The sequence below is a fragment of the Streptomyces sp. ICC4 genome, assembly GCF_003287915.1.
Lineage (GTDB): Bacteria > Actinomycetota > Actinomycetes > Streptomycetales > Streptomycetaceae > Streptomyces > Streptomyces tritrimontium.
The window spans coordinates 8854980-8912523 of sequence record NZ_CP030286.1 but is presented as its reverse complement, the minus strand read 5'-3'; the positions used below and the strand labels follow the sequence as shown (position 1 = coordinate 8912523).

The 57544-nt window shown below is 72.8% G+C and carries 43 protein-coding genes, 1 tRNA gene, 1 rRNA gene and 11 pseudogenes (2 of these 56 only partly in view); 29 read left to right on the top strand and 27 right to left on the bottom strand.

Features of this window, described 5'->3' with window-relative positions:
- The 4 genes from DRB89_RS41980 to DRB89_RS41965 all read left to right on the top strand — a co-directional run.
- Positions 1-208: the 3' portion of a C40 family peptidase gene (locus DRB89_RS41980; RefSeq protein ID WP_239516693.1), read on the top strand. It extends 668 nt beyond the left edge of the window; only the last 208 of its 876 coding nucleotides appear in the window; its start codon lies off the left edge, out of view; it ends in the stop codon at positions 206-208.
- Between the two features lie 298 nt (positions 209-506).
- Positions 507-755 (top strand): hypothetical protein, encoded by a 249-nt coding sequence (locus DRB89_RS41975; RefSeq protein WP_112450333.1) that lies wholly within the window; start codon positions 507-509, stop codon positions 753-755.
- A gap of 281 nt (positions 756-1036) precedes the next feature.
- Positions 1037-1654: a TOPRIM nucleotidyl transferase/hydrolase domain-containing protein gene (locus DRB89_RS41970; RefSeq protein ID WP_112451833.1), complete on the top strand. Its 618-nt coding sequence runs from the start codon at positions 1037-1039 to the stop codon at positions 1652-1654.
- Positions 1655-1784: 130 nt separating this feature from the next.
- Positions 1785-2312 (top strand): NUDIX hydrolase family protein, encoded by a 528-nt coding sequence (locus tag DRB89_RS41965; RefSeq protein ID WP_162689026.1) that lies wholly within the window; start codon positions 1785-1787, stop codon positions 2310-2312.
- A 222-nt stretch (positions 2313-2534) separates the two neighbouring features.
- Here the strand turns inward: DRB89_RS41965 and DRB89_RS41960 are convergent, their stop codons facing one another.
- Positions 2535-4220, bottom strand: coding sequence for a transposase (locus DRB89_RS41960; protein WP_239516692.1), 1686 nt, complete (start codon positions 4218-4220; stop codon positions 2535-2537).
- A 214-nt stretch (positions 4221-4434) separates the two neighbouring features.
- On the opposite strand from DRB89_RS41960, the gene DRB89_RS41955 reads away from it, so the two are divergent.
- Together DRB89_RS41955 and DRB89_RS41950 are read left to right on the top strand one after the other, a co-directional pair.
- The gene (locus DRB89_RS41955; protein ID WP_162688964.1) at positions 4435-5970 is read left to right on the top strand and encodes a hypothetical protein; all 1536 of its coding nucleotides are present in this window, start codon (positions 4435-4437) and stop codon (positions 5968-5970) included.
- A 208-nt stretch (positions 5971-6178) separates the two neighbouring features.
- The gene (locus tag DRB89_RS41950; RefSeq protein WP_112447866.1) at positions 6179-7141 is read left to right on the top strand and encodes a hypothetical protein; all 963 of its coding nucleotides are present in this window, start codon (positions 6179-6181) and stop codon (positions 7139-7141) included.
- A 549-nt stretch (positions 7142-7690) separates the two neighbouring features.
- On the opposite strand, the pseudogene DRB89_RS45755 reads toward DRB89_RS41950, so the two are convergent.
- From DRB89_RS45755 to DRB89_RS41920, 5 genes and pseudogenes are all read right to left on the bottom strand, one after another.
- Positions 7691-9484 (bottom strand): annotated as a pseudogene (locus DRB89_RS45755) (ATP-binding cassette domain-containing protein); the annotation flags it as partial.
- 294 nt (positions 9485-9778) lie between these two features.
- A pseudogene (locus DRB89_RS45750) lies at positions 9779-10747 on the bottom strand (acyclic terpene utilization AtuA family protein); the annotation flags it as partial.
- Positions 10744-10962 (bottom strand): annotated as a pseudogene (locus tag DRB89_RS41930) (wyosine base formation domain-containing protein); the annotation flags it as partial. The pseudogenes DRB89_RS45750 and DRB89_RS41930, both read right to left, overlap by 4 nt.
- 207 nt (positions 10963-11169) lie before the next feature.
- Entirely contained in the window at positions 11170-12348 is a 1179-nt protein-coding gene (locus DRB89_RS41925; RefSeq protein ID WP_112453028.1) for an acyl-CoA dehydrogenase family protein, read from the bottom strand.
- Positions 12345-12842, bottom strand: a pseudogene (locus DRB89_RS41920) (biotin/lipoyl-containing protein); the annotation flags it as partial. The gene DRB89_RS41925 and the pseudogene DRB89_RS41920, both read right to left, overlap by 4 nt.
- Positions 12843-12918: 76 nt before the next feature.
- Here DRB89_RS41920 and rrf point away from each other — a divergent pair.
- Positions 12919-13036: ribosomal RNA gene (gene rrf / locus DRB89_RS41915) — 5S ribosomal RNA — on the top strand.
- 114 nt (positions 13037-13150) lie between these two features.
- A complete protein-coding gene (locus tag DRB89_RS41910) occupies positions 13151-13705 on the top strand; it encodes a GNAT family N-acetyltransferase (RefSeq protein ID WP_112463799.1) in 555 nt (184 codons plus the stop codon).
- A gap of 73 nt (positions 13706-13778) precedes the next feature.
- Here DRB89_RS41910 and DRB89_RS41905 read toward each other — a convergent pair.
- Positions 13779-14666 (bottom strand): annotated as a pseudogene (locus DRB89_RS41905) (type VI secretion protein); the annotation flags it as partial.
- 67 nt (positions 14667-14733) lie between these two features.
- On the opposite strand from DRB89_RS41905, the gene DRB89_RS41900 reads away from it, so the two are divergent.
- Entirely contained in the window at positions 14734-15174 is a 441-nt protein-coding gene (locus DRB89_RS41900) for an NUDIX domain-containing protein (RefSeq protein ID WP_112453019.1), read from the top strand.
- 20 nt (positions 15175-15194) lie between these two features.
- Here DRB89_RS41900 and DRB89_RS46215 read toward each other — a convergent pair whose 3' ends face one another.
- Positions 15195-15317, bottom strand: coding sequence for a hypothetical protein (locus DRB89_RS46215; protein ID WP_275432061.1), 123 nt, complete (start codon positions 15315-15317; stop codon positions 15195-15197).
- Between the two features lie 158 nt (positions 15318-15475).
- On the bottom strand, positions 15476-16372 hold the full coding sequence (locus DRB89_RS41895; protein ID WP_239516690.1) for a trypsin-like serine protease: 897 nt from the start codon (positions 16370-16372) through the stop codon (positions 15476-15478).
- 216 nt (positions 16373-16588) lie between these two features.
- Between DRB89_RS41895 and DRB89_RS41890 the strand changes: the two genes are divergently transcribed.
- From DRB89_RS41890 to DRB89_RS41860, 5 genes are all read left to right on the top strand, one after another.
- Positions 16589-17830 (top strand): NAD(P)/FAD-dependent oxidoreductase, encoded by a 1242-nt coding sequence (locus DRB89_RS41890; RefSeq protein WP_239516689.1) that lies wholly within the window; start codon positions 16589-16591, stop codon positions 17828-17830.
- Between the two features lie 79 nt (positions 17831-17909).
- Entirely contained in the window at positions 17910-18251 is a 342-nt protein-coding gene (locus DRB89_RS41885; RefSeq protein ID WP_112463970.1) for a DUF5713 family protein, read from the top strand.
- Positions 18252-18661: 410 nt separating this feature from the next.
- Complete coding sequence (hmgA, locus tag DRB89_RS41880; RefSeq protein ID WP_112453007.1) at positions 18662-19984, top strand: homogentisate 1,2-dioxygenase; 1323 nt, start codon at positions 18662-18664, stop codon at positions 19982-19984.
- A gap of 186 nt (positions 19985-20170) precedes the next feature.
- Positions 20171-21745 (top strand): signal recognition particle protein, encoded by a 1575-nt coding sequence (ffh, locus tag DRB89_RS41875; RefSeq protein ID WP_112453693.1) that lies wholly within the window; start codon positions 20171-20173, stop codon positions 21743-21745.
- A 2113-nt stretch (positions 21746-23858) separates the two neighbouring features.
- Complete coding sequence (locus DRB89_RS41860) at positions 23859-24518, top strand: GPP34 family phosphoprotein (RefSeq protein ID WP_112453016.1); 660 nt, start codon at positions 23859-23861, stop codon at positions 24516-24518.
- A 6-nt stretch (positions 24519-24524) separates the two neighbouring features.
- On the opposite strand, the gene DRB89_RS41855 is transcribed toward DRB89_RS41860, so the two are convergent.
- Positions 24525-25037, bottom strand: a complete 513-nt coding sequence (locus DRB89_RS41855) for an NUDIX domain-containing protein (protein WP_112453015.1) — start codon at positions 25035-25037, stop codon at positions 24525-24527.
- A 167-nt stretch (positions 25038-25204) separates the two neighbouring features.
- On the opposite strand from DRB89_RS41855, the pseudogene DRB89_RS45745 reads away from it, so the two are divergent.
- Positions 25205-25285 (top strand): annotated as a pseudogene (locus tag DRB89_RS45745) (FAD-binding protein); the annotation flags it as partial.
- A gap of 459 nt (positions 25286-25744) precedes the next feature.
- Here the strand turns inward: DRB89_RS45745 and rbsK are convergent.
- The 3 genes and pseudogenes from rbsK to DRB89_RS41840 form a co-directional block, all read right to left on the bottom strand.
- A pseudogene (gene rbsK / locus DRB89_RS45740) lies at positions 25745-26653 on the bottom strand (ribokinase); the annotation flags it as partial.
- Positions 26650-27537: pseudogene (locus tag DRB89_RS41845) on the bottom strand (ADP-ribosylglycohydrolase family protein); the annotation flags it as partial. The pseudogenes rbsK and DRB89_RS41845, both read right to left, overlap by 4 nt.
- A 174-nt stretch (positions 27538-27711) precedes the next feature.
- Positions 27712-28266: a TetR/AcrR family transcriptional regulator gene (locus DRB89_RS41840; RefSeq protein ID WP_112463795.1), complete on the bottom strand. Its 555-nt coding sequence runs from the start codon at positions 28264-28266 to the stop codon at positions 27712-27714.
- 224 nt (positions 28267-28490) lie between these two features.
- Here DRB89_RS41840 and DRB89_RS41835 point away from each other — a divergent pair, with 224 nt between their 5' ends.
- From DRB89_RS41835 to DRB89_RS41820, 4 genes are all read left to right on the top strand, one after another.
- Entirely contained in the window at positions 28491-29351 is an 861-nt protein-coding gene (locus DRB89_RS41835) for an ABC transporter permease (RefSeq protein WP_239516948.1), read from the top strand.
- A 132-nt stretch (positions 29352-29483) separates the two neighbouring features.
- Positions 29484-31175, top strand: coding sequence for a glycoside hydrolase family 3 N-terminal domain-containing protein (locus DRB89_RS41830; protein ID WP_112449823.1), 1692 nt, complete (start codon positions 29484-29486; stop codon positions 31173-31175).
- 352 nt (positions 31176-31527) lie between these two features.
- On the top strand, positions 31528-32364 hold the full coding sequence (locus DRB89_RS41825) for a MerR family transcriptional regulator (protein ID WP_112453008.1): 837 nt from the start codon (positions 31528-31530) through the stop codon (positions 32362-32364).
- Between the two features lie 26 nt (positions 32365-32390).
- Positions 32391-32936 carry an adenylate kinase gene (locus DRB89_RS41820; RefSeq protein ID WP_112453009.1) on the top strand — a complete coding sequence of 182 codons (546 nt, stop codon included), beginning with the start codon at positions 32391-32393 and terminating at the stop codon, positions 32934-32936.
- On the opposite strand, the gene DRB89_RS41815 is transcribed toward DRB89_RS41820, so the two are convergent.
- Positions 32903-33241, bottom strand: a complete 339-nt coding sequence (locus tag DRB89_RS41815; protein WP_112463794.1) for a hypothetical protein — start codon at positions 33239-33241, stop codon at positions 32903-32905. The genes DRB89_RS41820 and DRB89_RS41815 overlap by 34 nt on opposite strands.
- A 59-nt stretch (positions 33242-33300) precedes the next feature.
- On the opposite strand from DRB89_RS41815, the gene DRB89_RS41810 reads away from it, so the two are divergent.
- From DRB89_RS41810 to DRB89_RS41800, 3 genes are all read left to right on the top strand, one after another.
- Positions 33301-35175, top strand: coding sequence for a glyoxal oxidase (locus DRB89_RS41810; protein WP_112463793.1), 1875 nt, complete (start codon positions 33301-33303; stop codon positions 35173-35175).
- A gap of 348 nt (positions 35176-35523) precedes the next feature.
- The gene (locus DRB89_RS41805) at positions 35524-35763 is read left to right on the top strand and encodes a hypothetical protein (protein WP_112452037.1); all 240 of its coding nucleotides are present in this window, start codon (positions 35524-35526) and stop codon (positions 35761-35763) included.
- Between the two features lie 179 nt (positions 35764-35942).
- Positions 35943-36851, top strand: coding sequence for an STAS domain-containing protein (locus DRB89_RS41800; protein WP_162688962.1), 909 nt, complete (start codon positions 35943-35945; stop codon positions 36849-36851).
- On the opposite strand, the gene DRB89_RS41795 is transcribed toward DRB89_RS41800, so the two are convergent.
- The 7 genes and pseudogenes from DRB89_RS41795 to DRB89_RS41750 all read right to left on the bottom strand — a co-directional run bounded on the left by DRB89_RS41795 (position 36733) and on the right by DRB89_RS41750 (position 46608).
- Positions 36733-38136: a long-chain fatty acid--CoA ligase gene (locus DRB89_RS41795; protein ID WP_239516687.1), complete on the bottom strand. Its 1404-nt coding sequence runs from the start codon at positions 38134-38136 to the stop codon at positions 36733-36735. The two genes, DRB89_RS41800 and DRB89_RS41795, sit on opposite strands and share 119 nt — an antisense overlap.
- Entirely contained in the window at positions 38133-38897 is a 765-nt protein-coding gene (locus tag DRB89_RS41790) for an SDR family oxidoreductase (protein ID WP_112453012.1), read from the bottom strand. The genes DRB89_RS41795 and DRB89_RS41790 overlap by 4 nt, the downstream gene beginning before the upstream one ends.
- Positions 38898-39291: 394 nt before the next feature.
- A complete protein-coding gene (locus DRB89_RS41785) occupies positions 39292-41448 on the bottom strand; it encodes a bifunctional aspartate transaminase/aspartate 4-decarboxylase (protein WP_112463792.1) in 2157 nt (718 codons plus the stop codon).
- Positions 41449-42417, bottom strand: coding sequence for a complex I subunit 1 family protein (locus DRB89_RS41780; RefSeq protein WP_112452133.1), 969 nt, complete (start codon positions 42415-42417; stop codon positions 41449-41451).
- Entirely contained in the window at positions 42414-42791 is a 378-nt protein-coding gene (locus DRB89_RS45735) for a hypothetical protein (protein ID WP_239516685.1), read from the bottom strand. Before DRB89_RS45735 ends, DRB89_RS41780 begins: the two co-directional genes overlap by 4 nt.
- A 2324-nt stretch (positions 42792-45115) precedes the next feature.
- Positions 45116-46006 (bottom strand): annotated as a pseudogene (locus DRB89_RS41755) (serine/threonine-protein kinase); the annotation flags it as partial.
- 50 nt (positions 46007-46056) lie between these two features.
- Complete coding sequence (locus DRB89_RS41750; RefSeq protein WP_112449601.1) at positions 46057-46608, bottom strand: DNA-binding protein; 552 nt, start codon at positions 46606-46608, stop codon at positions 46057-46059.
- Between the two features lie 159 nt (positions 46609-46767).
- Between DRB89_RS41750 and DRB89_RS41745 the strand changes: the two genes are divergently transcribed.
- A tRNA-Ala gene (locus tag DRB89_RS41745) sits at positions 46768-46840 on the top strand.
- 217 nt (positions 46841-47057) lie between these two features.
- Here the strand turns inward: DRB89_RS41745 and DRB89_RS41740 are convergent.
- Positions 47058-47654, bottom strand: coding sequence for a hypothetical protein (locus tag DRB89_RS41740; protein ID WP_162688961.1), 597 nt, complete (start codon positions 47652-47654; stop codon positions 47058-47060).
- A gap of 168 nt (positions 47655-47822) precedes the next feature.
- Here DRB89_RS41740 and corA point away from each other — a divergent pair, with 168 nt between their 5' ends.
- The 3 genes and pseudogenes from corA (at position 47823) to DRB89_RS41725 (ending at position 51043) form a co-directional block, all read left to right on the top strand.
- Entirely contained in the window at positions 47823-48905 is a 1083-nt protein-coding gene (corA, locus tag DRB89_RS41735) for a magnesium/cobalt transporter CorA (RefSeq protein ID WP_112452051.1), read from the top strand.
- 157 nt (positions 48906-49062) lie between these two features.
- Positions 49063-50379, top strand: a pseudogene (locus tag DRB89_RS46210) (PQQ-binding-like beta-propeller repeat protein); the annotation flags it as partial.
- 169 nt (positions 50380-50548) lie between these two features.
- Entirely contained in the window at positions 50549-51043 is a 495-nt protein-coding gene (locus tag DRB89_RS41725) for a peptidylprolyl isomerase (protein WP_112451118.1), read from the top strand.
- 21 nt (positions 51044-51064) lie between these two features.
- Here the strand turns inward: DRB89_RS41725 and DRB89_RS41720 are convergent.
- Positions 51065-51241, bottom strand: a pseudogene (locus DRB89_RS41720) (acyl-CoA thioesterase II); the annotation flags it as partial.
- Between DRB89_RS41720 and DRB89_RS41715 the strand changes: the two are divergent.
- The 3 genes from DRB89_RS41715 to DRB89_RS41700 all read left to right on the top strand — a co-directional run bounded on the left by DRB89_RS41715 (position 51179) and on the right by DRB89_RS41700 (position 53233).
- Positions 51179-51712, top strand: coding sequence for a CAP domain-containing protein (locus tag DRB89_RS41715; protein ID WP_204358185.1), 534 nt, complete (start codon positions 51179-51181; stop codon positions 51710-51712). The pseudogene DRB89_RS41720 and the gene DRB89_RS41715 sit on opposite strands and share 63 nt — an antisense overlap.
- 193 nt (positions 51713-51905) lie before the next feature.
- The gene (locus tag DRB89_RS45715) at positions 51906-52469 is read left to right on the top strand and encodes a hypothetical protein (RefSeq protein ID WP_239516683.1); all 564 of its coding nucleotides are present in this window, start codon (positions 51906-51908) and stop codon (positions 52467-52469) included.
- Positions 52470-52789: 320 nt separating this feature from the next.
- Entirely contained in the window at positions 52790-53233 is a 444-nt protein-coding gene (locus tag DRB89_RS41700) for a hypothetical protein (protein ID WP_162688960.1), read from the top strand.
- Positions 53234-53296: 63 nt separating this feature from the next.
- On the opposite strand, the gene DRB89_RS41695 is transcribed toward DRB89_RS41700, so the two are convergent.
- The 4 genes from DRB89_RS41695 to DRB89_RS41680 form a co-directional block, all read right to left on the bottom strand.
- Positions 53297-54250: a C40 family peptidase gene (locus DRB89_RS41695; protein ID WP_112452868.1), complete on the bottom strand. Its 954-nt coding sequence runs from the start codon at positions 54248-54250 to the stop codon at positions 53297-53299.
- Positions 54251-54281: 31 nt separating this feature from the next.
- Positions 54282-54965 (bottom strand): SPFH domain-containing protein, encoded by a 684-nt coding sequence (locus DRB89_RS41690; RefSeq protein WP_343234859.1) that lies wholly within the window; start codon positions 54963-54965, stop codon positions 54282-54284.
- A 1104-nt stretch (positions 54966-56069) separates the two neighbouring features.
- Positions 56070-57278 (bottom strand): precorrin-6y C5,15-methyltransferase (decarboxylating) subunit CbiE, encoded by a 1209-nt coding sequence (cbiE, locus tag DRB89_RS41685; RefSeq protein WP_112463784.1) that lies wholly within the window; start codon positions 57276-57278, stop codon positions 56070-56072.
- Positions 57257-57544 carry the final stretch of an FUSC family protein gene (locus tag DRB89_RS41680; RefSeq protein WP_162688959.1) on the bottom strand. Its footprint extends 1797 nt past the window's final position, so the window shows 288 of its 2085 coding nt (coding positions 1798-2085); its start codon lies beyond the right edge, outside the window — the gene reads right to left on this strand; the stop codon is at positions 57257-57259. Before DRB89_RS41680 ends, cbiE begins: the two co-directional genes overlap by 22 nt.

Sequence of the window (57544 nt, the reverse complement as noted above, 5' to 3'; positions counted from 1 at the left end):
CACCACCTGGGACCAGGTGGAGGCGGCGCCGCGGATCGCGACGAAGCAGCTGCGCCCGGGTGACCTGGTGTTCTACTACGGCGACATCAGCCATGTCGGGATCTACGTGGGCGGCGGACGCATGATCCACGCCCCGCGGCCGGGGGCGTACGTCCGCGAGGACCCGATCCACTACCAGCCCGTTTACGGGAGCGTCCGGCCCGGGTGAGCCGCCGGACGTCCCGTGTGCGCCCGCGCGGGCGTTCCCCGGCCCGTCCGCCGGGGTTCCCCGGCGTGTCCGTCACTCAGTGCCAGCACGGGGCCGGACCGTCCGGCGTGGCGCTCACCCTCCGTATCAGGGGAGTTGGGAGCGCGCCCGTCAACTCACTCTCTCCGTTGGTCCGTTCGTGCGGCCCGAGTCGCCGGTTGCGCCAACCGGACCTAGCGTCGAGCACATCGAGGAGCATGTACTGCCTTTTGCGGACAAACAGTTCGCGGCTGCGCCTCGGGGACCCGGAGGATTCACCATGCGTGCGATACGTGTCGCGTCCGTAGCCCTGCTGTCCACCGCCGCCTTCGCGCTCGCCGCGCCGATGGCCTCGGCCAACGACGGCGGGACCACGCCCAACGTCACGTCGTTCGGTTTCACCGTCTCCCCCGCCACCGCCGCCCCCAGGGGCACCGTCACCCTGAACGCCACCGGTTCGGCGCTCCTGGCCGGTGCGCTCGGCGGCGGCGTGTTCCTGATGCGCCGCCGGGCCGGCGGCAACGCCTGACCGTCGCCCCCCATCCCCCCCACCCCCTGACCCGCCCGGCCCGCTCGTCCCTGTCCACTTCATCCATTTGACTCCTCCCGCGTACCCTCCCATGTTGAGGGTGAGGGCATGGGGCAAGCGTGCTGACCGCGGGGCCGCTCCACAAGTTCCGTCCGCCATCTGCCGTACGCCCCCGGGGACACCCCTCCGGCCGCGGCGGGACCGCCCGACCGCTCGCCGTCCACGGGTGTGCGCACCGAAATTGCCTACCGCCCGGGCCGGAAAGGGCACAGACTCGCCTCATGAACGACATGGACGCCTTCCGGGAAGCCGTGACGGCCTGGGCGGCCGGCGGTCCCGGCGACCGCGCGCGCGAACTCGCCGCCCGGCTGCCCGTCCGGACGGTCGTCCTGCTCGAAGGGCCGAGCGACGCGGCGGCGGTCGGCGCACTGGCCGCGAGCCGCGGCCGCGACCTGGCGGCCGAAGGGGTCTGCGTGCTGTCGATGGGCGGCGCGATGAGCGTCGGGCGCTTCGCGCACCTCCTCGGGCCCTCCGGCCTGGGCCTGCGCCTCACGGGGCTGTGCGACGAGGCGGAGCGCGGCTTCTACGCCCGCGGCCTGGAACGGGCCGGGGCGGCGGAGCAGGAGTTCTTCGTCTGCGCGGCGGACCTGGAGGAGGAGCTCATCCGCGCGTTGGGCGTGACCCGGGTGGAAGAGCTCGTCCGCGCCGAGGGCGAGCTGCGCGCCCTGCAGACCTTCCAGCGCCAGCCCGCGCAGCAGGGACGCACCCCGCCGCAGCAGTTGCGGCGCTTCTTCGGCACGAAGAAGGGGCGCAAGATCCGCTACGGCCACGTCCTCGTCGAGGCCCTGGACCCGGACCGGGTGCCCGCGCCGCTCCACGGTCTGCTCGCCGGCCTCTGACGGCTTTCGGTCATACCGGGCGGCGCGGCCATTCCGTAGAGTACGGCTGGCACGAACCGCCCGTACCCGAACCGGCCCGTGGATCCTGGCGGCCGCCGCACCCGGAAAGTATGATCAAGCAATGTCTGACATGACCGAAACCACGCCCGGCTGGCTGACCACGGATGAGCTGGAAATGGCCAGGGCCCAGATGCCGATCCTGTACGTGACGGCGGTGCCCGTACGCGTGGACGACAGCGGCGAAGTCACCAGCATCGGTCTGTTGCTGCGCATCGGTCCGGACGGGACGGTCAGCCGGACCCTGGTGTCCGGCCGCGTACTGCACCACGAGCGGGTCCGTGACGCGCTGCTGCGCCACTTGGAGAAGGACCTCGGCCCGGTCGCGCTGCCGCACGTCCCCGCCTCCCTCCAGCCGTTCACGGTCGCCGAGTACTTCCCCACGGCGGGCGTCACCTCGTACCACGACCCGCGCCAGCACGCGGTGGCCCTCGCCTACATCGTGCCGGTGACCGGCGACTGCCGCCCCCGCCAGGACGCGCTGGACCTCGTCTGGTTCAGCCCGCAGGAGGCCGCGTCGGTGGCCGTGCAGAGCGAGATCCCGGGCGGGCACGGCGTCCTGCTGAAGCAGGCCCTCGCGTACGCGGGACACGCCTACTAGGCCGCTCTGCGGCGACACGCGGGGGCCGGTACTGCGCCCCCGCGATGGTGAAACACCGGGCGGCGCACGGACGTTGCCTCCGGGGCACCACCGAACACGGACGGCACCGCCGGCACTTGCCCGCGCCCCCGGTCCTGCGCCCGGCCCCCGCCTGCCCGGGCTGGGCGCAGGACCCGGGGCCGTCCCTTAAACACACCTGACCCCGCCGACGACCCCACCCGTCTAGTCGTCGCTGGGACCTGCGTAGGGGTCCGGGGCCAGCTGCTCAGTTTCCAACTCGACACCTCGGAAAGACGGTTCGGCTCCGGTGCGCTTCGAGGGAGGCCTGCTACTGCGGCGGCGGCGTTCGCGCTGCGCCAGGGCCAGGGCGATCGCCTCCTCGTCCCGCTCGCTGCCGCCTGCCGCGCGGTGCTGCTCGGCGTGCTCCTGCCACATGTCCGCGCTCCACGGGTCGTGGAGCAGGTGGCGCAGCCGGAAATCGCACGTGACCCAGTTCCCCGCCGTGTGGTCATGCAGCCATACCCGCTCGGGCCGGTAGGGGTTGAAGCGGCATTCCCAACGGTCCCCGCGGCCGGGCAGTTTCGAGCCGCCACGCAGGAAGACCTCGCGGTAGTGTCCGGCGTCCTGTGCGACGGGCTGATAGGTCCTGTAGTTGATCATGAACCCGCTCTTGCCGGGAATGACCCAGCGGGGCAGCAGGAAAAAGCGGTTCTGGGCGGCGGTGAGCGGCACCGGCCGGTACCCGCTACGGGCCACCTGGACGGCATACATGTCGTTGGGAGACAGCACGACCCCGGGCCGCAGCGGGTCTCGCAGCCCCGCATCGGGAGTCTGCTGATAGTCCAGCGCCACCCATTCCTGGGCCATCTGCTGGAGCTCGGCGATCGTGAACAGCGGCATGCGCTCGATACCGTGGCCGCGCTTCTTATGGCTGCGGCCCTGCCAGCCATGCTGCACGTACTGGCTGAAGCGATGCGCGAGGGTGGTGAAGAAGTGCTCGACGAGCGGCTTGTCGGCCGGGGTCTTCTTGCGTGCCGGGCGCCGCGCGATGCGCATCCGGTCGCAGACTGACGTGAAGTGCTCACTCACATAGGGGCTGCCCTGGTCGTAGACGATCAGCTCAGGACGGATGACCGGGCGGGCGGCCGTGGCCTCGCTGAACCGCTCGTCCGCCGCCCGCAGCGCCCCGAACGGCAGGCTGGAGGCGGCGGCCGCACTCAGAGGGTCCCAGCCGGGCATCACCGGCCAGGGCGCGAAGGCCTGCGCCAGCATCAAGGTCAAGTCGATCGCCCGCATCGCCCGGCCGACCTGCCCGCTCGCCGCGTCCCCCGTACGGCTGGGAGTGATCATCAGTGCGCACACGCTGTGGCTGGCCACATCGATGAGCGCGGTCATCTCCGCGGCGGTGGGCCGCCCGTCGTCGCCGCAGGCGAGGATCCGCAGCGGCGTGGTGTCGACCTGGGTGACCTGCCCCGGCCTCAGCACGGCCCCGCGCCCACCGTGGGGGAGGGGCGGGGTGCAGGCCAGTGCGGCCCGGGCCCGTGTCGGCCGGCCCAGGGCATCAGCCAGACCAGACTCCTTCATCCGCAGGTAGAAGGTGGAACGAGAAGGCAGCAGCATCGCCGCGACAGCCGGATCGCCGAGTTCTGCGGCGTACCGCGAACGCAGCAGGTCTTCCACTTCCTCGCGGATCAGCTCGACGGTCACATCCGACTCGCGTGCACGCCGTGTCACCACCTCTTCCATGGCCGCCAGACACCGCGGGTCGGTGAAGCCGCCAGGCCGCTTGTCCCGCAGCCGGGGCAGCAGGACGGCCGGGTTCTCCCCAGCCGCTTTCCACATGCGCCGCTTGTCGGCGAGAGTGTGGGCGGAGCAGCGGATGCCGGCGACGGCCAGACGCGCCGACATCGCGGCGCATCGCTGGGCCAGCGTCGTCCGCCTGCGGCTTTAACGGGCGTTTAGCCGTGGGGAGTCCACTCCGGGTGTCTGCCGCAGGGGTGCGGCCGGATTCGTTTCACGCCGGATCGGGGATCCGGCGTCACTTGGGGAAGTTGACACGATGCCTTCAGACAGAGGCCGACTTTGGCGTGCCGTGGCCACGGTGGTGGGTGCGGTGCTCGTGGTGAGTGCCGCGCCTTCGTTCACGACGCTGGCGGAGGCCGCCGCGCCGCCGGCCAGTGAGAGTGATCAGGCGCTCAAGGACGCGAAGAAGTCCGGTAAGCCCGTCGAGGTGATGGGTGAGCGCACCGACTCATCGACGACGTTCGCGAATCCGGACGGGAAGTCGTTCCGCCTGGACACCTCGGCCGTTCCGGTCCGGGTCAAGGCGAAGGACGGGAAGGGCTGGGTGTCGCCCGACGCGACGCTGGAGGTCCGCGGTGATGGTTCCGTGGGTCCCAGGGCGGCGGTGGCGGGGGTCAGCTTCTCGGGTGGCGGGGACGCCTCCAAGCTGGTCACGATCGCCCGCGAGGGCCGTTCGATGACGCTGGGCTGGCAGGGCGGTCCGCTGCCCAAGCCGGTCCTGGACGGGGACAGTGCCGTCTATCCGGAGGTGCTGCCGGGTGTGGACCTGCGGATGACGGCCACGCTGAAGGGCTACCGCGAGGTCCTGATCGTCAAGACGCCGGAGGCGGCGAAGAACCCGAAGCTGGCGCGCGTCGAGTTCGACCTCAAGGCCAAGGACGTGCGGCTGAGCAAGGCCGAGGACGGGGGCCTGTCGGCGACGGACGCGAACGGTGTGCCGGTGTTCAAGGCGCCCCCGGCGCTGATGTGGGACTCGAAGGGTGTGCCGGCGCCGCTGGTGCTGTCGTCGAAGGAGAAGGTCGCGGCGGCCAAGTCGGAGGGCGGCACGCTGCCGCAGCCTCCGGCGGGTGCCGATGCGCCGGTCAAGCCGGCTGACGGCCCGCCCGCGGGCTCGCAGGCGAAGAACATGCCGGTCGACGTCGATACGGACTCGCTGGCCGTCGTACCGGACGCCGCGCTGCTGGGGCAGAGCGACCCGGCCGCGTTCCCCCTCTACATCGACCCGTCGGTGGCTCTGGATGACGGCACGGAGCACACCGCGCTCCGCAATGACGGCGTCAAGTTCTGGGACTGGGACAACGGCGACGACAACATGGGCAAGGGCATGGGCAAGTGCGGTTCCTGGAGCGGCTACTACTGCGGCCCGGGTTATGTGCAGCGCCTGTACTTCGAGTTCTCGCCGAAGAAGCTCGTCGGTAAGGAGGTCCTGAACTCGCGTTTCCGGATCACCGAGCCGTGGGCGTTCCAGTGCGCGGCCCGCAATGTGTGGCTGGTCCGGATGGACGGGGAGATCTCCTCGTCGACGACCTGGGGCAACAAGCCCAACTATGCGGACCTGATGGGTGACCGTTGGCTGTCCGCGGGCCGTGGTTCGGCTTGTGACCCGAACTCGCCGGCCGCTCCGGTCGAGTTCGCCGACAACCTCCCCGACGAGCCGGAGGAGAACCTGACCCCGACCGTCCGTGACTTCGCCAACGGCAAGTACAACCGCCTCAACCTGGAGCTGCGGGCGGAGGACGAGTCGGACACCTCGGCGTGGAAGCGCTTCCGCAACGACGCGGTGCTGTCCGTCGACTACATCGGCAAGCCCAACACCCCCATCTACGTGGGCCTGATCGCAGGCTCCGGGCCTTGAGGCGGAGGTCCGGGCGGCAGCCGAGCCCGTGACAGCGGGCCGGCCTGCCGCCCGGACCTCCGCCTCAAGGCAACAACCAACGGTGGAGCAATTCTGTCCACTTCACCCCGAATAAGGCCCTGAACAGGAAATATGTAATCCGAGACTCTGCCAAACGGAGATCGGTATTCCCTGTTGCAACGGAGCGAAACGCTCCTATGATCCATCAGTGCCTGCCACCGCGCCGTACGATCGGCCCCTCCTCGACCCCGCTCTCGCGATCCCGGCGCTCGCGCCGCTGCGCGCGGCGACCCTGGCCGGGGAGTCCCTCGCCGCCGCCTTCGAGACGGTGTCCGACGAGGACGACCGCACCCTCGCCTGCCGGGTCGTCGCCTCGACGCCCGGGAGCGAGGAGTTCCTGCGGCGGACCGTCGAGGAGCTGCCGCACGACCCCCTGGCCCGGACCCTGTACGCCGACCGGCTCGTGACCACGGGCTGGGAGATCCGCACCGGCGCCCGGGCCGCGGGCACGGCGGCCGGCCGGGCCGCGGATTTCCGTTCCCACCTGCTGCGCGCGGAGGGCCTGCTCATCGGGGTCTGCGCCGAGCACCCGGAGTACGCCCTCGCCTGGCACCTCCGGGTGATCACCGCGCGCGGGCTGGAACTCGGCCAGAGCGAGACCCGGCGCCGCTACGACCGGCTCGCCGAGCACCACCCCCACCACCACGCGGGCCAGCAGCAGCTGCTCCAGCAGCTCTGCCCCAAATGGGGCGGCAGCTGGGAGGCGGCCCAGAGCTTCGCCGACGACTGCGCACGGCGCTCCCGGCCCGGCTCCCCCGCCGCCGTGCTCGGCGCCGTCGTCCAGTTGGAGCGCTGGCTCGAACTCGCGGGGACCGACCCGGACGAGGCCGAGGACCACGTCGAGGACCCGGCCCGGCGCACCGAGCTGGAGCGGGCCGCGGCCGCGTCCGTCCTGCACCCGGACTTCGACTCCGAGCGCCACCACGCCATCGCCGCCCACGGCGTGTTCGCCGCCGTGCACTGCCTGGCGAGCCGCTGGCGCGAAGCCGCTCCGCACTTCCGCGCCCTCGGCAACCGGATGAGCGCCTTCCCGTGGGAGTACCTCGACAGCGACCCGGTCGCCGAGTTCGCCCGGCACCGCGAGATCGCCCTGGGCCGGGGAGCGGCATGATCACCGAAACCTCCGTCGACGGCGTCCGCACGGTCCTCGCCCACCGGCCCGGCCCGGTCACCGCCGGGCTGCTCTTCCGCGTCGGGCGCGCCGACGAGACCCTCGCGAGCGGCGGGATCACCCATCTCGTCGAGCACCTCGCCCTGTACCGCCACGGCCTCGGCGACCTGCACTACAACGGCGCCACCGCCGCCGCCCACACGCACTTCCACGTCACCGGCACCGCCGGGGACGTGGTCGAGTACCTGAACGGCGTCTGTTCCGCCCTGCGCGACCTCCCGATGGAGCGGCTGGAGACCGAGAAGGAGATCCTGCGCACCGAGGCGGCCGGCCGCGGCCGCCGGCCGGGCCACCACCCGGCCATCTGGCGCTACGGCGCCCAGTCGTACGGTCTGACGAGCTACCCGGAGGCCGGGCTGCACGCCCTGACCGAGGAGGCCGTGCGCGGCTGGGCCGAGGAGTGGTTCACCCGCGAGAACGCCGTCCTGTGGATCACCAGCGACACGGTCCCCGAGGGGCTGCGCCTCGACCTCCCCCGGGGCACCCGCCGCCGGGCAGGCCGAGCAGGGCGGCCAGGCGGGGCGACGCGGCCAGGGAGGCGGCGGCGCGTTCCTCGGCGTCGTGCGCGGCTTCGGCCGCGTCGGCGGCGTCCGCGGCGCGGGCTGCGGTCAGTTCGGCGCGGGACTCGGCGGCGGTGGCCTGGCGGGCGGCGTCGGAGGCGGTGCGGGCGGCCTCCCGGGACTCGTGCCAGGCGGCCACGGCCACCTTCTCGGCGTCGGCGGCGGCCAGGGCCGCGCGGGCCGGGTCCGCGTCGGGGGCGGAGTCGTCGAGCCAGCCGGCCCGGACGGCCTCGGCGGTCTCCTGCTGGACCTCGGCGAGGCGGGCCCGCAGGTGCTCGGCCTCGCTGCGGGCCCGCTGGGCGGCCGTGGCGGCGGCGGTGGCGGCGCGGTGTGCGGCCTCGCCGGTCTCCTGGAGGACGGCGGAGCGCTCCTCCTCCTCGTTGGCGGCCCCTTCGCCCTGCGCGGCGGCGGTGTGCAGGGCCCGTACGAGATCGGTGGCGGCGGTGGCCCGGGCGGCCAGTGCCGGGGCGGCGTCCCGCTCGGCCTCCAGGATCGCGGCGGCGACCCGGGCGGAGCGGTCGGCGGCGGCCCGGTGGCGCAGGACGTTCTCGGCGGCCTGCCAGGCGGCGTGCAGGGTGCGGGCTTCGAGGAGCTCGCGGCGCTGCGCGGCGGCGGCCTTGTCGGCGACGGTCAGGGCCAGCGAGGCGTGCCGGTAGGCGAGTTCGGCTGAGACGGCGGCGCTGCGCGAGCGTGCGGAATCGGCGGCGGTGACCTCGTGGGCGGCGCCGGTGACCCGCTGCGCGAGGTCGGCGGCGCGGCCGCGCTCCTCGGTGGCGCGGGCGGACAGCCGCCGGGCCAGGGAGCGCGTGCGGCGCTCGGCGCCGGCGTGGACCTCGCGCAGCCGGGACCGGGTCCCGGAGGCTTCGACGATCTTGGTGAGGAGGTCGACCGAGCCGGCGGTGAAGTCCCGTTCGGCCATCAGCTCGGCACGGCGGCCGAGCTTGTTGCCGAAGCCGTGGACGAGGTCGGCGAGACCGTCCGTGTCGCGGGTGTCGGTGACGGCGCGCAGCAGCAGGTCGGTGAAGTCGGAGTCCTTCTTCACCGCGAAGAGGCCGGCGGCCTCGCCCTCGTCGGCGTTCATCTCGCGCTGGTAGCGGAAGAGTTCGGGGTCGAGGCCGAGCTCGGTGAGGTGTTCGTTCCAGCGGTCGTGGATCTCCTCGAAGTACACCTCGAGGTGCGGATACGCCTTGCCGGCCTCGGTGAGGGCGTCGCGGAACCCCTTCATCGTGCGGCGGCGGCCGCTGGCTCCCGAGACGCCTTCGGCGGGCGGGCGCACCGAAGTGGCCTCGGCCACCGGGAGGTTGTCCAGGCCGAGGCCCGGGCCGGGGCGGAAGGAGTACCAGGCCTCGGCGAACTTGCGCGGGTCGTTGGAGACCTGGCGTCCGCGCCACTCGCTGACCTTGCCGACGACCACGCACTCGCCGGTCTGGGTGTGCTGCCACTCCAGGGCCACGTGGCCGCAGTCGTCGGCGAGCAGGAACTTGCGCAGCACTCCGGAGCTCGCGCCGCCGAGGGTGTTGCGGTGGCCGGGCAGCATGACCGAGAAGATCAGCTTGAGCAGGACGGACTTGCCGCCGCCGTTCTCGCCGACGAGGGGGAGGCACTCGCCGGGAGCCAGGGTGAAGGAGGCGTCGGGGACGGTCTCGACGTGGCGGCCGCGGCGCCCTTCGGGGGCTCCGGCCGCGGGCCCCCGCGCCTCGGACGCCGGCGGGGCGGGATGCACCCGGGTCCCGTCCGGGAGGACCGCCGTGTGCGGGACCTCGGCGGCCGGAACCGCGGCCGACTCGAAGACCCCGTACGGCTGGGCCGGGCCCGGCGGGGCCGTGACGTGGAAGCCCGGGTAGCTGCCCAGGGCCAGCTCGATGGCGGCCGAGGTCAGGGGCCGGCCGACGCGGTCGGGGGACGGGTCCCGGACCACCAGGCGCAGCAGCGCGCTCGCCGTCTCCTCCGTCCCGGCGTCCTCGTGGTCGGTGCGCGACAGCGTCCAGGCGGCGGAGGCCACCGGGGACAGGAGCGGGGCCAGCTGTGCCCGTACGAGCGCCGCCTTCTCCTCGATGTCCAGGCCCGTCAGGACGAAGACCACTTCGTTGCGCCAGCCCCCGATCCGGGTCACGCCCACCTTCAGCGTGTCCGGCGGCGCCTCGCCCCGTACGCCCGAGAGGGCCACCCGGTCCGGGCCGCATTCCGCCAGCCGGACCGTGTCGAGGCGGGCCGTCACGTCGGGGCCCAGGTAGCGCACGCCCTGGGTCTCGTAGAGGAGTTGCGCGGTGACCGTGCCGACGGTCACCACCCCGCCCGTGCCCGGGTGCTTGGTGACGACCGAGGAGCCGTCCTCGGAGATCTCCGCCAGCGGGAAGCCCGGCCGGGCGACGTCGTGGCGAGTGAAGAAGGAGTAGTTGCCGCCCGTGGCCTGGGTGCCGCATTCCAGGACGTGGCCGGCCGCCACCGCGCCCGCGAGCCGGTCGTGGTCGTCCGGCGCCCAGTCGAACCACCAGGCCGCGGGCCCGCTCACGAGCGCGGCGTCCGTGACCCGGCCGGTCACCACGACGTCCGCGCCCGCCCGCAGGCAGGCGGTGATGCCGGCGCCGCCGAGGTAGGCGTTCGCGGTGAGCGCGCCCTCCCCGTAGGGCATCAGGTCGTCGCCCTCGACGTGCGCGACCGAGACGGGGACGGACACCTTCGCGGCCAGCGCCCGGACCGCGCCGGCCAGTCCCGCCGGGTTCAGGCCGCCCGCGTTCACGACGATCCGCACGCCCCGCTCGTGGGCGAGGCCGAGGCACTCCTCCAGCTGGCGCAGGAAGGTCTTGGCGTAGCCGAGTTCCGGGTTCTTCAGGCGGTCGCGGCCCAGGATCAGCATGGTCAGCTCGGCCAGGTAGTCCCCGGTCAGCACATCGAGGGGGCCGTCCGTCAACATCTCGCGCAGGGCGTCGAAGCGGTCTCCGTAGAACCCCGACGCGTTGCCGATCAGCAGCGGGCGCCGGGTCACCGGGAGGTCCCCGGCGCGCGGCCCGGGCCCGCGGGGCCCGCGAAGGCCTGGGCGATGTCGAGCCAGCGGCCGGCGTCGGGGCCGTCCGCCGTCAGGGCCAGGTCGGCGCGGTGGGCGCGCTGGGTCACCAGCAGGCAGAAGTCCAGGGCCGGGCCCGTGACCCGCTGGGTCGCGTCCTCGGGTCCGTACGCCCACACCTCGGCGGAGCCGGTCGGGCCGGGGGTGGTCGGGGCGGCGGGCGGCGGCGGAGGCGAGGCGCTGGGAGGGCGGGCGCACGGCCTGGGCGGCGGCGAAGGTCAGCCCGGTCAGGTCCGGCCCGCCGCCGCGGTCCACCCAGACCCGGTCGGGGGCGGCCACCAGCGCGTCGATGACCTCGGGGTCGGCAAGCAGTGCCTCCAGCGGGCCCGGGCCGACCGGGTGGGTCAGTACGACTTGGGGAGGCCCAGGGATTGGTGGGAGATGAAGTTGAGGATCATCTCGCGGCTCACCGGGGCTATGCGGGCCACGCGGGAGGCGGTGATCAGGGCGGCCAGGCCGTATTCGCGGGTGAGGCCGTTGCCGCCCAGGGTGTGGACGGACTGGTCCACCGCCCGGACGCAGGCTTCCGCGGCGGCGTACTTCGCCATGTTGGCGGCCTCGCCCGCGCCCATGTCGTCGCCCGCGTCGTAGAGGTGGGCCGCCTTCTGCATCATCAGGCGGGCCAGTTCCAGCTCGATGTGGGAGGCCGCCAGGGGGTGGGCGATGGCCTGGTGGGCGCCGATGGGGGTCTTCCAGACCTGGCGGGTCTTCGCGTAGTCGACGGCCTTGGCCAGGGCGTAGCGGCCCATCCCGATGGCGAAGGCGGCCGTCATGACCCGTTCCGGGTTGAGGCCCGCGAAGAGCTGGAGGAGGCCCGCGTCCTCATCTCCCACCAGGGCGGAGGACGGGAGGCGTACGTCGTTCAGGGTGAGTTCGAACTGCTTCTCCGCGGCGGCCAGTTCCATGTCGATCGGGGTGTGGGCGAAGCCGGGGGTCTCGCGGGGGACGATGAAGAGGCAGGGCTTGAGGCTGCCCGTGCGGGCGTCTTCGGTGCGGCCGACGATGAGGGTGGCGTCGGCGATGTCAACGCCGGAGATGAAGACCTTGCGGCCGGTGAGGAGCCAGTCGTCGCCGTCGCGGCGGGCGGTGGTGGTGATGCGATGGGAGTTGGAGCCGGCGTCGGGTTCGGTGATGCCGAAGGCCATCGTGCGGGTGCCGTCGGCGAGGCCGGGGAGCCAGGCGCGCTTCTGGTCCTCGGTGCCGAAGCGGGCGATGACCGTGCCGCAGATGGCGGGTGAGACGACCATCATGAGGAGGGGGCAGCCCGCGGCCCCGAGTTCTTCGAGGACGATGGAGAGTTCGGCGATGCCGCCGCCTCCGCCGCCGTACTCCTCGGGGAGATTGACCCCGAGGTAGCCGAGCTTGGCGGCGTCCGCCCACAGCTCGTCGGGGTGGCCGCCCTCGCGGGCGACGCGGGCGAGGTACTCGCGGCCGTACTTCTGGCCGAGCGCGGCCACGGCCGCGCGCAGGGCCTTGTGTTCCTCGGTTTCCAGGGTGGTGGTGCCGATGGTGGTGGAGCTCATGCTTCCTCCTGGACTACGGCGAGCAGGGCGCCGAATTCGACCTGTTGGCCGGTTGCGGCGTGGAGCGCGGTGAGCGTGCCGGAGGCGGGCGCGAGGATGCGGTGTTCCATCTTCATCGCCTCCAGCCAGAGCAGGGGCTGCCCGGCGGTGACGGCGGAGCCGGGGGCGAGGCCTTCGGCCACGCGGACGACGGTGCCGGGCATGGGGGCGAGCAGGGAGCCCGGTTCGGTGCGGTCCTGGGGGTCCGCGAAGCGGGGTACGGGGGTCAGTGTGGTGTGGGTGCCCTCGGCGTACGCGGAGTCCACGTGGAGCTCGCGGGTGTTCGAATTGCGTTTCACGTGGAACATGCGCCGGACGCACTCGACTTCGAGGGTGACCAGCTCCGGTGTGGCCGACAGGACGCGGACACCGGGGTGGTCCACCGGCTCCGGGGGGCCGCTGCGGGCGGGGCGGTAGTGGACCTCGTACTCGGTTCCGGCCGCCGTGTAGCGGCGGGTGTGGCGGCGGGAGCGGGCGTTGCGGCGACCCCCGTGGCGGGTTGCGGTGGCTTGTACACACTCGAAGTAGTGTTTCGGTGGTCATAGCGTTAGGGAAACGCCCGGTTTACATTCCGAACCCGGAAGCTAAGCCTTTCAGCGCCGATGGTACTGCAGGGGGGACCCTGTGGGAGAGTAGGACGCCGCCGAACAATCATTGTGGGAAAGCCCCGCACCAGCCCTTTGGGGTTCGGTGCGGGGCTTTTCTGCGTTCCGGGGTAAATGCAGGTGAAGCCCCACCGGTCCGGTGGTTAGGATCCGGGAGTATGAACGAGCACGTGATACGTCCGGTACGAGCGGACGAGTGGGAGAAGGTCAAGGAGCTGCGGATCGCGGCCCTGAAGGATCCGGCCGCGGCGGTGGCCTTCCTCGAGACCGTCGAGCACGGCGAGAGCCAGAGCGATGAATTCTGGCAGGAGCGGACCTCCCGGGGCGCGGAAGGACGTGCGGTCCGGCAGTTCGTCGCCGAGGCGCCCGACGGAGAGTGGAACGGGTCGGTGACCGTCCTCGTGGAGGAGGCCGGCACGTCCGACATCTTCGAGGGCTCCATCGAGCGGACGCAGGGACACCTCGTGGGCGTGTTCGTACGGGCCGGGCAGCGGGGGACGGGTCTCACCGAAGCGCTGTTCGATGCCGCGCTGGAGTGGGCCTGGTCGCTGGACGAGCCCGCGCTGGAGCGCGTACGGCTCTTCGTGCACGAGGACAACGCGCGGGCCGCGGCCTTCTACCGGCGCTTCGGGTTCCGGGCGAGCGGATACGTCGTGCCGATGCCGACCGACCCGTCCGCGAAGGAGCTGGAGTACGTGTTCGAGAGGCCGTAGCCGGCCCCGGTCCGAGCTCGTCCGCCCGCTGTCCCCTGTGGGGGCAGCGGGCGGAGGCGTATCGGCCACGGGGTCAGTGCTGGGGGGTGGTGACCGGGAGGTCCGCCTCCGGCCAGCGGGAGCGGGCCTGTTCGCGGCTGCGGCACAGGGCGAGGAGGGGGAGCGTGTCGTCCTGGAGGAGCTGCGGGAGCTGGGGGACCGGGGCGACCGCGGCGACGTCCTCGAGGACGAGTGCCAGTGGTGGGTCGAGCCGACCGTGGGATGACCGTGCGGCCACGCGACGGCCGTGCTCGACCACGCTGGAGGCGAGTGCGGTCAGCAAGGGCATCGCACCCGGGTGGGTACGGGGATCTTCCAGGGGTTCACCCACCACGTAGAGGGTGCCCCCTTCGGAGACGAACGATGCCAGGGCGAGGGAATCGTTTCGGTTCGGGGTGCAGGACTCCCGGATGTGGATCGAGGAGAGGGCGATCAGGGCGCGGGCCGTGAGGTGCTGGGCGAGCTCGCGGCGTTCGGGGTGGGCGGTGAGGGCGCTCTCGAGCTCGCCGGCCGCGCCGGGGGCGGCCGTTGCCGCCTGCGGGTGGGTCCGGAGGATGCGGACCGGGTCCTGGGCGTTCGTGCCCTGGGCCCAGCGGTGCAGCTGCTTGAAGGGGCGGTCGTCCAGGGCGGCGGCCTGGAGCCAGCAGCGCAGGAGGGTTTCCGCGGTCTCCGCGATGGCCGCGTCCATGCGGGCCTGGGGGCGGACGGGCGCGAGGAGCGCGATGGCGCGGGCGGCGGCGGTGGCGCGGTCCGCGCAGCCTTCCGTGGGGCTCCAGTGGATGCGGGCCGGGGTGTCGCAGAGGCGGGAGGGGTCGTAGAGGAGGACGGGGCCGAGTTTGGCGCGGGCGTCCTTGGTCTGCGACCAGAGGGCGGGGGAGGAGGTGATGACGAGTACCGAGCCGAGTGCTGCCGCGATGGCTCTCGCGGGCCTCCACCCTCCGCACGTCAGACCCCTGCCGTCCCCGGAGACCCCGTCGTACGCTGACCTGATGCGAATTCCACGGCAGGCAGCGCGAATCGTCGTCCTCGACCCCGACGGATCGGTGTTTCTGTTCCGGGAGAACAACGTGGAGGTCGGCATCCACTGGCTGCCGCCGGGCGGTGGGATCGATCCCGGGGAGACGCCTGAGGAGTGCGTGCGGCGGGAGCTGCGGGAAGAGACCGGGTGGACGGACCTGGAGCCGCGGCGGCTGCTCTGCACCTGGGAGCACGACTTCACCCACCAGGGCATCCCCGTGCGCCAGCACGAGCACATCTACGTCACCGACGGTCCCCACCGCGACCCCGTCCCGGAGTCCCCCGACGCCCACTGGCGCTGGCTGTCGCCGCAAAGCCTCGCGACCCTCGGTGAACCGCTGTGGCCCCCGCGACTCGCCGAGCTGCTGGTCGAAGCCCCCGCCGATCCCGTGCACTTGGGGCTGCTGGCCTGATCACCGCCCCGCTCGGCGGCTCAGCGGGGCATCGCCCCGGCGAGCTCGCGGGCCGCGGCGCGCAGCCCGGCCGCGCGCAGGGCCTCGTAAGATCCGGTGACGGTGGAGGGGGCGGCCGGGGCGATCCGGTACTCGTCGTTCACCAGCGGGCCGTTGCCCGTTGCCCGAGGGCAGGGCCGGCTCGGCTTCGAGGACGGTCAGTTGGGCGTGAAGAGCCGGGCAGCGCCGTTCTTGGGGTTCCGGACCGTCTCGTCGCCGTCGCCGTCGGCGTGGCAGTCGGCGTGGCAGTCGGCGTACCGGCTCAGCGGGCGTCGCCGCCCACCGTGCCTCCCGCGCCCGTGGCGTCCGCCGCACCCGCCGCGCCCGTCGCCCGCGCGTACAGCGCGGCCGCGTAGTCGGCCAGGATCGTGCTCGTCGAGACGTCGTCCGTGTCCCCGCCCGTCAGGATGCCGATGATCTTGCCGTCGCCGGCGATCCACGCACTGCCGCTCGTGCCGCCCGGGAAGTCCGCGCAGTCGAAGCGCTGTTCCGTGGCGGTGATGCGGACCGCGCGCGACGTGCAGGTGCGCGCGACCTTGCGGTCCGCCGGGTAGCCGGTGACCGTGACCTCCTCGCCCGTGCGGCCCGTGGTGTCCAGGACGGCGGCGCCGGTGACGTCCTCGATGTTGCGGCCGGAGGCGTCGGGGGCGAGGCGGGCGAAGGCGAGGTCGTAGTCGTCGTCCGTGTCGTCGGCCCAGTGGGGGTCTTCGAAGACCTCGGCGATCTTCCAGGTGCCGTACGGGGCGCGCCCGTCCGCGTACGCGGGTGCGAAGATCGCCCCGCCTTCGCCGGCCCGGCCCGCGAGCAGGCAGTGGCCCGCGGTGACGATCAGATTCCGCCCGGGGCTGTGCACGACGGTGGCCGTACAGAAGTGAGCCCCGGTCACATCGCCCTCGAACAGCGCCCCGGCGAAAGTCGCCGGCCCGCCCGCCGCGGGGAGCGGAGCCGACGGCGTGGGGCTCGGGCTGGTCGACAGCTGAGGTTGCTTCGGTGGTTGCGATTGCGACGGGCGGGTAGTGGAGGACGTCGTCGGGGGTGCCGCCTTCGCGTGCGCGGGGGCCTTGCCCTCATCGACCGGCACCACCTTCGTCATCGCAGCGGACGCACCCAGCGCCGCCATCGCGCACAACACCGCGGTCACCACGGTCCGCTTGTCCACCACAGACACTCCTCCCCCACTTTGCTGTGGCGAAGCATGCCTTGCCCGCGGCGGCCGCCGCAAGGGGCATCCCGGCCGACCCCGCCCCCTACTCCCCTCGCCTCCGCCCGCGCCCCCGTGATCGATCCGCAATCGATTCCCTCCTCGTCCGAGACCCACCGGCCCCGCACGGCGATACGCTCACACCTCATGCCCGGACTCCCGACAGCACCCGACATGTCCACCCAGCCCCGCCCGGTCTACGTGATCGGAGCCGGTCCCGGCGGCCTCGCCGTCGCCGCCGCGCTGCGCGCCCGCGGGGTCCGTGCGGTGGTCGTGGAGAAGTCCGAGTCCGTCGGCGCCTCTTGGCGGCGCCACTACGACCGGCTCCACCTGCACACCACGCGGCGCCTCTCCGCCCTCCCGGGCCTGGCCATGCCGCGCCGCTTCGGACGCTGGGTCGCGCGCGAGAACGTCGTGCGCTACCTGGAGAAGTACGCCGAGTTCCACGAGCTGGAGATCGTCACCGGCGTCGAGGTGACCCGCATCGAGCGCGCCTCCGCCGGATCCGACACGGCCGGAGCCGACACCGCCGGCGACGACGGCGCGAGCGGCGACGGCGACGGCGACAGCAACCCCGGTAAGGCGGGCACCAACTCCGGCACCGGCTGGATCCTGCACGCCACCGGCGGCCGCGTCATGGCCGCCCGGGCCGTCGTGGTCGCCACCGGGTACAACCACACCCCCGTCATCCCCGACTGGCCGGGCCTGGACGAGTACGAGGGCTCGCTGGCGCACGCCGCCGACTACCGCAACCCCGCCCCCTACGCCGGCCGCGACGTACTCGTCGTCGGCGTCGGCAACACCGGCGCCGAGATAGCCGTCGATCTGGCCGACGGCGGCGCCGCCCGGGTCCGCCTCGCCGTGCGCACCGCCCCACACATCCTGCGCCGCTCCACCGCCGGCTGGCCGGCCCAGCGCACCGGGATCCTGGTGCGCAGGCTCCCCGTGGGGCTCGTCGACCGCCTCGGCGCCATCGTCGGCAAGGCCTCGGTCCCGGACCTGTCGGCGTACGGGCTCCCGCGCCCCACCACCGGCCTGTACAGCAGGGTCAAGCAGGGTTCGATCCCGGTCCAGGACGTCGGCCTGATCGACGCGATCCGCGCCGGCCGCGTCGAACCGGTCGCCGCGGTCGCCTCCCTCGACGGCGCCGAAGTGGTCCTCGCGGACGGTTCGCGGATCTCCCCGGACACGGTGATCGCCGCCACCGGCTACCGCCGCGCCCTGGAAGGCCTGGTGGGTGAGCTCGGCGTACTGGACGACCGGGGCCGCCCCCACGTCCACGGATCCCACACCCCGCCCGACGCGCCAGGCCTCTATTTCACCGGCTTCACCAATCCCATCAGCGGCAACCTCCGCGAACTGGCCCTGGACGCCGAGAAGATCGCCAAGACCCTCTCGCGGGCCCTGCGCGCGTAGGGATCGGCCGCCGCTGTCAGTGGCGTGGTGCAGCATCGAGACGTCGGGTCTTCGAGGCACACCGGGGGTCATCATGTCGATCACGATCACGAACCAGCAGGTGGCGGAGCGCGCCTTCCTCCAGCAGTTGTACGCGGACGAGTACTACCCCGATCACGTCCTCGACAAGGGCTGCGCGATCCTGCGCGCACTGTGCGCCCGGATCGAGGCGGAGCGGCCGGCCGACCTGGCGGCGCTGTACGTGCTGACCGGGGCGGCGACGGAGGAGTTCAACCTGCTGGAGGCGGAGTTCGAGGCGGCGGGGAGCGAGATCGAGACCGTGGCGCGCGAGGAGATAGCCGAGGACTTCTGGTTCGTGGCCTCGGCATACGGCTTCGCGGACGCGGACGCGGAAGAGCTGATCTCCACCCGGGAGTGGTGACCCACCCCCGGAGCACTGACCCGACAGCCGGAAACTACACAGAGACGATCGTCGGCAGCGTCAGATGTGTAAAAGCGACAGCAACCACGCCTGCGTCTGCGTCCGCGCCCGCGCCCGCACTGGGTACGAGGCGCAGCCCGCGACGAGGGCGGGGGGCGCGCCCGCGCCCGCCGCCGAGGCCGGACGCCCAGCCCGCCGACGCACGGCCCTGGCGGTCCGGCCCCGGAGCCTGACGACAGAGACCCGCTGGCACCCGGAAACAGAGCGCCCGGACTCGGAGTGGCCCGGACTCGGAGTGGCCCGGAGGGGGACTGCCCCGGAGGGGAGTGGGCGGGGGTGTGGCGTTGACGTGTCGACGATGGAATCCTACTGTCAGGCATAGGATTCCTTCGACAGAGCGGGAGCGTGCAATGAGCGGCGGCAGCGAGCAGGCCAGGAAGACGGCGGAGGCGCTGGAGCACCTCACCGGCTTCGGCAACGAGCACAGCTCGGAGGCGGTGCCCGGCGCGCTCCCGATCGGCCGCAACTCACCCCAGCGCTCCCCCCTCGGGCTCTACGCGGAGCAGCTCAGCGGCAGCGCCTTCACCGAGCCGCGCTCCCACAACCGCCGCTCCTGGCTCTACCGGATCCGCCCCTCGGCCGCGCACCCGCCCTTCACCCGGACGGACAACGGCGCCCTGCGCACCGCGCCCTTCACCGAGGCCCCCGCGGACCCCAACCGGCTCCGCTGGAACCCGCTGCCCGACCCGGCCCCCGGCACCGACTTCCTGGCCGGCCTCTGGACCCTGGGCGGCAACGGCGACGCCGCCCAGCGCTCCGGCATGGCCATCCACCTCTACTCCGCCAACTCCCCTATGACCGACCGGGTGTTCAGCGACTCCGACGGCGAGCTGCTGATCGTCCCGGAGCGCGGCGGCCTGCTGCTGCGCACCGAGTTCGGCCTGCTCAGCGCCCGCCCCGGCGATGTGGCCCTGATCCCGCGCGGCGTGCGCTTCCGCGTCGAGCTGCAGGACGAGACCGCCCGCGGCTACGTCTGCGAGAACTACGGCCGCCCCTTCGAGCTCCCCGACCTGGGCCCGATCGGCGCCAACGGCCTGGCCGCCGCGCGCGACTTCCAGGCGCCCGTGGCCGCGTACGAGGACAGCGAGCGCCCGACCGAGGTGGTCAACAAGTTCTGCGGCAACCTCTGGACCGCCACCTACGACCACTCGCCGCTCGACGTGGTCGCCTGGCACGGCACGCACGTCCCGTACGTCTACGACATGCGCCGCTTCAACGTCCTGGGCTCCATCAGCTACGACCACCCCGACCCGTCGATCTTCACCGTGCTGACCTCGCCCTCCGACACCCCGGGCCTCGCCGGCGTGGACTTCGTGGTCTTCGCCCCGCGCTGGCTGGTCGGCGAGGACACCTTCCGCCCGCCGTACTTCCACCGGAACGTGATGAGCGAGTACATGGGCCTCATCGAGGGCGCCTACGACGCCAAGGCGGAGGGCTTCGTGCCCGGCGGCGGCTCCCTGCACAACATGATGTCCGCGCACGGCCCCGACCGGGAGACCTTCGACCGGGCCAGCGCCGCCGAGCTGAAGCCGCAGAAGATCGACGACGGCCTGGCCTTCATGTTCGAGACCCGCTGGCCGATCACCGCCACCGCCCAGGCTGCCGGCGCGGAGCACCTGCAGAGCGGGTACGACGACGTCTGGCAGGGGCTCCAGCGGCACTTCCGCGCCTAATATCACCAGCACGACGCGTGGCGCCGCCGCCCCGCCGCCCCGGCAGGGCCGCGGCGCCCGCCCGCCCGTCGCAGCGCCGCTGCGAGGGCTGGGCGGGGGATTGCCGCCCGCAGGGCCGGGTCGGTGGCGGGGACCGATACCCTGGGGGACGACCACACGCCCCCGACCCGAGGAATCGCGACCACCGTGTTCGATACGCTTTCCGACCGCCTCAGCGCGACCTTCAAGTCCCTCCGGGGCAAAGGCCGCCTCTCCGAGCAGGACATCGACGCTGCGGCGCGGGAAATCCGTATCGCCCTCCTCGAGGCCGACGTCGCACTCCCGGTCGTCCGCTCCTTCATCGCGAACGTCAAGGAGCGCGCCCGCGGCGAAGAGGTCTCCAAGGCCCTGAACCCGGGCCAGCAGGTCCTCAAGATCGTCAACGACGAGCTGGTCTCCATCCTGGGCGGCGAGACCCGGCGGCTGCGCTTCGCCAAGACCGCGCCCACCGTGATCATGCTCGCCGGCCTCCAGGGTGCCGGTAAGACCACCCTCGCCGGAAAGCTCGGCCTGTGGCTGAAGGGGCAGGGCCACACCCCGCTCCTCGTCGCGTGCGACCTCCAGCGCCCCAACGCCGTCAACCAGCTCTCGGTCGTCGCCGAGCGCGCCGGCGTGGCCGTCTACGCGCCCTCGCCCGGCAACGGCGTCGGCGACCCGGTCCAGGTCGCCAAGGACTCCATCGAGTACGCGCGCACCAAGCAGTACGACGTCGTGGTCGTCGACACCGCCGGCCGTCTCGGCATCGACCAGGAGCTGATGCAGCAGGCCGCGGACATCCGCGACGCCGTCAGCCCCGACGAGATCCTCTTCGTCGTCGACGCCATGATCGGCCAGGACGCGGTCAACACCGCCGAGGCCTTCCGCGACGGCGTCGGCTTCGACGGCGTCGTGCTCTCCAAGCTCGACGGCGACGCCCGCGGCGGCGCCGCGCTCTCGATCGCGCACGTCACCGGCAAGCAGATCGTGTTCGCCTCGAACGGCGAGAAGCTCGACGAGTTCGACGCCTTCCACCCGGACCGCATGGCGGGCCGGATCCTCGACATGGGTGACATGCTCACCCTGATCGAGCAGGCCGAGAAGACCTTCAGCCAGGCCGAAGCCGAGAAGATGGCGGCCAAGCTGCAGAAGGGCCCCAAGGAGTTCACGCTCGACGACTTCCTGTCCCAGATGGAGCAGGTCCGCAAGATGGGCTCCATCTCCAAGCTGCTCGGCATGCTGCCCGGCATGGGGCAGATCAAGGACCAGATCAACAACATCGACGAGCGCGACGTCGACCGGACCGCCGCGATCATCAAGTCGATGACCCCGGCCGAGCGCCAGGACCCGCACCTCATCAACGGCTCGCGCCGCGCCCGCATCGCCAAGGGCTCCGGTGTCGAGGTCAGCGCCGTCAAGTCGCTCGTCGAGCGGTTCTTCGAGGCCCGCAAGATGATGTCCCGCATGGCCCAGGGCGGCGGCATGCCGGGCATGCCCGGCATCCCCGGGATGGGCGGCGGCCCCGGCCGGCAGAAGAAGCAGATCAAGCAGGCCAAGGGCAAGCGCAAGAGCGGCAACCCGATGAAGCGCAAGGAAGAAGAGGCCGCGGCCGCCGCGCGCCGCGAGGCCGGCCCGGAGGCGGTCGAGCCCGCCGCCGGCGGCAACCCGTTCGGCCTTCCGGCCGGCGGCGGCCAGGCGGGCGGGGACTTCGACCTCCCGGACGAGTTCAAGAAGTTCATGAAGTAGCCGCCGCGCGCGGCGGAGGTACGGCGAAGGGCCCCGACCGGTGTCGGGGCCCTTCGCCGTGTCCGGGCCCGTCCGGGGCGGGCCGATCCCACCGGCTCCGCACACCCGAGCGATGATCCGGTTTGTCGCTTATGGTCGGCCGGGAGGACGGCAGAAGGAGGCCACGTGCCCAGCCCCACCCCCGTACGCCCCTCAAGGGCGCTCCCTCCGGTCGCGTCGCTACGCGATGGCCTTCGGCCACCCTTGACCGACCGTCCCGTCCCGGAACAACACAAGACTCCCGGGATCCCCCCGAAGGATGGCCGGGGGGAGAGGACGGAGGGACGGCCCTGCCGTCTGGCCCGCCTGTGGCGTTGAGGCGCACCGGATCGCTACACAGTCCCGCTCGGCTTAGCGGCCGCCGGCCCGTCTGTGGCTGGACATAAGCCGCACACCCGCCACACGTTCTCTGGTCGGCTAAGCGGCCGACGGCCGTCTGTGGCTGGGCATAAGCCGCACTCGCGCCGAGACCTCTCCCTCTCGGCTCAGCGACCGGCGGCCGCCTGTGGCCGGACACAGGCCGCACTCGCGCCGAGACTTCTCCCTCTCGGCTCAGCGACCGGCGGCCGTCTGTGGCTGGGCACAAGCCGCCCACCCATCGCCACGTTCCCTCTCTCAGCACAGCGTCCGGCGGCCGTCTGCGGCTGGGCATAAGCCGCACTCACGCCGAAACGTTCCCCTTCTCGGCTCGGCGACCGGCGGCCGCCTGTGGCCGAACATAAGCCGCCCACCTGCAGACACATCCCCTTCTAGGGATGCGCCTGCGGGCCGCCTTGGGTTGGACACAAGCCGCCGAGGGCGGTGGGGTGCACCTCCGGGGAGGCGGGTGCGGGTAGAGCGCTTTTCTGGCCCGCGAGGGCCGTGGGCAGTCCCTTTTCTGCCAGTTTGGCGACCGGTTGGGGAGTAAACGATCAGCTCTCGGACTCTAAGGACGAACGGATCACCCTCAGGCGACACCAAGCCCCCTCCGACCCCAAGGGGACCCCGAGGGCCGCCCGAGGGCCGCCCGAAGGGGGCCCGAAGGGGGCCCGAAGGCGCCATCCGTCGCCTTCCCACCCCCAAAGGTCGGCCGGATCGCCGCCAGGCGACATCAGGCACCCTCACCCCCTCCCGGAGATCGGCAGGATGGCCGTCAGACGACGTTCAGGCGCCTCCCACTCCCCAACGGTCGGCCGGATCGTCGCCAGATGGCGTCAGGCGCCTCCCAACCCCTGCGCGGCCTTCGCCCAACCCCAAACAACCCGCAGACGCATCCCCAGAAGGCAACGTCGTGACCGTGGACGGCTGTCCAACCACAGGCGCCGGGCGGCCGCTATGCCAGGAGGGGGGCGTGGTGACCGTGTGCGGCTTGTGGCTCAGCTACAGACGGCCGCCGGTCGCTAAGCCGAGAGGGGGGACGTGGTAACCGTGTGCGGCTTGTGTCCGGCCACAGGCGGCCGCCGGTCGCTGAGCCGAGAGGGAGAAGTCTCGGCGCGGGTGCGGCTTATGCCCAGCCGCAGACGGTCGTCGGCCGCTAAGCCGACGAGAGAACGTGTGGCGAGTGTGCGGCCTATGTCCAGCCACAGACGGGCCGCAGTCGCTGCGCCGAGAGCGACTGTGTAGCGATCCGATGCGGCTTATGCCCAGCCACAGGCGGCCGCCGGTCGCTGAGCCGAGAGGGAGAAGTCTCGGCGCGAGTGCGGCTTATGTCCAGCCACAGACGGGCCGGCGGCCGCTAAGCCGAGCGGGACTGTGTAGCGATCCGGTGCGCCTCAACGCCACAGGCGGGCCAGACGGCAGGGCCGTCCCTCCCCCCTCTCCCCCCGGCCATCCTTCGGGGGGATCCCGGGAGTCTTGTGTTGTTCCGGGACGGGACGGTCGGTCAAGGGTGGCCGAAGGCCATCGCGAAGCGACGCGACGCAGGAGCGCCCTTGACGGGCCGGCCCGGCACGGAAGGACACTGGACACCCGGGACGCCACCCGACAACCGTCAAAGCCACCCCGCACACAGGCACCGCCAACCCCCAACGCGAACTTCCGGGCGGTGGGGGGCGTCTGACCGGGAGAAGGCTGAAGATCTACGGGGGAGCCGGGCATGACGATCACGCTGGCGGAGGAGATCACGCTGCTGTCACTGGACGACGAGTCCGGGGCGGTCAAGCAGCGGCAATCGGTGGGCTGGGCGGTGGCGGGCGCGATCCTGCTCGAACTGGTCGTGGCGGACCGGGTCCTGGTTTCCGGCAAGTACCTGGAACTGGTGGACACCTCGCCCACGGGTGAGGAACTGCTGGACGGCCGGATCCCTTTGATGCAGACCTGGCTGCGCGGCCGGAGCAAGCGCAGGGTGACCGACTGGCTGACGAAGGACCAGGCCAGGGCCATCGGCGCGGCGGTGGAGCGGCTGAGCGCGCGGGGCGTGGTGGTGGAGGAACGGCGCAAGGCGCTCGGGGTGTTCCCGGTGCGCCGCTACCCGGAGGCCGATGGCGCCGTCGAGCGCGCGCTGCGCGAGCGGCTCGCGGCGGCGGTCCTCAAGGGCGCCGAGCCGGACGAGCGCACGGCGGGCCTCATCGCCCTGGTGCATTCGGCCAAGTTGCACGGGCTCGCCTTCCCGGGGCGCCCGCGCAAGGAGATCTCCGCGCGCATGGCGGAGATAGCGGAGGGGCAGTGGGCCGCCGAGAGCGTCCGCGCCGCGATCCGCGACATGCAGATGGCGATGGCCGCGATCACGGTGGTGACGGCCGCGGCGGCCGGCTAGGTCGACTCAGGTCGTCGTGGTCGGGTAGTCGTACGAGGGTGTGGGCGGCAGGGTCGCGGTGAGTTCGGGCCGCCATGCGCGCAGGACCGCCACCGACGGGGGGAAGAGGGCCTCCGGGAGTTCGGCCGCGGCGAACCACGCCCATCGGGCGATCTTGTGGGGTTCGGTGACCGCCGGGGTGCCCTCGGCGGTGGTGGTGACGGCCGCCGCGGTCAGCCGGGTCACGTCGGAGGCGGGGTTGATCTGGACGGACAGGATCCGGATCCCCTCGGGGCCGGTCCGCAGGCCCGTCTCCTCGGCCAGCTCCCGCGCGGCCGCCTGCTCGAACCCCTCCCCGGGGTCGACCTTGCCGCCGGGCAGCTCCCAGCGGCCGTCGTGCGCCTGGCCGAGCAGGATCCGGCCGTCCGGGCCGACCACGACCACGCCGACGCCGACGACCGCGTGGGGGCGGGGCACGGCGCGCACGCCGCGCTGTGGCCCTTCGTCCGGACCGGGTCGGGCGGCGGGTCGCGTACTCATGGGCGTCCTTCGGCAGGGGGCGGTGGTGCGGCTCCATTTGCCGTTCGGCGACGGGGTTTGTCAAACGGAGCCTTCGAATAAGACAACCGTGCGGGTTTTGGCCAGGCTCCGTCCGCGCAGGCTTCCGGCGGTCTGATCGTCGTACGGCTCATCGCTCAGGGGGCGCAATGGCACATGTGCTGGTTATCGGCGGGGGCATCGGAGGACTGGCCACGGCGCTGCTCGCGGCACGCCGCGGACACACCGTCGAGCTCTTCGAACGCGATGCGCGCGCCCCCGGCACCGCACTCGACCGGGACTTCTTCGGCTGGCGCCGCCCGGCCGTGCCGCAGGCGGGCCATCCGCACGCGCTGCTCGGCGCCGCCCGCAACCTGCTCCGTGACGAACTGCCCGACGTCCACGCCGAGATGCTCCGGCTCGGAGCGCGCGAGCGGCACGAGCTGGACTGGTTCGACGTACGGCCTCCCGCGCGGCCCGGCGACGAGGACCTCGTGATGCTCCAGGCGCGCCGCATCGTGCTGGAGAGCGCCCTGGCCACGGCGCTGCGCGCCGAGCCCGGGGTGGTCGCGCGGTACGGGGAGCCGGTGACCGGGCTGCTCACGGCCGGGAGCGGCGGGAGCGGCGGCGCAGGGCTTCCGGTACGGGCCGGCCCGGTCCCCGGAGCGGGCGGGACCGGCGGGACCGGCGGGGCCGGCGGGCTCCCCGAAGGCGGCGTCGGTCTGCGCGCGGGTGGGCATCGAGTCCTGCGCGCCGGGGCGTTGGACGGACAGTGCGGCGGCCGCCGAAGCCCAGCGCAGGGCTTCCGGTACGGGCCGGCCCTCGCCCAGTGCCACGGCGAGCGCGCCGACGAAGGTGTCCCCGGCGGCGGTGGTGTCCACGGCCCGCACGCGCGGGGCCGCGACCGTCAGCGGCTCGCCGCCGCGTGCGGCGTACAGGGATCCGGCCGCACCGAGGGTGACGACCACCTGCGGCACCAGGTCCAGCAGGGCCTCGGCGGCCCGGCGCGGGTCCGTGAGCCCGGTGAGGGCGGCCGCCTCGTGCTCGTTGGGGACCAACAGGTCGGTCGCGGCCAGGAGTTCGGCCGGCAGGTTCCCCCAGCTACCGCTGGGAGGTGCCCCCGGGGCCGGGGCCGGGGTGAGGATCGTGCGGACGCCGTGGGCGCGGGCGGCCAGCGCGCCGGCCAGCACGGCCTCCAGGGGCAGTTCGAGCTGGAGGAGGAGGGAGCCGGCGGCGCCGATGCGGGCGGCGTCGCCCGCCTCCAGGCCGGTGACGCGGGCGTTGGCGCCGGGGATGACGATGATGCTGTTGCCGCCCTCGTCGTCCACGGTGATGTGCGCGGTGCCGCTGGCGCCCTCGACGGTGCGCAGGGCCGAGGTCTCCACCCCGGCCGCCGCGAGCGCGGAGCGCAGCCGTACACCGAACTCGTCGGCCCCGACCGCGCCGATCATCACCACCTCCGCGCCCGCGCGGGCGGCGGCGACGGCCTGGTTGGCGCCCTTGCCGCCGGGGACCGTGCGGAAGGCGCGGCCGGTGACGGTCTCCCCGAGGCGGGGGGCCTTGGGGACGTAGGCGACGAGGTCCATGTTGGTACTGCCGAGCACGGCGATGGCCGTCATGAGCGTGCTGCCTCCTGTGCGGTGAGGTGGGCGAGGGTGTCGAAGCCGATGCCGTCGAAGCCGGCGACGCTGGTGGCGAGGCGGTTCTTCAGCGGGGCGGTCCACCGGTGCGGGATGTCCTCGGGCGCCCCGGCCAGGAGTCCGGCGAGGGCGCCGGCGGTGGCGCCGTTGGAATCGGTGTCCCAACCACCGGACACGGCGCGGCAGATGGAGTGGGTGAAGTCGCCGTCGGCGTGGGTGAGGGCGGCGGCGGTCAGGGCGGTGTTGGGGACGGCGTGGACCCAGTGGTAGTGGCCGTAGCGGGCGTGCAGCAGGTCCACGACCGTATCGAAGCCGGTGCCCCGCGCGGCCGCGGCCGCGGCCGTCCCGATCGCGAAGCGGACGGCCTCGGCCAGGCGCGAGCGGGGCGGTACGACGGCCAGCCCGGCCCGCAGCGCGCCGTGCACGTCGGCCCGGCCGGTGGCCGCGGCGGCGGTGGCGGCGGCGGTGAACAGGGCCGCGTAGACGCCGTTCCCGGTGTGGGTGAGGGCGGCGTCCCGGTGGGCCTGGGCCGCGGCGGCGGCCGGGTCGCCCGGGTTGGTCCAGCCGTGGACGTCGGCGCGGATGAGCGCGCCGATCCACTCGCGGAAGGGATTGTGGTGCGTGGCGGTGAGCGGCGGCTCCAGCCCCTGGAGCAGGTTGCGGTACGCGACGCGCTCGGCGGTGAAGGTGCGGCCGGCCGGGAGCTCGTCGAGCCAGAGCCGGCCGACGTCGGCGGTGGTGAACCGCTTGCCGTGGCGCTGGAGGAGGAGCAGGCCGAGGAGGGGGTAGTTGAGGTCGTCGTCCTCGGGGGCGCCGTCGATGTTCTCGGCGAGGGAGGTGGGGGCGGAGCGGCGGTTCCAGGGGGCGTACGGCCGTGTTCACCGTGTACCGCGCCCCCCCCGCTGGAGTCCCCGGACGCGGCGGCCCGGCCGGCCGCGCCCAACGGCGGCTGATCAGCGGAGAGACGGCCGTCCTCGGCCGCCCTACCGGCCACCGCCGAGCCCCCAGCCGACCGGCGCGGGCAGCCCGCGGAAGCGTCACCCCCCCCCGCCACCCGCCGGCCCGGCGGCACGCACGACGACCTGACGCACGGACAGCGGCCCGATCGCCAGATCGAGCGCCCTCCCCGCGTCCACCCCCACCGGCAGCTCGCCGCGCGAGACCGCGTCGGAGACGATCCCCTCCGCCATCCGCCGCTGCCCCTCCAGCAGCGCCCCCCGCACCGCGTCCGCGATCTCCGGGTTCCGCGCCGCCTCCACCAGCAGGTCGGGGATCACCGCCGACGCGACCGGGTGCCGCAGCACGTGTGACATGACCTCGAGCAGCGCGCGCACGTCCCCGTACAGCGACCCCGTCGCCGGTACCGGCAGGCCGTCCACCGCGAACGCCGCCACCAGGTCCAGGACCAGGTGCAGCTTGGACTTCCACCGGCGGTACACGGCCGTCTTCCCCACGCCCGCCCGCCGCGCGATGCCCTCGATCGACATCCGCGCGAACCCGACCGTCGCCAGCTCCTCCAGGACGGCGGCCCTGATCGCCTCGGTCACGTCCTCGCGGAGGACGGCGGCGGCAGGCGCGGGATCGGTGGTCATGAGGACAGCATATCCCGCCACGACGATACGGTTGCGTTCCGACGTCGGACGCCCTAATCTCGGCGTAGCGACGATACGGACCCGTCCCATCGCCAGCGACGCCCTGACCCCGTCGAAAGCGGCCCTCCGTGACAGTGACCACCGCGCCCCCGGCCCACCCCCGGCCCAAGGACCCGTCCAAGGACCGGACCGAGGACCGGACCGAGGCCCGGGCCGAGGACCCGATCGCCGAACTGGCGGCCTCCCACGGCCTGACCCTGAGCGGCGCCCGCCCCCCGCTCCCCCGCTACATCGCCCAGCTCTGGGGCCGCCGGCACTTCGTGAGCGCGTACGCCACCGCCCGGATGCGGGCCCAGTACAGCGAGGCCAGCCTCGGCCAGGTCTGGCACCTGGTGACCCCGCTGCTCAACGCGGCCGTCTACTACTTCATCTTCGGCCTGGTCATGCACGCCAGCCGCGGCGTCGCGGACTACGTGCCGTTCCTGATCACCGGCGTCTTCGTCTGGGACTTCATCGGCAGCTGCGTCAACGCCTCCACCCGCGCCGTCCAGGGCAACCTCGGCCTGGTGCGCGCCCTGCACTTCCCGCGCGCCTCCCTGCCCCTGTCCACCGTCGTCCAGCTCTTCCAGCAGCTGCTCGTCACCATGGGCGCGCTGCTCGTCCTGCTGCTCGCCTTCGGTCAGACCCCCAGCCTGAGCTGGCTGCTGGTCTTCCCCGCCCTCGCGCTCATGGCCGGCTTCTGCGCCGGCTGCGCGATGATCATGGCCCGGATCGGGGCGAAGAGCCCGGACGTCAGCCAGCTGATGCCGTTCGTCCTGCGCACCTGGATGTACGCCTCGGGCGTCATGTGGTCGATCGACTCGATGCTCAAGACGGACCACCTGCCGCACTGGGTCTCGACGGCCCTCCAGCTCAACCCCGCCGCCGTGTTCATCGACCTGATGCGCTTCGCGCTCATCGACTCGTTCCAGGCGGGCCGGCTCCCGCACCACGTCTGGCTGGTCGCGCTCGGCTGGTCGCTGGTCTTCGGCGTCGGCGGGTTCATTTTCTTCTGGAAGGCTGAGGAGGAGTACGGCCGTGGCTGACACCGCAACCGCATCCCGCACCACCACCTTTCTCTTATACACACCTCCGAGCCCACCAGACAGGCAGAAAACTCGGCCTACAAAGACGCCTCCCTCCCCGTCGAGCAGCGCGTCGAGGACCTGCTCTCCCGGATGACCCTGGAGGAGAAGGCGGGCCAGCTCTTCCACGCGATGCTGATGATGAACGCGGACGGCACCCCGGTCACCGAGACCGACGGCTCGATCCTCCCGTTCACCACGCCCGAGCTGATCGAGGGCCGCTCCCTCACCCACTTCAACCTCCTCGGCAGCTACGGCGCCCGCGAGATGGCGACGTGGCAGAACGCCGTCCAGGAGATGGCGGCCGGCACCCGCCTCGGCATCCCGGTGACCCTCTCCACCGACCCCCGGCACTCCTTCACCGACAACGTCGGCGCCTCCTTCAACGCCGGCGCCTTCTCCGCCTGGCCCGAGGCGATCGGCCTGGCCGCGATCGGCGACCCGGAGCTGGTCTTCGAGTTCGCCGACATCGTGCGCCGCGAGTACCTCTCCGTCGGCTTCCGCGTCGCCCTGCACCCGCAGATCGACCTGGCCACCGAGCCGCGCTGGGCCCGCCAGTCGGCCACCTTCGGCTCGGACGCGAAGCTGACGGGAGAGCTCGTACAGGCGTACGTACGCGGCCTGCAGGGCGAGGAGCTCGGCGCCGGCTCGGTCTCCGCGATGGTCAAGCACTTCCCGGGCGGCGGCCCCCAGAAGGACGGCGAGGACCCGCACTTCGCGCACGGCAAGGAGCAGATCTACCCGGGCGGGATGCGCGAGCACCACCTGGAGCCCTTCAAGGCGGCGATCGCGGCCGGCTGCGCGCAGATGATGCCGTACTACGGCCAGCCCATCGGCACCGACTGGGAAGAGGTCGGCTTCGGCTTCAACAAGGGCGTGGTCACGGGCCTGCTGCGCGAGGAGCTCGGCTTCCAGGGGATCGTCTGCACCGACTGGGGGCTGCTCTCGGACTCGGTGATCTTCGGCGAATCGCACCCGGCCCGCGCGTGGGGCCTGGAGCACCTGAGCACCGCCGAGCGCGCGGCCCGTTCGCTGGAGGCGGGCTCGGACCAGTTCGGCGGCGAGCAGTGCCCCGAGGTCATCGTGGAGCTGGTCCGCTCGGGCCGGGTCCCGGAGTCCCGCATCGACGAGTCCGTGCGCCGTCTGCTGCGCGAGAAGTTCGTGCTCGGCCTGTTCGAGAACCCGTACGTGGACCCGGACGCGGCGGCGGAGACGGTCGGCCGGGCCGACTTCGCGGCCGCCGGCGCCGCCGCCCAGCGGCGCTCGCTGACCGTGCTCACCAACACCGGGCGGTTCCTGCCCCTGTCCGGCCGCCCGAAGCTCTACGTCAAGGACGTGGACGAGGCCGTGGCCGCGGCGTACGGGGACCTCGTGTCCGACCCGGCCGAGGCGGACCTCGCGGTGCTGCGGCTGCGCACCCCGCACGAGCCCCGGACCAACGTCTTCGAGTCCTTCTTCCACTCGGGTTCGCTGGCCTTCGCCGAGCCGGAGCTCGCGGAGATCCTGGCCCTCCTGGACGCCGTCCCCACCCTGGTCTGCATCAACCTGGAGCGGGCCGCGGTGATCCCGGAGATCGCGGAGCACGCGGCCGCGCTGATCGCGGACTACGGGGCTTCGGACGCCGCCCTGCTGGACGTGGCCTTCGGCCGGGCCGCGGCCGAGGGGCGCCTGCCCTTCGAGCTCCCGCGCTCGATGGCGGCCGTCGAGGCCTCCCGCCCGGACGTCCCGAACGACACCGCCGACCCGGTCTTCCCGCACGGCCACGGCCTGACCCTCAGCTCCTGACGCGTCCCCCGCACCGCTCAGCGCCGGCGCGCTTCCCGGGCTTCGGCCCGGTGGGCGGGTGCGGGTCGTCGGCCCTGCGGGGCGGAGTCCCCCACCCTGTCTCTTATATACATATCCGAGCCCACGAGACAGGCAGAAAACTCGCCGCAGGCCCCGCCCGCCCGGCCGGGGCGGCCGCCGGCCCGGCCACCGCGGCTGGACGAGCTGTGCGCGGCCGCGGAGGGCACCGTGCCGCCGTCGGTCGTCGATCTCTGCATCCGCCAGTCCGAGCACCGCTGACCTGCACCGATGCCCTCGTATTCTGGTCGGGCTTGACCCTCACACTGTGTCAGGCCCTCCACTGGAAGGCGTCATGTTCATCATCGGAGACTTCGCCAAGCACGGCCGGGTATCGGTCCGCATGCTGCGTCACTACGACGCCCTCGGACTGCTGCGCCCGGCCCGTGTCGACCCCGTCAGCGGCTACCGCTACTACGAGGCCGGGCAACTCGCCCGCCTCAACCGTGTCATCGCGCTCAAAGAGCTCGGCTTCAGCCTGGAACAGGTGGGCTCGATACTCGACGAGCTGGTGGGCGCGGAGGAGCTGCGCGGCATGCTGCGGCTGCGGCAGGCGGAACTGGAGTCGGCCATGGCCGCCGCGGCGGCCCGGCTGACCCAGGTCGAGTCGAGGCTCCGGACCATCGAGAACGAGGGAACCATGTCTGCCATCGACATCGTCGTGAAGAGCCTTCCGCCCGTCCGGCTCGCCGAACTGAGCGGGATCGCGGGGAGCTACGAGCCCCAGGACATCGGCCCGGTCATCGGCCCGCTGTTCGACGAGCTGTGCCGCCTCGTCGAGGAGGCCGGTGTGACGCCGACCTCCCCGGGCATCGCCTACTACGAGGACGCCGGCGACGCGGAGCGGCCCGGCGCCGTCCTGGTCCACGCGGGGCTGCCGGTGGCCGCCTCGGTGCGGGACGAGAACCTCGGCGGCAACGTACGGATCGTCGTGCTGCCGGGCGTCGAGCGGGCCGCGACGGTCGTGCACCGGGGTTCGATGGACTCCGTCCTGCCGGCCGCGCAGGCCCTGGCCCAGTGGATCGACGCGAACGGCGAGCGCTCGTCCGGGTACGCGCGCGAGCTGACCCTGGCCTGCCCGGAGGACCGCGACCAGTGGGTCACCGAGCTCCAGGAACCCCTGAGCGTCTGAGCCCGGACACCGCCTAAGCTCCGCTGATGCAGCGCGTACTCGTCGTCGGCATCAGCGGAGCCGGCAAGTCCACCCTGGCCCGGGAGCTCGAACGCCGGCTCGGGCTGCCGTACCACGAGATGGACGCCCTCCATTTCACCGGACCGGGGTGGACCGTCAGCGCGTCGTACGCGGCGGACGCGGCCGCCGTCGCGGAGGGCGAGCGGTGGGTCCTCGACTCCTACGGGCCCGAGGCCGTGCGCGACGTCCTGTGGCGGCGGGCCGACACCGTGGTGTGGCTGGACCACCCGCGCCGCCTCGTCATGTGCCGGGTGCTGCTGCGCTCGCTGCGCCGCAGCCTGCTGCGGGAGCGGCTGTTCGGCGGCAACCGGGAGCGCTGGCGGGAGTGGCTGCGCGCCGACCACCCCGCGTGGTGGGCCTGGTCGCGGTACGCGTCCCGGCGCGCGGAGATCGGCCGGCTGGCCGGTGACGCGCGGTTCGCCCCGCTGCGGGTGGTGCGGCTGCGCTCGCCGAGGGCCGCCGACGCCTGGCTGCGCTCTCAGTGTCCGGCCGGGCGGCGGCCGCGGACGTAGTCGCAGCCGCGCACGGTGCTGCGGCGGGCCGAGCGCAGCCGGCGCATCGTGGCGTGCCCGCGGCGGCGCCACTCGGACCGGGGCAGCCCGGCGCGCTGGCCGCCGCCGGTGATCAGTGCGTTGACGGGTACGTGTGGGTCGGCCGCGAGCCCCTTGGCGACCAGGACCCCGACCACGAGCGGAACCAGGGCCACGGCCAGCGCCGAACCGGCGGTGGTCACGTGCCGCTGAACGCGCGGGCGGTTCGCGGTGCGCGTGGCGGCGGCGGTGGCGGCGGCGGTGGCGGTGGGGGCTTCGGAGGTCATGCCCCCCCCGCCGCCCTCAACTCTGTCTAGGACACGACCCCCCCCGTAAGGGTTCACCCATGTCCCGTCCCGGAGCCGCCCGCGCCCTGGTCGCAGGCACCCTCCTCACCCTGCTCCCCGCTTCCCCCGCGGCCGCGCACGAAGGACCGTACGACCCGGGATCCGCCCACCTCGCGCCGCACGTCGCCCCAGAACGGGTGCGCCGCGAGGTCAGCCCGGACGAGCGGCGCAACCTCGGCGAGGACCACGCGCAGGAGCACGCCCGCACCCGGCTCGCCCTGCGGGACGCCGCCGACTACCCCGACACCACCCGCAAGGCCCGCCTCAAGGCCCTCACCGCCTCACAGACCGAGGGCAACGCGGAGTTCAGGCCTGAGGTGTACGGAGCCTTCAAGGAGTACTTCGACTCCCCGGACTTCGCCGCGCACATCGCCCTGCTGCCCACCGGCAAGGTGCTGCTCTTCTCCTTCGAGCGGATCGAGACCAACCCCACGAAGGAACCCGCCCCGACCAACATCATCGGACCCTCGAACGCCGGCCGGGCCTTCCTCTGGGACCCGGCCAAGGGCACCGGGTCAGCCGCCTTCACCAAGGTCACCCCGCCGGTGGTCGACATGCCCGACGGCACCAACTCGCCGCGCCCCGCGCCGTTCTTCTGCTCCGGGCACTCCTTCCTGCCCAACGGCATGCTCGGCGTGTTCGGCGGCAACCTCGGCGCCAACGGCGGCAGCGGCGCCAAGCTCTCGCTCGTCTTCGACCCGTGGACCGAGACCTGGAGCCGCAACCAGGACATGGCCACCGGTCGCTGGTACCCCTCCGTGGTGACCGCGGCGGACGGCCGCCAGCTCATCATGTCCGGCCAGTCCGAGCTGGGCTGGGGCACGCCGACCTCCCTCGTGGAGCGCTTCCCCGCCCTGGGCCACCCCGTGCCCCGGGAGAAGAAGGACGTGCCCCGCGACCTCCCGATCGGCCCCTTCAAGGCGAAGGCCCCCTTCACCCGCGACTACCCGCACCTCTTCTCGCTCCGCGACGGCCTGGTCTACGGCCTCGGCCGGGTCCACGACGAGCAATGGGCCTTCGACCCCGTCGACGAGTCCCGCACCGACCTCCCGGCCCGCCCCGACGGCACCTCCCGGGTGTACGGGGGAGCCGTGCCGCTGCCCGGCGGGTACGAGGGCCCCAACTCGGCGCTGATCATCGGCGGCGACCGCAACGACCCGAACACGTACAAGCTGTCCGAGGGCCGCTGGACCGTCGAGAAGCCCCGGGCCTTCGGCCGCACCCAGGACAACACCCTGCTGATGCCGAACGGGACCCTGCTGACGGCGAGCGGCGGATACGACATCCGCGACTACGGCAACGGGGTCCTGAACCCCAACGCAGACCTGAAGTACCGCCAGTTCGAGCTGCGCGACGCGCAGGGCAACTGGAAGCTCGGGCCCGCCCAGCGGCTGCCCCGCGGCTACCACTCCAACGCCCTCGTGCTCCCCGACGGCCGTGTCATGGTCACCGGGGACGAGCTCCAGCAGCTCGCCAACGACGCCGACATCACGGACGAGATGAACGGCACCATCGAGATCTACGAGCCCGCCTACCTCCACCAGGGCGCCCGCCCCGTGCTCGACAAGGTGCCCGCCGGACCGCTCGGCCACAACACCCGCTTCGAGGTCACCACGAGCACGCCGGACCAGGTCAGGCGGGCCGTGCTGCTGGCGCCCACCACCGCCACGCACGCGGTCAACACCAGCCAGCGCCACCTGGAGCTGCGCGTCAAGCGGCGCGCGGGCAACGTCCTCACCCTCCAGGCCCCGCCGAACGCCGCCGCCGCGCCGCCCGGCCACTACATGCTCTTCCTCCTCGACGCCAAAGGCGTGCCCAGCGTCGCGCAGCGGATCAAGCTCGACGCGGGGACCCCCGCCGCGCCGCTGCGCTGAGCGCCCCCACCGTTCTCACGAACCCCCTCTGGCCGTCCGCCCCCACTGGGGAGCATCAGCCGCGTGACGAACTCGTGTCCGGCCCGGTGGGCCGTACCGGCCAGGCAGCACGCATACGGCTGGGTCCCGCCTGGTATTCCGGCGAGTACCGTGACACGCTCGAGGAGAACCAGCCTGGTCTGGTGGGAGACCCCGCGTCGCCGCACGGTCACCTCAGGTGACCGGCGGAGGGTACGGGTGGTCTCGCTCGGCTTTGTACGGCCTCTGCAGCCGTGCGCTTGACGGCCTTCTCCGCCCGAATCCGGGAGCCGACCGTAATGGGCTCCGATCCGAACGGCGGATCAGACCATGCGCCCCGCTCCGAACTTCGACGTCACCATGCACACCGGCCGGGCCGTTGTGGCCGTAGCGGGCGACGTCGACATCGAGACCTGCCCTTCCGCCACCGAGCCCACTGCCGGAATCGACCTGCGCGGGCTGGTTCTCGTCCCGGAGCTGCGCGGCGTACCCGACCAGCCGTCGCGGGTGCTGCAGCCCACCGGCACCCGGGACCTGTTCGCTCTCCACCCTCCATCCGCCTCGCCATGAGCACGCCACCGCCGGCAGCCGCGCACACGGAAGACCAGCGGGGTCGCGAGGAGCACCAGAACCTGCTCGCAGGCGGTGGGACCGGATCACCTTGACACAAGTATGCGATGAGGATTTCCTGTAATCAGTCACGTATGCCTCATCGGGGCATACCTCCTTCGGCTCGGCCGGGAGAACCCATGACTCCCCCCTGCACACCCGTCTCGCCCACGCCGCAGCAGACAGCGGCCCCGGGCCTGTACCTGGGCGTGGACCCCTGCGTCGACGGGGTGATCGTCACCATCCGGGGAGAGATCGACCTCTGCAACTCCCTCCACCTGCGGAGCGTGCTCACGACGGTCCTGTGTTCGTACGAGGGGGCGGTCACGCTGGACATGTCGGCGGTCACGTTCTGCGACTGTTCCGGGCTGAACGAGCTCTTGCGCGCCCGCCACCAAGCTGAGGGCGAAGGCCGGCCGCTGACGATCCGGGCCGCGAGCCGCCGCACCGCCCGCCTGCTCGAGCTCACGGAGACCGCCGCCCTCTTCCGACCCGGCAGCCGGCCTGCCCAGGGCCGTTCCCGTACGGTGTGCCGGCCCGCTGCCGACCAGAACGCGGAGCCGGACACGGGGCGGGCGGGCACACCCACGGACTTCAGAGCGGACCTTCAGCTCATCGGGGACACCCTCCTGGTCACCCTGCACGGGGAACTCGACCTCCTGTGCCGTCCCGACCTCCTGGCGGTGGTCGCTCCGCATACGGTGGCGATCGTCGTAGACCTGCGGGACGTCCCGTTCATGGACCTGAGCGGCCTCCGGTTCCTCGCCGCGCTGGAGCAACGCGCCAACGAGCACGGCGCCGCGCTGCTGACCACCGGATGGCAGCCGGCCCCGCTCCGCCTCACCGACGCCGTCACCCGTGCCCACCGGGCCTTCCCCGTCCTCTCCCGCTACGTACGGCTACGCCGGACGCGGGAACTACGGGCAGTCCTCACCTACCGGGCAGCGCTGCGCAGGGCCATCGGGATCGCCGATGCACAAGGCTGGGAGAAGTCCGCGACAGCCCTGGCCCAAACCTGCGCCTCAATGCGCCCACAGCCGCCGCTGTGAGCCGTTTCGCCGCACGGAAAGGCGCACGTTCGTCAAGGAGACCTCTCCCGGGGCGCTCCGATGTGCCGGGCCCGATCGGAGGTGTCCGCGGCCTGTTCGCACATCGGTGCCCCCTGGCGGGGGAACCCTGCAGCCGCTGCGTGGATTCGCCCCGCTCCTCTTCCACCCGCGCTGAATGGATCCCCCCGTGGCCTCTCCTGCCGACCCGCCCGTTCCCTCCGCGCAGAACTCCGCGACCCTGTCCCTTATACACATCCTGGAGCGGGGCACCGCCGGAGGAGACGACCTGGAAGGAGGCGAAGTGGTCCGCGGTGGCTTCGGGGTGGGCGGCGAGCGCCATGAAGGCGGTCGCGGGGCCCACGGTGTAGGCGGGGCGGTGTTCGAGGAAGGCGTCGAGGACCACGCCGGCGTCGAAGCGGTGGGCGAGGACGAGGGTGCCCGCGTTGGTGAAGCAGGCGGCGAGCTCGCAGACCATGCCGGTGATGTGGAAGAGCGGGGCGAGGGCGAAGTAGCCGGCGCCCTCGGGGAGCGGGTGGCCGGTGACCTGGCGCACGGCGTTGTGGGTGAGCGCGCCGTGCGGGTTCATGGCGCCCTTGGGGGCGCCGCTGGTGCCGGAGGTGTAGCTGATGAGGGCGGTGTCGGCGGCCGTCAGGCACGGGTCGGGCGGGGCCGGGCGGCCCCGGCGGGCCACGGCGGCGAGATCGGCGGCGTCGGCCGCCTGCTCCGGGCGGCCCGGCGCGAGGACCCGTACGTCGTCTCGGGTCTGGAAGTCCAGGTCGGACGCGGTCAGGACGGTCCGTACGCCGCTCCCCCGCGCGGCTTCGCGCAGGTACGCCGACCAGGCGCGGGCGTCGCAGACGAGGGCGGCGGCGCCGGAGTCGCGCAGGATGTGGGCCGCCTCGCCGGACTTGTACATCGGGTTGAGCGGGACCACGACCGCCCCGGCCTTCCAGGCGGCCAGGACGGCGAGGACGAAGTGCGGGGTGTTCTGGAGCATGACCGCGACCCGGTCCCCGCGGGATATGCCCCGCTCCGCGAGGTGGCCGGCGAGGGAGTCGGAGAGCGCGTCGGCCTCGGCGTAGCGCAGGCGGCCGTCGAAGTAGGCGAGCGCGGTGCGCTCCGGGGCGCGGCCGACGGCGGCCCGGAAGGCGTGCAGGACGCTGGGCGGGGGCGTGACGGGCGCCCGCTGCGCGGGGCTGAGCCGTGCGAGCCAGGGCTTCGCGCCGTAGGGGGAAGGGACCTCGGAAGGGGCCTCGGCCGGGACTTTTGCGGGGGACGCGGTCACCGGGCCTCCCAGGTGCGCTGCAGCCGGTTCATGCCGCTGAGCCAGCGGTCCGGTTCGGTGGCGCGGGCGGCGTAGAAGTCCGCGACCTCGGGGTGCGGGAGGATCAAGAACCGGCCCTTCTCCATGCCGTCGAACGTGGCGTCCACGACCGCTTCGGGCTCGATCGCGGTCGGCGCGAGGACCAGCTCGCCCGCCGATCCGGCGGCGGTGAGCATGTCGGTCCGGACCCCCTGCGGGCAGATGGCGTGGACCTGGAGCCCGCGGTGGCGGTAGGTGAGCGAGAGCCATTCCGCGAAGGCGAGCGCGCCGTGCTTGGTGACACTGTACGGGGCCGCCCCGATCATGGTGAGCAGTCCGGCGGCCGAGACGGTGGAGACGAAGCGGCCGCTCTCGCGCTCCAGCCAGTCGGGCAGCAGCAGCCTGGCCGCGCGGACGTGGGCCATGACGTTGGTGTCCCAGGCGGCCTCCCAGACGGCCTCCTCCGCGAAGGCGTCGCCGCCGGAGGCCAGTCCGGCGTTGGCGCAGTAGACGTCGACCGTGCCGCCGAGGGCCTCGCGGGCCTCCTCGACGACGGCCGAGGCGTCGCCGGGCACGGCGATGGCGCGGGCGCCGATCGCGCCGGCGACGGCGGCGGCCTTGGCGGGGTCGAGGTCGTTGACCACGACCGTGGCCCCCTCGGCGGCGAAGCGGTGGGCGAGGGCCGCGCCGATGCCGCCGCCCGCGCCGGTGACGACGACTCGCTGGTCCTGGAACGCGTTCACGGGTCCACCCTTCGTGGCCTGCTGCCGAATGCCGGATCCCGGCAGACTAACCAGTCGGTATGTCCTGGCGGAAGGGTGCGGAGCCCTACTTTGGCGCGATGACGCTGACGCGACGCGGGTTGCTGGGTCTGGCCGGGGCGGCCCCGTACCCCGACCCCTGGCCGCCCGCCGGTGTAGTAGACCACCGCCCGGCCCTGCCCCCAGCAGGCCGAACGGTCGTCCTTCCACCTCCCACCGCGGTCGGACATGACGACGCCCCGGCCCACCGTCTCCGCAAAGGCAAAGGACCGGGGCATCTTCATGAGCGACCACTACCCCGTGATCGGCCGCTGAGCCACCCCCCTGGGGTGCCCGCCGTGATCCGGCGGGCACCGCCGGCCCGGGCCGGGCGGGCTCAGCCGGAGGCCTTCGCGCGCTCCCACTCGCTCGCGTAGTCGTTGAAGATCTGGCGCAGGTGGTGGCCGATCTTCAGGTAGTCCAGGTCGTCGAGGTTGGCCAGCGAGACGCGGACCGACCACTGGGGGCCGTCGAAGCCGCCGCCGTTGAGGAGGACCACCGAGGTCTGTTCGGCGAGGCGGAACAGCGGGTCGACCGGTTCGTAGTTCTTCTCCAGGAAGTCCGCGAAGTCCTTGCCGTGCACCCGCTCCGCCTCGGCCAGCAGGTCGAGCTCGATGTAGTACCCGGCCCGCTTGTCGTCGTCGGAGATCTTCATCTGGGCGCCCTCCAGCAGGAGGTCGAGCCTGCGGTGGACGATCTGCCGGATGCGCTCCTTGTACGCCTGGCCCTCGTCCAGCATGTCGAAGAGCGAGAAGAGCGTCATCATCGTCTGCTGCGGCAGCGAGAGGCCGGCCGTGTGGTTGAGGGCCACCGACCGGGAGTCCGCGACGAGCCGGTCGATGAAGCGGATCTTCTCCGGCTCCAGGGTCAGGGTGCCGTACCGCTTGGCGAGCCGGTCCTTCTGGTCCTGGGGGAACGCCGCGATCATCGCGTCGATGACGTTGTCGTCGTGCAGGCCGATGACGCCGAGCCGCCAGCCCGTGCACCCGTAGTGCTTGGAGTACGAGTACACGAGCAGCGTGTTGCGCGGCAGGTCGGCGGCGATGGAGCGGAAGCCGGGCACGAAGGTGCCGTACACGTCGTCCGTGACGATCAGCAGGTTCGGGTTGCTGGTGGCGACGATGTCCTTGATCTGGTTCGCCACCCGCTCGCTCAGGGCGAGCGAGGGCGGGTTGCTCGGGTTGACCAGGCAGACGAGCTTCACCGAGGGGTCGGCCAGCTTGGCCACCTCCTCCTGCGGGTAGCGCCACTGCCGGACCCCGGTCTCGGTGAACAGGCTCGCGGAGACGTTGACGACCTCGAACTCGAAGGTGTCGAGCTCGGGGATCTCGATGTACGGGGTGAACACCGGTGTCATCAGGGCGATCTTGTCGCCCTTGCGCAGGATCCCGTTCTTCATCAGGGAGTCGAAGATGTAGCACATGGCGGCGGTGCCGCCCTCGGTGGCGAACAGCGACAGGTTGTTGCCCTCGGGCGGCCGCTTGTCGAACATCTCGTCCGCCACGTACCCGCGCACGATCTGCTCCGCGTGCTTCAGCATCCGGTCCGGGACCGGGTAGTTGTCACCGGTGATGGAGTCGGTGAGCTCGTGCACGAAGGCGTCCTTGTCGAACGGCCAGCGCGAGAGCGCGTACTGGACGCAGGCGGCCAGCATCTCCACGCCCGGCAGGTCCGGGTGGCGCCGCGTCCACGATTCGAACCGGTCCCCGATGCCCTTCTTCTCCGGCATCCCGCCGAGGTTGTCGGCGGTCCACACCCGCCGGGACTCCTCCAGGGCGAAGTAGCCCAGCGCGTAGAAGGCCTCGCGCGGTCCGGTGGCGATCCAGTTCGGGTTGCCGCGGCCCGCGTTGAGCATGGCGCGCGCGGTCGTGTCCTTCTGGCCCGGCTTGTCGGCCTGGGCGGCGGTGGCGAGCTGAATGAACTTGTCCTTCAGCTCGAAGGGGCTGAGCTGCGCGAAGGACTGGATCTCCTCGCGGCTGAAGGTGGTCTCCGGCACGGTGGTTTCCTTTGCGTCGAGGGGCGGGTTCGGAGCCTTCTGGTCGCCGGAGTTCGAGTACGCCGAGACCGACATCCACTCGCGCAGCTTGTCGCGCTCGTGGGTGAGCTCGTGGATGTCGGTCTCGGCGTACTCGAACTCCGGCGACCAGAAGAGCGCGTCGAAGGGGCACACCTCGATGCAGATGCCGCAGTACATGCAGAGGGAGAAGTCGATGGCGAAGCGGTCGAGGACGTTGCGGCTGCGCTCACGCCCGCCGGGGGCGGCGGCCGGCACCGTCTCCTTGTGGGAGTCGATGTAGATGCACCAGTCGGGGCACTCGCGCGCGCACAGCATGCAGACCGTGCAGTTCTCCTCGAACAGGCCGATGACCCCGCGCGAGCGCGGCGGGAGTTCGGGCTGCACGTCGGGGTACTGGGCGGTGTGCGAGCGCTTCGTCATCGTGCGCAGCGTCACGGCCAGGCCCTTGGCGAGACCGGATCCGGGGATGGGGGGCATTTACTGGATCGCCACCTTCACGATGCCGGTGAGCGCGATCTGGGCGAGCGCGAGCGGGATGAGCACGGTCCAGGCCAGCTTCTGCAGCTGGTCCTCGCGCAGTCGGGGGTAGGACACGCGGAGCCAGATCACCACGAAGGCGAGCGCGGCGATCTTGATCAGGGTCCAGGCCCAGCCGAAGTCGTCGCCGCCGAAGGGGCCGTGCCAGCCGCCCAGGAAGAGGACGGTGGTGAGGGCGCAGAGGACGACGATGCCCGCGTACTCGGCGAGCAGGAACAGCGCGAAGCGCAGGCCGGTGTACTCCGTGTACGCGCCGAAGATGATCTCGGAGTCGGCGACGGGCATGTCGAAGGGGGGCCGCTGGAGTTCGGCGAGGCCGGCGGTGAAGAAGACGAGCCCGCCGACGATCTGCCAGGGCAGCCACCACCACTCGAAGGCGCCGACGATGCCGGGGAGGGAGACGGTCCCGGCGGCCATGGCGACCGAGGCCGCCGCGAGCAGCATGGGGAGCTCGTAGGCGAGCAGCTGCGCGGCGGTGCGGAGGCCTCCGAGCATGGAGAACTTGTTGGCGGAGGCCCAGCCGGCCATGAGCGAGCCGAGCACTCCGATGCCCATGACGGCGAGCACGTAGAAGATTCCGGCGTCGATGACCTGGCCGACCGCGCCCTTGCCCGGGCCGATGGGGATGGCGATGAGGACCAGGAGGTACGGGAGGAGGGCGACGGCGGGGGCGAGCTGGAAGACGCGGCGGTCGGCGTTGGCCGGGACGATGTCTTCCTTCTGCGCGAACTTGACCCCGTCGGCGACGAGCTGGGCCCAGCCGTGGAAGCCGCCGGCGTACATGGGGCCGAGGCGGCCCTGCATGTGGGCCATCACCTTGTGCTCGGTCTGCCCGATGACGAGCGGGAGCACGAGGAAGACGGCGAAGACGACGATCAGCCGCAGGGCGACGTCGAGGACGTCGTTCACGCGGTGCCTCCGGTGGGGTCTGTGGTCGGGTCGCCGTCGGTCTCGACGGGGCCGACGGGGTCGGCGGAGCCGGCCTTCTCGCCGGGCCCGGCGGTGTCGGCCGGGTCGGCGGCGACGGCGGTGTCGGCCGGCGGCTCGTCGAAGGCGGGCTTCGGGTCGTGCCAGGGCGCGTCCGTGCTCCGGGGCCCGGACCGCTTCGCCGCCTCCGGCGCGGGTTCGGCGGCCTGGCTCGCCGAGCCGTCGGACGCGGAGCGGGTACGGCGGGGCGGGCGCGCGGCGGCGGCCCCCGGCCGAGAAGCCAGGGTGGTGGCCGGGATCAAGCAGCCCGTGCGCGGGAGTTCGTCGGGGGTGTCCTCCGGGTGAGGCCACGCCATGGGGACCGCCAGGCCGCCCCCCCCGTCCCTGGTGCCGTTCCAACCCTCGGGCTGCCCCGTTCCACCTTCTCCCGCACGGGTCGGGCCGGCCCCGCCGTCGGCCACGAGCCTTCCGTGCACGGATCGCGGAGTTGGGGGTGTTTACTCAACTTGAACGGTTCCATGCCGATTTCGATGCGATTCATGTCCCCCACCCCTCCCCCGGCGACCCGCCTGGAGATCGCCGCCGAGAGCCTGCGCCCCTCGGTGCGGGGCACGGCGTTCGTCATCGACATCAACGACGCCGCCACGCAGACCGACCTGTCCCGTCTCTACTTCAGCATGCTCAAGTCCCGTCGCCAGACGGCGCTCAAGGAGGACTCCTCCGACGCCGCGGTGCCCCGGCACCTGCTCAAGATCCAGCAGAGCCACCTCAACCCCATCCCGTACACGAGGCTCTTCCACGAGCCGAGTCCCGCCACCAAGGCGGCGAAGTACGACCAGCTCTCCGCCCTCCGCGACTCCGGGGAACTGCTCCGTACGGACTCGCTCAACACCGTCGCGGGTCTCGACGCCTTCGAGGCGATGGCCCTCCAGAGCACGCTGTCGCTGTCGCCCACCGAGGGCACGCGACCCGATGGCGCCGTCGAGTTCGGACTGTCGCGCCATCTGCCCCGGCTGCACACGATGAACCTGCTGTACACCACGGACGAGGGCGTCCTCCAACGCACCTTCCACGAGGTGGCCGCGACCTACCTCGCCGAAGACGCGCCCCAGGTGCTGACCGCTCGGCCGGAATCCTTCTTCGGAGCGCTCACGACGGCGCTCGCCCGGGCCGCCGGGGACACCGCTACCGACGCCCCCGCGCCGCCGGTACCGGGGCGCCGCCCCGACACCCACCCCGACATCCGGCGGATGCTCCGTCAGCTTCAAGGGGAGCACCGGTCCACCCCGGCCGCCCGCGCGCTGATCGCACGAGCGGCAGAGCACGGCCTGACGGTGGAGGACCTGTCCACCCGCCTCTTCACCGGCCGCGTCCACCCGATGGCCCACACCCTCGACCACTACATCGACCCGCCCCTGACCCCCGGATCGAGCCGGTCGACCACGGGCACCTTCGCGCTCGACGGCGCCGCGACCTTCCTGTTGAACCTGTACGCGGATGAACTCGCACGCCCCCTGGAGGTCACCGGACCCGACGGGACGACCGCGCGCTTCGGGCCCTCCACGTCCACCGCGACGCCGCTCCACGTCCGCTGGCAGGCCCGCACGGGCTGGGTCGCGGTGGCCGGCGCGGGGACGGTCTCCACGGACGACGGGGCTCCGGGCCCGTCGACGAAGTCCGGTACGAGGGACGGGGGATCAGCCGGCCCGAAGCCCGGTTCGCGCGGGCAGGACCGTACGGACCGCCGTGGTGGAGGCACGCGTACGGCAGCAGCTCCCGACGCGGGCCCGGACTCCACGCGGCCCGCCGCCGGCACGCCGGGCGGGCGCCGGCGGGGCGAGTTCGTCACCCGGGCCGTCGCCGCGCGGGAACTGCGCGCCTTCCACGGAGCGAGGACCGCCGCGGTCCACACCGAGCGCTTCGACCCGAAACTCCGCCAGTTGAACCCCCGCCCCGGTCACCTCGACGGGTCCGTCACCCTCATCCGCACCAACGTACGGCGTGAGCAGCTCGCCGACGGCCGCACGGTCCGCCACTTCTTCATCACGCTCCCCTTCAAACTCGCCGACGGTCTCACCACCACCGACCTCACCCGGCACCAGGAGCAGGCCCAGAAGATCCTCGACACGCACACCAACTCCGGCTACCGCCTGCCCGAAAGCGGCGACCAACTCCGTATCACCGCCGAATTCATCCACGCCCCGGACCACGGCGAAGCCGTCACCCTCACCGCGAATCCGAACCCCGGCCGAGCCGACCAACTCCACTGGGACACCCACCACAGCGACGCCACCCTCACCCACGAACTCCTCCACTACCTCGGCCTCGCCGACGAATACGCCGACACCCAGGAGACCGACCCCCACCTCTTCCGCCGCAACGACCGGGCCAGTGCCGTCCGCACCGAAGGCCTCATGGCGAGCACCCTCCAGCAGAACCTCCGCCACCTCCCCCACGACTACCTCGCCACCATCGAACGCGTCAGCAACAACGCGGTCATCCCCCTCCACACCACGACCACCGCAACCACCACCACCGCCACCACGGCCACCGCGGGTGCGGGTGCGCTCGAGGGCTGCGCGGGCACGGTGGGACCAGTGGGCGCGGTCGGGCCGGTGGGAGTGGCGGCCGTGCGCGTGGCCTCGTACGCGGCTTCGCGCGGAGCCGCGTACGGCACGTCGCGCGGCGCGTCCTGCGGTCCCCGGGGGGCGAAACCGGCCGGGACCGGGCCCAGTTGGTCGAAGACCTCCACCGGGACCTCGTCCGGGGCGGGCGGCGGTAGCAGCTCGACGGCCTCGGTGAGGGCCTTGCGCGCCCCTGTGGCCGTCTTGAACCTGCTCTGGGGGTCGGGCTGGAGCAGTGCGGCCAGGACGTCCCAGAGCGGGGCGGGGACGCCCTCGGGGGCGGCGGGGGTCCCGTGGGCGAAGAAGTGCTCCACGAGGGCCCGGGAGTCGGGCTTGGTGCCCTTCAGGAGGTAGAGGCCGACCAGCCCGACGGCGAACAGGTCCGCGGTGAAGTCGGGTTCGGCCCCGAGGAGTTGTTCGGGCGCGAGATAGCCCGGCGTGCCGACCACGAAGGCGGTCTCGGTCAGCCGGGGCTCGCCCTTGCGCATGGCGATGCCGAAGTCGGACAGCCGCAGGTGCGGCCGCCCGGTTCCAGTGGCCTCCATCAGGATGTTGGCCGGTTTGATGTCGCGGTGCACGACGCCTTCCGCGTGCACCGCCGCCAGACCCGACAGGAGCTGGTCGAGCAGTGTGCACACGAACCGGGGCGGCAGGGCCCCGTAGTCCCCGATCACGTGGGCGAGGGAACCGCCGGCGACGAGGTCCATGGTGAACAGGACCTTGTCGTCGTCCGCCGCCCAGCTGGCCGGGGCCAGTACGTGAGGGTGATCGATCCGCAGCGCCTGCTCGCGGACGAACCGCAGCAGGGTGTGGGCATCGCTCTGCAGGAGGACCTTCGCTGCGACGTACCGGCGGCGCCGGTGGTCCCAGGCACGCCATACGGCGCCTGCGCCGCCACGCCCGATCGGGTCGATCAGTTCGTACCGGCCGGCGAAGATCTCACCCATTGCTGCGCCCGTCCCCCGTCGTCAGCTGTGTCCGTTGCGTGCGCGGCGCGTCAGTTCTGGTGTGCCTCGTAGTGTGCGACCGCGTCGGAGGTGCGGCCCGCTCCGTACACCCGGAGGAACTCTGCCAGTTCCGGGTGGCTGGGGGCGAGGGTGTCCGCCGCTTCGATGATGTCGCCGGCCGCCGAGACCGAGCGCAGCAGCGACTGGATCTCGCGGACCACGCGCTTGACGGTGGGTGCGCCGGAGCCGGTGGCGGACTGGCTGCTGCTGTTGCTGAGGACGGAACCTCCCTGGGTCTTCTTGATCTCGTCCATCCGGTCGGTCGCCTCCGCCGCGCTGACGCTCCCGTCGGCCACCTGGCCGGCCAGGTCCTGGAGGGCCTGCACCCGCTGGACCACGGCGGGGTTGCCGATCTTGGCACGCTGTCCGCTCATCAGCTGGGACAGCATCGGCGCCGACAGCCCGAGGACGGCAGCGAGGCGGGCCTGGTTCAAGCCGAGGTCATCTATGAGCCGGCGGAAGAGCGCGCCGAGCGGCTCCCCGTACCAACTGCGCTGGAGTTCCCGGGCTCTGGCCGTAGCCTCTTGCTGTACTGCGTCCACTCTTACTACTCCCCTTCGCTGGTGCGAACCTCGCGAGCATCTTACGGAGAGTGGTCGCGGGGCGGGAGTCCCTATCATTTTGCGAGATGAGGGGGTACACCCGGTACTCTGTCCTTCGGAACGGCCTCCCCCTCCCCGGGGAGAACCACGTCCGGATCCGGGGCCTTAGCTCAGTTGGTAGAGCGCTGCCTTTGCAAGGCAGATGTCAGGAGTTCGAATCTCCTAGGCTCCACATACTGAATGCCCCCTGACCTGCGGAAACGCAGTGGCAGGGGGCATTTTTCATGCGCGCGGGTGCGCGCGGGTGCGCGCGGCATGCGGATCGGGGGGGCGGGCGGTCCCGGTCTTCCTCTTATACATATCTTACGCTGCCGACGACCTACGCCGGGCGCAACTCAGTGGTCCGTGCGCTGAGGCCGGGGGCCGCCGGCCCCCGGCGCCCCCCGGCCTCAGCGCACGGAAGCCCTGAGATGGTCGGCGGCCTCGCGCGCCGCGTCGACGGCTCCGGCGCGCGCGGCCTCGCGGTCGGTGTCGGCACGGGTGTAGGTGACGCGGACGACCATGTTGCTGAGCCGGAAGCAGACCTGCGCCGCGGCGGGGCGTTCGGGGTTCTCCGTCCGCGAGCGGACGAACGCCTCGTCGCCGATGGCCGTGACGTCCTCGGGGGAGGTCTTCTCCCAGCCCAGGGTCTTCCCGCGCTCCTCGCGGAGATCCTCTGCGGCGAGGTCCTCGGTGAGGACGGAGGACTGCAGGAAGATCCCTGCCCGGGTCGGGCTCTCCTCGCGCGGGGCGGACCAGCTGCACGAGCCCCGGCCCTCGCGGCCGCCGTAGGACGTGGGCACCAGCCGGTGGACGGTCTCCGGCGTCACCAGCTCGCAGTGGTGGGGCTCGGCGCCGAAGTCGCCCGGGTGGGTGCGCTGCCAGTGCTTCCACGCCGCGAGGGACAGGCCGGCGACGATGAGCATGGAGATCGCGACGAACGCGATCAGCGCACGCCGTTCACGGGCGGTGCGGCGGGGCACGGGTCTGCCGGGCGGTGTGGTCACCGCGGCAGCATAGGGGCCGGGCCCACGGACCGCACAAACGTTTCCGCGGACCGGCCGGCGCCGACCCGCGCATACCCGCGCCGACCCGCCACCGGCCCACGGCCGGGCCGCGGCCGGTCCGGTGGCACACTGGCCGCTGATCCGCCGAAGGGGAGTACGTCGTTGTCCATGTTCAGCAACCTGCGCCGGGCCGTGCGCCGCGGCTACCGGCGCACCGTCGACCTCAGCCACCCGGCGCGCTCTCCGCTCGGCAGCGCCGTCGTCAACTGCATCGTCTACCGGAACGGCGTGCGCCAGGACGGCTGCGCCGACGCCGCCGAGGCGCTGCGCCTGGTCCGCAAGACGGGCGACGGCTTCGTCTGGATCGGCCTCCACGAGCCCTCGCAGACCGAGCTCGCCGGACTCGCCGAGCTGTTCGGCCTGCATCCGCTCGCCGTCGAGGACGCGGTCCACGCGCACCAGCGGCCCAAGATCGAGCGCTACGACGAGACCCTCTTCGCGGTGCTCAAGACCGTGCGCTACGTGGAGCACGAGGAGCTGACCGCCACCAGCGATGTCGTCGAGGGCGGCGAGCTCATGGCCTTCGCCGGCGCCGACTTCGTCATCACCATCCGGCACGGGGGCCGCGGCACCCTCGGATCGGTCCGCGAGGAGCTGGAAGCCACCCCCGACCACCTCGCCAAGGGGCCGGTCGCCGTCCTGCACGCGATCGCCGACCACGTGGTCGACGAGTACGTGGCCGTCACGGACGCCGTGCAGAACGACATAGACGCCGTCGAGACCATGGTGTTCAGCGAGCACGGCGGGCGCGGCGACGCGGGCCGGATCTACCAGCTCAAGCGCGAACTGCTGGAACTGCGGCGGGCGGTGGCCCCGCTGAGCCGGCCGCTCCAGCAGCTGAGCACGCTGCCGATACCGGTCATCCCGCCGGAGATGCGCACCTACTTCCGCGACGTCGCCGACCACCTCACCCGCGCCACCGACCAGATCGGCGCGTACGACGCCCTCCTCGACTCCATCCTCCAGGCCCATCTCGCGCAGGTGACCGTCGCCCAGAACGAGGACATGCGCAAGATCACCGCATGGGCGGCCATCGTCGCCGTCCCGACGATGGTCTGCGGGGTGTACGGCATGAACTTCGACAACATGCCGGAACTGCACTGGACTTACGGGTACCCCTTCGTCATCGGCGTGATGGCCGTCGCCTGCTTCGTGATCCACCGGGGATTCCGGCGCAACGGCTGGCTCTGAGCGCGAGCCGCCCCGCCGATGCCGGGTAGGGTCCCGCTATTGGCGCGCGATGACGACGAACGGGCAGGTCAGGCATGGGGCAGGGGAACTGTCTCTTATCCCCATCCCCGAGCCCACGAGCCAGGCAGCAATGTGGCTGGGGGCCAGGATGGCTCCCTCCGGCGAGCCCGTCCGCCTCGGCGGCTCCGCGGTCCCGATCGGCCCCGGCCCGCAGGCCTCCGCCGCCGCGCCCGCCCACGCCGCCGCCGCGGACTCGGCGACCGGCTGGATCCGCCCGCCCGGCGGCGGCTCGGTGGTCGGCCCCGCGCCCGTCCCCTCCGTACCCGGGCCCGCCGGCCCGGCACCGGACAGCGGACGCTGGCGGCCCTGGCGCTTCCGCATGTCCAACGAGGTCTGGGGCACCCCGACCGTCGCCGGCGACCTGCTGTACGTCACCTCCTTCGAGGTCCACGCCCTGGACGTGGCCAGCGGCCGCCGCCAGTTCAAGACCCGCGACGTCGCCTGGTCCATGGCCGTCGCCGACGGCCGCATCCACGCCTCCGACGGCCCCTCCCTCGACGCCGGCGACGGCTCCGAGCGCTGGCGCCTGTCCACCGACGCCTGGGTCTACGCGCTGCGCGCCGACCGGGGCACCGTGGTCACCGCCACGCGCGGCGGCGGAGTACAGGCCTGGGAGGCCTCCAGCGGCCACAAGCTGTGGGAGCTCACGGGCGCGCAGAGCGATTTCGAGACCACCGAGGCGGCGCCCGTCCTGCACGACGGCACGGTGTACGTGTGGCAGGACGCGCGGCTGCGCGCCCTGGACGCCCGCTCCGGCCGCGAGTCCTGGTCCTACCCGGTCGGCGACGCGGGCTCCTGCGGAAACGTGCCGGTGCGCGTCGCACCGGCGGCGGACGGCAACGTCTACGTCTGCGCGGGCACCCGGGTGATCTCCATCGACCGGGCCTCCGGCCGGGTCCGCTGGCACTTCGAGGCCCCCGCCGTGTTCCTGGCGCCCCCGGCCTTCGCGCCCGGCGCGGCCGTCACGGGCGGCGGCGTCTACCTCGCCGACTACCTGGGCACCGTGTACGCCCTGGACGCGGCCACCGGCAAGGACCGCTGGCGCATCGCCACCGAGCCCCGCCCGTCGGCGGACCCGGTCATCGTGGCCGCCGGCAACGTCCACCTGGGCGCGGGCAGCGCGGTGTACACGCTCGACGCGGTCACCGGCACCCCGAAGTGGCGGTTCGCGGCGGGCGGCGAGATCACCGGCTCGCCCGCGGTCGCGGACGGCCGGGTCCACTTCGGTTCGGCCGACCACTGCCTGTACACCCTCGACGCGGCGGGCGGCCAGCTCCGCTGGAAGCTGGCCACGGGCGGGGAGATCACCGGGGCCCCGGTGGCCGAGGCGGGCGTGGTCTACGCGTGCAGCAAGGACCGCTGCGTGTACGCCCTCGACGCCGCCAAGGGCACGGGTACCCGTACGGGCGGCTGAGCCGGGACCGGGCCGGGAGCGGGCCGGGACCCGGGCCGCGGCTGAGCTGCGGTGGAGCTTCCGCGGAGCCGTCGCGGAGCCGTACGGGGGCCGCCGCTGAGCCGTCCGGGGGTCGCGTCATGGCCCCCTCCGGGTCGCGCAGCACACCGGGAGTGACAGGATGGACCCCATGAGCAACGTATTCTTCGACATCACCATCGACGGCCAGCCCGCCGGCCGCATCGTCTTCAACCTCTTCGACGAGGTCGTCCCGAAGACCGCCCAGAACTTCCGCGAGCTCGCCACCGGCCAGCACGGCTTCGGCTACGCGGGTTCCCCGTTCCACCGCGTCATCCCGCAGTTCATGCTGCAGGGCGGCGACTTCACCCGGCAGAACGGCACGGGCGGCAAGAGCATCTACGGCGAGAAGTTCGCCGACGAGAACTTCGAGCTGAAGCACACCCGCCCGTACCTGCTCTCGATGGCGAACGCCGGCCGCAACACCAACGGCTCGCAGTTCTTCATCACCACGGTCGTCACCCCGTGGCTCGACGGCAAGCACGTCGTCTTCGGCGAGGTCGTCGAGGGCACGGAGCTCGTCGACCAGATCGAGAAGCTCGGCACCCCCTCGGGCTCCACGCGCGGCAAGATCGAGGTCGCGGCCTCCGGCGTCGTCGAGGCCTGATCCCCACCCCGCCCGCAACGGCACGGCCAGCCGGCCGTCCTGGGTCCAGATCCGGGCCTGGCCCAGTCCCCGGCCCGCGGCCGCCGAGGGCGACTCCTGGTCGTACAGCAGCCACTCGTCGGCGCGGAACGGCCGGTGGAACCACATCGAGGGGTCCAGGGAGGCGCCCACCACGTCCCCCACCACCCGGCCGCCCCGCCGTCCACCCGGGCCGCCAAGCCGAGCCGTACGCCCGCCGCGACCGCCGGCGGCGGTTCCGGGGGTGCGGGCGGCTCCTCCGGCGAGTCCGGGGCGGAGTCCGCGGTCCTCTCCCTGGTCAACAAGGAGCGGGCCGCGGCCGGGTGCGGTGCGCTGACCGCGAACGCGAAGCTGAGCGCCGCGGCACGGACGTACAGTGACACCATGGCCCGCAGCGGCGTCATGTCCCACACCGGACCCGACGGGTCCACCATGACCACCCGCGTGGAAGCCGCCGGATACGGCTGGTCCCGCCTGGGCGAGAACATAGCCCGCGGCCAGGCGGACGCCGCCGCGGTCATGAAGGCGTGGATGAACAGCCCGGGCCACAAGGCCAACATCCTCAACTGCGACTTCCGGGAGATCGGCATAGGCCTCCACCAGGGCGACGGCGGCCCCTGGTGGACACAGAACTTCGGGACGCCGAAGTAGCAGCCACTCCCTCACCCGGCCCCCGCCCTCCGGCGGGGGCTCACGTCCTCCGACCCGTACGCGGGCCAGGAGGGCATCGGTGTTTCCCCCGCGGTCCGCGCCCGTCACGGGGGGAGGCGGTGACGGGCGGCCCGGCGCGCGTCACGGGGGGAGGCGGTGACGGGCGGCCCGGCGCGTCGGACACTATGGGGCCGTGCCCCGAATTCCGCGCTACCTGCTCATATGGCTGTCGTGCACGGCCGCCAGCGTGACCGCCGTGCTCGGCACGGTCCAGTTCGTGGTCGGTTCGACCAGGCATACGCCGCCGGTCGCGAGGTCCGCCCCCGTGGTCGTCGAAACGCCGCCGGCCTGGCTGGCGTCGCAGGGCCAGTCTCCGAGCCCGCAGTCCCCGAGCGCACCCCCCGGCGGTTCGCCCTCCGCGACCGAGCGAACGTCGCCCCCGGCTTCGACGCCCACCCCCGTGAAGGCCTCGTCGGGAACCCCCCGGCCGACAGCGCCCAAGTCGGCCGTCGACTGCGACGAGGGCGGAGCCGGCCTGCACACCGTCCCCTCGCAGGGCGGCAAGGTCACCGTCCGCTACGGCAGCCGCGGAGTGTGCCTGATCTCCGCGGTGCCCGGCCAGGGATACAAGACCAGTACCGCACAGACCGCCGACGACACCCTGACCGTCACGTTCACCAGCGCGGACCACCGCTCTGTCGTCACGGCGACCATCACCCCTTCGGCGAAGGCCAGCGTGCGCGAGACGTCCTTCTGACCTTCCGGCCTTCCGGCCTTCCGGCCTTCTGGATTCCCCTCGGCCCACTGATCCCTTTCGCCGTTTTCACCCCCTTGCGTGCGCTCATCGCCCGAGCTCGTGAAGCGGAAGATGAGCTGTTCCTTAGGGGAACCTCAAGATCGCGTCCACACGGTTCCGGCGGCCTCCAGCGGTCCTATGCTCGCGTCAGCCGAGCGGCCTTCGGCGCCCGGGCACGACTGCTCCGGCGACCCGTCGACCCGTCGCGCCCTCGGCTTCACCGATCCGGAAGGCGCTCCGCCCTTCCCGTAGTCCGAACCGTGCCTTGGGGTGTCTTCGCCATGACTTCTCGCATACTCCGACCCGTCCGTGCCGCCCGCCGCACGACGAGCCCCCGCTCCGCCACGCCCCTGAGCGTGCGGCTGCCCCTGGTGGCCGCGGTCGTCGTCGCCGCCGGGCTGACCGCCGCGTGCGGCCCGGCGGCCCAGCCCACCGGCGCCGCCGCGCCGACCACGGCCGGACAGCCGTCGCAGAGCCTCCCGGCCGGAACGGAGTCCGCGTCCGCCGAGGCGTCCCCGACCGCTTCCGTCACGCCCACGGCGTCGCCGTCCGCCAGTGCCTCGGCCGGCGCCTCGCCGACCCCCTCGCGCGCCAAGGCCGCCACGCCGCCGTCATCGACCCTGATCGTGCCTCCGTCTCCGCCTCCTCCGCCGCCCTCCCCGGACCAGCCGGGAACCGACGAGGGAGCCGACGCCGGAAGCGATGCGGGTACCGGCGGCCGCTGAAGCGGCACCGCACGGCCTGCCTCCCCGAGGGCCAACCGGCCCTCGGGGAGGCTTCGCCGTGCGTCAGCGCACGCGGCCGTACATGTTCGGGTTGTACGCGCTGAAGCTGGAGACGCGGACCTGCTTGCCCGGGCGCGGAGCCTCGATGTACTTGCCGTCGCCGAGGTAGACCGCGACGTGGTGGATGCCCGACACGTTTCCGTTCGAGGTCCAGAACACCAGGTCGCCGCGGCGCAGTTCGGAGCGGGAGATCGGGGTCGTGGCGCGGTACTGGTCGGAGGCGACGCGGGGGAGGGAGATGCCCGCGGAGCGGTAGGCCGCCTGGACCAGGCCCGAGCAGTCCCAGCCGTGCGGGCCGTTGCCGCCCCAGACGTACGCGTCGCCGAGATGGCTGTTCGCGAAGGAGATCGCGCCCTCGGTGCCCTGGCGAAGGGGACTGCCTGAGCCGGACGGGGCGCCGCCGGAGCCGCCCGAGCTGCCCGAGCCGCCCGTGGAGCCGGACGAGCCCGAGGAGCCCGAGGAGCCGGTGCGGCCGGCGTTGCGCTCGTACTTGTCCTTGTGGCTGGTCCAGCGCCACCAGCCGGTGGCGTCCTTGTACCAGTACACGCGGTCCGTCGCGTCCCAGCCCGCGCGGCCGCGGAAGGCCGGCTCCGAGGTGCGTACCGGGGAGGCGGCGGACGAGGAGGGCTTGGCGGCGGACGAGGAGGGCTTGGCGGCCGCGGAAGCGCCGCTGTTCGCCGCGTACTTGCTGTAGTGCTGGGTCCAGCGCCACCAGCCGGTCGCGTCCTTGTACCAGTACTTCGAGCCGTCCCAGCCCGCCTTGGCCGGCGCGGGCTCGGCGGACGCGGTGGTCACACCGGTGCCCATCAGCAGGGTGGCGCCGACGGCCGCGACCACGGCCCCGCGCAGGGTGCAGCGACGGCGACGGGCCGTGGAGGTCACGGCCGTCGTGCCGCGGGCACAGCCTGCGCAGTCGCAGACGTCGGGTATTTCCTCGGTGAACTCGGGCGTGCGCATGCGTGGTTCCTCTCTCATCGGGGGTGTGCTCTCAGCGGGCGTCGGCGGCAGGGCCGCGCGCCGTGTAGAAGGCCACGGTCAAGTCCTTGACCAGTGCCTTGCGTTCGTAGTCGTCCAGGCCTACGAGCCCCCGGTCGGACATCCGGTGAACGGTGTCGTCGACCGCGTCGAGCACGGAGGTGAGGACGGTGTCCCGGTGCCGGGCGTCGATCGAGGCGACTTGGCGGCGCTGCATCGCGGCGGCGACCTCGGGCGCGTACTCGATCCGCAGCGGCCGGGCGGAGAAGACCTCGACGCCGACCGCCTTGCACTCGGCGGCGAGCAGCCGGGTCAGTTCGTCGCCGACGGCCTCGGTGTCGCGCAGGGTCCGGGGTTCGGCCGGCTCCGGGCCGAAGGAGTCGGCGGGCATCCGGGAGAGCACCCGGGCGGTCGCGGACTCCACCTGCCCGCGCAGATAGTCGGTGTGGTCGTCCACGGCGAGCAGGGCGCGGGCGGTGTCCTTGATCCGCCACACGACGAGGACGACGGCCCGCAGTGCGGTGCCTTCGGCGTCGACGACGGGGAGCGGCTCGCTGCGCCAGTGGCGCAGCCGGACGTCGACCCGCGTGTGCCGGGGCAGCGGGTTGGACCAGAGGAGACCGGTACGCCGGATCGTGCCCCGGTAGCGGCCGAAGAGGGTCAGTGACCAGGCCCGGCCGGCGCGGCCCCGGCGCAGTCCGCAGAGGGCGGCCAGGACGATCGCCGCGCAGCCGCCGACGAGGGCGAGCGGCCAGGCCTCGGCGGGGGAGGCGGAGGCGGAGGCGCGGAGGTCCTCGTGGTGCGCGAGGGTGGCGGCGCCGGCCGCGGCGAGCGAGGCGGCGAACAGGGCCCACCAGCCGGAACAGGCGCGCGCGGGGTGTTCGCCGAGCTCGGGGTCGAGGACGGCGGGCAGGGTGCGTGGGGCCCCCGGTGGCCTCGGGCACGGGCGGGCCCATGTGCAGCGGGCGCCGGACCGGGGCCGGGGCGGCGGGGCTCGACGGAGCCTGGGCCTGCGGGGCCACCAGGCCGCCGAGGTCGAGGGCGCCGGAGTCCCGGCCGCCGGCCTCGTGCGCGCCGGCGCTGTAGGAGGCGGGGTCGGCGAAGGAGGGCTGCTGCGCGAAGGAGGGCTCGGAGAAGGACTGCTCCGGGAAGGACTGCTGCGGGTAGCCCGCGCCCTCGTAGGAGAGCGGGGCGGCGGCCGGGACCGGCTGCTGGTACCCGGGGATCCCCGGGTACTCGGCGTACGGCGCGTCCGCGTACGCGGCGGGCTCGGGGAAAGCGGGCTCGGGGAAGGCGGGCACCGGCGGGACGACCTGGGGGTCGCTCCACGCGCCCTGACTGCTGGGCATCAGCAGCAGTTCCTCGTCCTCGGGCTCGGCCTGGTCGTCCACGAGGTCCTGGAAGGCGTAGCCCCCGGTCGCGGGCGGGGACACGGGGACCGGGGCGGGGACGCCCGGCTGATCCACCATGCCCGTGCTGTCCGGGAAACCCTCGCCCGGAACCTGGCCGGTGTCAGTCATGCGTACCCCTCGCCCATCGGTGTTGCCTCTTCGACCGCCCGGCGCCCACGTGACCGTGCGAGCGGGATTGCCGTGCGGAGGTTTCGCCTCACGTACGACTGCACGACAACCAGTAAGTATTGTCCTGCCCGTTCGCCACCAGGGCGGCCATAACCGCCATGGTCCTCTGTGGACTACGCCACGTCTCGTGTGCTGCCGGTACCGCATGCCCGGTCGGTCGGGGGCAGTGCGACGATCGGCCAGCCTACCCCGGGCACGGGGCGGAGCGGCCCCGGGACCGTTTAGGTCCTGTCCGGGCGGCTGACGGGCCGTTCGGCGGCGAGGAGGAACACCACGGAGCGCTGTTGTTCGGTCCAGGTCCGGGTGTCCAGGCCCACGGACTGGAGCAGCGCGCACTCGACGGCGTACCCGCCCTCGGTCAGCGCGCGGCCGATGGCCTCCGCCTCGTCGCGCGTGGAAGCGTGGCTGACGATGCGTTCGGGGCGGCGGTCGACGACCGCAGCGACGACCTCGGCTCCCCCGCCGCCGACGCGGACGACATCGGGCTCGGGCAGGTCCTCCAGTACGTGCGGGGCGCGGCCGGCGATGATCTGGAGCTGTACGCCCCGGGCGCGGGCGGCCGCGGTGGTGCGTTCGCAGGCGCGCGGGTCGGCGTCGACGGCGATGACGGCGGCGCCGAGGGCGGCGGCGTCCACGGCGAGGGCTCCGGAGCCGGAGCCGATGTCCCAGACGAGGTCTCCGGTGCGCGGGCCCAGCCGGGCGAGCTGCGCGGCGCGCAGCTGTGCGGACTCCCCTTCTCCGACGTCGAACTGCGGGCGGGCCCAGCCGCGTCCGGCGCTCTGGGCCGCGCTCTGGCCCAGCAGCCACGCCGGGTCGGCGGCAGCGGCCTGGCCGCCGATGACGATCACCACGTTGGGGTCGCGCCAGCTGTGGTCGGCGGCCTTGTCCGAGGTGAGGACCGTCACCTGCTCCTTGTCGGTGCCGAGTTCCTCGCAGATGACGAAGGTGCGGTGGACTCCTTCGAGGAGGAGGGCCAGTTCGGCGGGGCCGGCGCCGGGCGAGGTGAGGACGGCGACCTTGGAGTGGGCGCGGCAGACGTTGACGGCGCGGCGCAGGGTGCGGGGGTGGGCGACGACGACCTGGGCGTCGTCCCAGGGCATCCCGGCGCGGGCGAAGGCCGCGGCGACGGCGGACACGGCGGGTACGACTTCCACTTCGAGGCCGTGTTCCGGGGCGCGCAGGGCGCGTACGACGCCGAAGAAGCCGGGGTCGCCGTCGGCGAAGACGACGGCGGTGCCGCGGTGGCCGGCGATCCGGGCTGCGGCGAGGCCGAGGCTGCCGAGCCGGACGCGTTCGGCGGCGGGCGGGACTTCGGGGAGTGCGAGGTGGTGGGCGGCGCCGGCCACCAGGGTGGCCGCGGAGAGCGCGGACCGGGCGGACGCGGTCAGGGGGGAGCCGTCCCAGCCGATCACCGTGACCCGGTCGGCCATCGTCTCAGGTCCGCCGGGCCGGAAAGGTCCGCCGGGCCGGGGGTGTTCGAGGCGCCCGGGGCGTTCGGCGGCTCCGCGAGGTCGGCCACGCGGAGCAGGGCCGCCGCCACCCGGGCCCCGTACTCCCTGACCGCGGCCTCCTCGTGCGGTCCGGGCAGCGGTCCGGCCTGGGCGCCGAGGAGCCGCAGATTGCCCCAGAGCACCTTGTGCCCGGCCATGATCGCGGCCTGCCAGTCCCGGCCCGGTCCGGCCGGACGCTGCCGCTC

Excerpts from the sequence above, each read along its gene's own strand:
- DRB89_RS41890 (WP_239516689.1), top strand. The coding sequence starts at position 16,589 with ATGTCCACCCAGCCCCGCCCGGTCTACGTGATCGGAGCCGGTCCCGGC.
- DRB89_RS41830 (WP_112449823.1), top strand. The coding sequence starts at position 29,484 with ATGACCCTGGAGGAGAAGGCGGGCCAGCTCTTCCACGCGATGCTGATG.
- cbiE (WP_112463784.1), bottom strand. The coding sequence starts at position 57,278 with ATGGCCGACCGGGTCACGGTGATCGGCTGGGACGGCTCCCCCCTGACC.
- DRB89_RS41855 (WP_112453015.1), bottom strand. The coding sequence starts at position 25,037 with ATGAGTACGCGACCCGCCGCCCGACCCGGTCCGGACGAAGGGCCACAG.
- hmgA (WP_112453007.1), top strand. The coding sequence starts at position 18,662 with ATGAGCGGCGGCAGCGAGCAGGCCAGGAAGACGGCGGAGGCGCTGGAG.
- DRB89_RS41800 (WP_162688962.1), top strand. The coding sequence starts at position 35,943 with ATGACTCCCCCCTGCACACCCGTCTCGCCCACGCCGCAGCAGACAGCG.
- DRB89_RS41805 (WP_112452037.1), top strand. The coding sequence starts at position 35,524 with ATGCGCCCCGCTCCGAACTTCGACGTCACCATGCACACCGGCCGGGCC.
- DRB89_RS41825 (WP_112453008.1), top strand. The coding sequence starts at position 31,528 with ATGTTCATCATCGGAGACTTCGCCAAGCACGGCCGGGTATCGGTCCGC.
- DRB89_RS41860 (WP_112453016.1), top strand. The coding sequence starts at position 23,859 with ATGACGATCACGCTGGCGGAGGAGATCACGCTGCTGTCACTGGACGAC.
- DRB89_RS41695 (WP_112452868.1), bottom strand. The coding sequence starts at position 54,250 with ATGCGCACGCCCGAGTTCACCGAGGAAATACCCGACGTCTGCGACTGC.
- DRB89_RS41960 (WP_239516692.1), bottom strand. The coding sequence starts at position 4,220 with ATGTCGGCGCGTCTGGCCGTCGCCGGCATCCGCTGCTCCGCCCACACT.
- DRB89_RS41785 (WP_112463792.1), bottom strand. The coding sequence starts at position 41,448 with ATGCCCCCCATCCCCGGATCCGGTCTCGCCAAGGGCCTGGCCGTGACG.
- DRB89_RS41970 (WP_112451833.1), top strand. The coding sequence starts at position 1,037 with ATGAACGACATGGACGCCTTCCGGGAAGCCGTGACGGCCTGGGCGGCC.
- corA (WP_112452051.1), top strand. The coding sequence starts at position 47,823 with ATGTTCAGCAACCTGCGCCGGGCCGTGCGCCGCGGCTACCGGCGCACC.
- DRB89_RS41820 (WP_112453009.1), top strand. The coding sequence starts at position 32,391 with ATGCAGCGCGTACTCGTCGTCGGCATCAGCGGAGCCGGCAAGTCCACC.
- DRB89_RS41900 (WP_112453019.1), top strand. The coding sequence starts at position 14,734 with ATGCGAATTCCACGGCAGGCAGCGCGAATCGTCGTCCTCGACCCCGAC.
- DRB89_RS45735 (WP_239516685.1), bottom strand. The coding sequence starts at position 42,791 with ATGGCGTGGCCTCACCCGGAGGACACCCCCGACGAACTCCCGCGCACG.
- DRB89_RS41910 (WP_112463799.1), top strand. The coding sequence starts at position 13,151 with ATGAACGAGCACGTGATACGTCCGGTACGAGCGGACGAGTGGGAGAAG.
- DRB89_RS41975 (WP_112450333.1), top strand. The coding sequence starts at position 507 with ATGCGTGCGATACGTGTCGCGTCCGTAGCCCTGCTGTCCACCGCCGCC.
- DRB89_RS41965 (WP_162689026.1), top strand. The coding sequence starts at position 1,785 with ATGACCGAAACCACGCCCGGCTGGCTGACCACGGATGAGCTGGAAATG.
- DRB89_RS41815 (WP_112463794.1), bottom strand. The coding sequence starts at position 33,241 with ATGACCTCCGAAGCCCCCACCGCCACCGCCGCCGCCACCGCCGCCGCC.
- DRB89_RS41700 (WP_162688960.1), top strand. The coding sequence starts at position 52,790 with ATGACTTCTCGCATACTCCGACCCGTCCGTGCCGCCCGCCGCACGACG.
- DRB89_RS41925 (WP_112453028.1), bottom strand. The coding sequence starts at position 12,348 with ATGAGCTCCACCACCATCGGCACCACCACCCTGGAAACCGAGGAACAC.
- DRB89_RS41810 (WP_112463793.1), top strand. The coding sequence starts at position 33,301 with ATGTCCCGTCCCGGAGCCGCCCGCGCCCTGGTCGCAGGCACCCTCCTC.
- DRB89_RS41725 (WP_112451118.1), top strand. The coding sequence starts at position 50,549 with ATGAGCAACGTATTCTTCGACATCACCATCGACGGCCAGCCCGCCGGC.
- DRB89_RS41840 (WP_112463795.1), bottom strand. The coding sequence starts at position 28,266 with ATGACCACCGATCCCGCGCCTGCCGCCGCCGTCCTCCGCGAGGACGTG.